Raw genomic sequence first — 56,384 nt, 5'->3', positions numbered from 1 at the left:
CCTCACGCGGAGCGGGGTGACCCTGGGCACGCCCGCCTACATGGCCCCGGAACAGGCGCGCGGCGTGGGCGTGGGCCCGCACAGCGATCTGTACGCCCTAGGGGCGGTGCTCTACCGCGTGGCCTGCGGCAGTCCGCCCTTTGTGGGTGACAGCGATCAGAGCGTGCTCTACCAGCATGTGTACGAGGCCCCACCCGATCCCCGCGACCTGAACCCGGCGGTGCCCGACGCCGTGGCGCGCGTGCTGCTGCGGCTGCTGGCCAAAAAGGCTGCCGAGCGCCCGGACAGCGGCGAGGCCCTGGCCCACCTGTGGGCGCTGGCGCGGCGCGACGTGTGGCGGGCCCACGCGCGCGGGCAGTACCGGGGCGGGCGCGCCCGCAGCGGCGAGCACCCCGACGGCCCCGCGCAGGTGGCCGGCCTGCGCGAAGCCTGGAGCGTCTCGCTGCCCGGCGAGGTCACGTGGCCGGCCGCCGTGATGGGCGAGGGGGATCTGGTGGCGGTGGGCACACGCGGCGGGCAACTGGTGCTGACCCACACCTCAGGCCGCCCCTTTGCCACCTACGCCGCGCGCGATGAGGTGACGGCCCCCGCCACCTTTCAGGACGGCCACGTGCTGTTCGGCGCCTGGGACGGCACCCTGCGCCGCGTGAACCTGCTGAGCGGCGCGCAGCTGTGGCAGCACCAGGCCCGCGCCGAATTCACGGGCGCCCCCACCCTGTGGGGCGGGCAGGTGCTGGCCAGCAGCCGCGACGGCCACCTGTACGCCCTGGACGCCCGCACAGGCGAACTGCGCTGGGCCTACCGCACCGGGGGCCCGGTGGCCGCCAGCCCCGTGCTGTGGGCCGGGGCCGCCCTGATCTGTGACGAAAGCGGCTGGCTGCACGCCCTGGACGCCCGCAGTGGGCACGCCCTCTGGAAAGTCGAGGTGGGCACGGTTCACGGCACCCCCGCGCTGCTGCCGCTGGGCGACGCTGAGGCCACCCTGGTCGTGGCCACCTGGGAAGGCGAGGTGCACGCCCTGGCCCTGAGTGCCGCCAGTGGCCGCGCCGCCCTGGCCCCCGAACCCACGCTGTGGACCTACGACCTGGAAGATGAGGTCTGGGCGTCCCCGGCCCTCAGCGGCTCGCTGCCGGGGGGCGTGGCGGTGCTGGCCGGCTGGGGCGGCGAGGTGCGCGCCCTGCGCCTGACCGACGGTGAGGACCTGTGGACCCACCGCCTGGGTGGCCGCGTGACCGCCAGCCCGGTGATCAGCGCCGAACTCGTGTTCCTGGCCTCGGAAGAAGGGCAGCTGTGCGCGCTGGACCTGCGCACCGGCCAGCCCCGCTGGACCCACCGCGAGGTCGCTGGCGTGCAGGCCACGCCTCTGGCCGCCGACAGCAGTCTCTATGTGGCGTTTATGAACGGCGTCCTGCGTGCCTACCGCGTCCCGGGCAGCTGACGGAAGGAGGGTGGATCAGGAGGTTCAAGGTGGTGAGCGGCCGGAGTGGCTCGATCAGCTCAGGCCGCTCACCACAGGAAGTGCGCAGTCCAGCTCTGTTGAAAAACGGACGAGGGTCTTTTGAATTCTCCGGGGCTGCAAAAAGTGCCGCTGTGACGCATATGGCCCGTCGATACGCCGCTTGCCCCAGCACGTTCGGGGAAAAGATTCGGGGGGTACTCCTCCGGCCCCCTCGCCCGGCTTGACTCCGGGGCGAGCACTGGAGGGGGCGCTCCCCCTTCTCCTCCGGCCCCCTCCTCTTCCCACCCGGCTTTCACACAGCGCTGACAATTGCCTTTCCTGGTGGGCCTACACTGGGGCCACTTCGCCGCGTTGCGGCCCCCCTCTCAAGGAGACGCCCCCATGCCCAACATTGGACCTGCTGAACTGATCGTGATTCTTCTGGTGGCCCTGGTGGTGTTCGGGCCGCGCAAGCTGCCGGAACTGGGCAAGAGCCTGGGTGCCGGCCTGCGCGAATTCCGCCGCAGCACCCAGAGTCTCAAAGACGACTTTGAGGGCAGCCTGCGCGATACCCCGGCCCGCCCTGCCCAGACTATCGCCCCGGCCGCTGTTGCCGCGCCGGAGCCCGCCGCCCCCGTCTCGGCCCAGAGCGTGGCGGCCCCCACGGCGCCCGCACCCAGCCAACCCGAACACCGTTAAAGCGGCTGTCAAAGGGCCCCTCACGGTCCAGAGGGGCCCTTCTTGTTGCGCCCCGAGTTCCGACGGTGGGAGAAGGCCAAGGTGGCCGATCACTGCGCGCGCTGGACGCCCTTTTACCCGGTCGCCAGATCGCGTGGGCGGTACGTCACTGCCTCGGCCAGGTGGGCTTCGCGGATGTCGTCACTGCCGGCCAGATCGGCCACGGTGCGCGCCACCCGCAGCACCCGGTCAAAGCCGCGCCCGGTCAGGCCCAGTTGCCGGGCAGCGGCGCGGGCAAAGGCCTCGGGGCCGCTGCCCAGCGGGGCGGCCTGCCGCAGTGCCTGTCCGTTCAGGTCGGCGTTGCGGGCGCCCTGGCGCGCCTGCATGCGCTCGCGGGCGGCCTGCACCCGGGCGCGCACAGCGGCCGAGGGCTCGGGTTCCGGCGCGCGGGTCAGTTCGTCCACCGTCAGGCGGGGCACGCGCACCAGCAGGTCCAGACGGTCCAGCAGCGGCCCACTCAGGCGCGCGGCGTAGCGGGTCCGTTCGGCGGGGGTGCAGGCGCAGGCCTTTTCCGGGTCGCCGTGGTGGCCGCAGGGGCAGGGGTTCATGGCCCCAATCAGTTGAAAGCGCGCTGGGTACTGCACACTGGCCCGCGCCCGGCTAATGGTGACGTGGCCGTCCTCTAGAGGTTGCCTTAAAGTTTCCAGCGCCTTGCGCGAGAATTCGGGGAATTCATCCAAGAACAGGACACCCCGGTGGGCTAGGCTCACTTCACCTGGGCGCGGCACGCTGCCCCCGCCGATCAGGCCGGCGTCGGACACCGTGTGATGGGGCGCGCGGTAGGGCGGATTCAGGTTCAGCTGCCCCCGGGTGCCCAGCAGGCCAGCAGCCGAATGGATGCGGGTGACCTCCAGGGCCTCGGCGCGGGTGAGGGGCGGGAGCAGCCCCGGGGCGCGGCGGGCCAGCATGGTCTTGCCACTGCCCGGCGAGCCCACCAGTAGCAGGTTGTGCCCGCCCGCCACCGCGATTTCCAGCGCCCGGCGGGCCCCCGCCTGTCCCTTCAGGTCGGCCAGATCCAGCAGGTCGGTGTCCGTGCGCTGCGGCGTGGGCGGCAGGGTCAGGTTCAGCGGGGCCTCGCCACTGAAATGGCGCACGGCGTCGCCCAGGTGGCGCGCGCCGTACACCCGCAGGCCATCAATCAGGGCGGCCTCGGGGGCGTTGCCTTCGGGCAGCAGCACCTCGGCCTGCTGGTTGGCGGCCAGCAGCGCCAGATTCACGGCCCCGGTAATGGGCCGCAGGCTGCCGTCCAGCGCCAGTTCGCCCGCGATCAGGGTGCCGGCCAGCGCGGCCTGGGGTAGCAGGTCCTGGGCGGCCAGCAGACCCAGGGCAATGGGCAGGTCGTACAGCGGGCCTTCCTTACGCAGATCGGCCGGGGCGAGGTTCACCGTAATGCGCGCCGCCGGGAACGGCAGCCCGGCATTACGCACCGCCGCCCGCACCCGCTCGCGCGCCTCGCTGACTGCCTGGTCGGGGAGGCCCACCACCGTGAAGGCGGGCAGGCCCGGCGAGACATCCACCTCGACCTCCACGGGGACGGCATCCACCCCAATTAGGGCCACACTGCGGGCGCGGGCCAGCATCAGGCGGGCCTCGGAAGGGTGAGAACGGTCACACCGGGCAAGCTAGCAGGGGGGCGTGATCAGCGTTGCCGCACTTGCGCGCCGCCCTCAGCCTGTCCTATTCCTCGCTGCTGTCGCGGCCCTCGCGGGTGCGGCCGTCATTGGGGCCGCTGCCACCTTCGACCAGGGCGCCGGGGCGCACCACGGCGGGCACGGCGCTGGTGGTGCCGTTCACCACGGCCGGCACCACCCCGGCGAGGTCGTCGTCGCGCCGGGCCTCGCCGGGGCGGGGATCATTGATCAGGTTGCCGCCCTCCTGCTCGATCTCTTCCACGCTCTTGCCCAGGGGGGCGTCGCCGTACCGGTTGTCGCCTGTCATAGGGCAGTGTGAAGCGCGCGGCGCGGCCCGGGGGTGAGAGGGCAGATCGTCTTCTCTTTAGGCCTGGGGCCCGCCCCAGCCCCCTGGCCGAACGTTCACCAGAGGTTCAGGCGCTCTGGGCGCGGCCCGCAGCGGCGGGTATGCTGGGCGGGTCGAAGAGGAGGACCCATGACCCAGCGTGCCCCGAGTGAGCGAGCCGTGCAGGCCCTGCAGGCCACCGGTATGAATGAAACCCCCCTGGCGGCGCTGGAGCGCGACGACGCCCTGTTTGCCCTGACCGCCCAGACCCTGCTGTACCAGGACAGCGGCGGCACCCGGCGCGTGACCTTGCGCGACCTGACACGCATTCACAGTGACCAGGAAGGCACCCTGCGGGTGGAAACGCCGGCCGGCACCGCCCTGACCGCCAGCCTGCTGGGCTTTGACCCGGCGACCGTGCAGCAGTTTTTCGGGCAGGTGCGTGACGCCACCGCCCGCGCCAAGGAGCAGCCCAGTTCGCCGCTGCCCCAGACGGGCACGGCCAAAACCTTTGCCCCGGCGCCCAGCCCCGCGCCGGCCCCGGCGGCCCCTTCTCCCACGGTGCGCCCCGCGCCCACCCCGGCCCCGCCCGAGCGCACGGTCATTCAGGCCAGCCCCGAGCGGCAGGAAGAGGCCCGTTCGGCCGCCGCGCCGCGTGTGGCCGTGCCCGAGGCGGCGCCCGCTGTCACCCGGCCCGACCCGGTGCCGGCCGCGCCCCAGCCCGAGCGCCCCGCGCCCAGCCCGGTGGTGATTTCGTCCTCGGGCTTCAGCCCCTCACGGCCCGAGACGCGCCCAGAGGTTCCGACCTCGGCCCCCGCCGCGCCGGCCGCTGGGTTGTCCCTGCGCGGGTCGGCGGGCGCGGCGGCCACCCTGGCCCGGCAGGCCGATGGCGTGGCCGGGCTGAGCGGGCGCCTGCGCCTGCTGGGCGCGGTGCTGTTTGTGGGCGCGCTGGCCCTGGCCTTTTTCCAGTTTCAGGGCGGCGAGCCGCTGGCTGGGCTGTGGACCCTGCTGGCGGGCGGCGTGGGCACCATTGCGGTGATGGCCCTGGCCGACCTCGCGCGGCTGCTGGTGGCGCTGGCGCGCGCCTCGGTGGAGGGGGCCGGGCTTCTCGATGTGGACTGAAGCGCGCGAGTTGCTGCGCGGCGCCGTCGCCATTCCCTCGGTCTCCGGGCAGGAAGCCGAGGTGGCGGCCTACTTCCAGGGCTGGATGGCGGCGCGCGGATTTGAGGCCCACATCGATGAGGCGGGCAACGCGGTGGGCGTGCGCGGCCACGGCCCCCTGACCGTGCTGCTGCTGGGCCATATGGACACCGTGCCGGGCGACATTCCAGTGCGCGAGGAAGAGGGGGTGCTGTACGGGCGCGGCGCCGTGGACGCCAAGGGGCCGCTGTGCGCCTTTATGGCGGCGGTGGCGGCCCTGTCCGAGACCGCCCTTTCTGGGGCGCGCTTCGTGGTGATTGGCGCCACCGAGGAAGAGGCCCCCAGCAGCCGGGGTGCCCACCACGCCGCGCGCGGCTGGCAGCCGGACCTCGTGCTGATTGGCGAGCCCAGCGGCTGGGAAGGCCTGACGCTGGGGTACAAGGGGCGGCTGGTGGTGAAGGCCCAGGCCACCTGCCCGAACTTCCACACGGCGGGCGAGGGCCGCAGCGCCGGCGATGACCTGACCGAGGCGTGGTTTCGGGTGCGGGCCTGGGCGGCGCAGGCGGGCGAGCCGGGCGCCGTGTTCGGCGGGGTGCAGGCCACGGTGCAGGACCTGCAGGCCAGCACCGACGGCCTGACCCAGCGGGCGGCAGGCACCTTCGGCCTGCGCCTGCCGCCTGCCGTAGCCCCACAGGCGGCCGAGGCCGCCCTCCGCGAAGTACTGGCCGACCTGGACACCGTGACCCTGACCTTCGTGGGCCACGAAGCCGCCGTGCGCCACCCCAAAGACAACGCCCTGACCCGCGCCCTGCGCGTGGCGATCCGCGCGCAGGGGGGCACACCCGTGTTCAAGGTCAAGACCGGCACCAGCGATATGAACGTGGTGGCCCCGCACTGGCCGGTGCCCACGCTGGCCTACGGCCCGGGCGACAGCGCCCTGGACCACACCCCCAATGAGCACCTGGACCTTGCAGAGTATGACCGCGCCGTGGCGGTGCTCACGGCGGCGCTGGGCCAAATGGCGGCGGGCGCGGCTCCCAAGGCGGGGTCATCCGGCGTTCATTTGGTCTGACCGGTCCACCCGGCATCATGCCGGGCGATGCCTGAGCCCGTCCTGTTGATTCTGCTGCTGTTCGTGGCGGCGCTGGTTCTGTTTGCCACCGAGTGGCTCCCGGTGGATGTCACGGCCCTGGGTCTGCTCTCGGCGCTGCTGGTGCTGGGGCTGATTACGCCCAAGGCCGCCTTTGCTGGCTTTGGCAGCGACACCGTGCTCACGCTGGTGTCGCTGTTTATCCTCACGCGGGTGTTGCTACGCGCCGGGGTCATCGAATGGATCGGCGCGGCGCTGGTGCGGCGCTCACACAACGCCTCCGGCACCGTGCGCGCGCTGCTGGGGACCGTGGCGGGGGTCAGCGCGTTTACCAGCAATACCGCCACCACCGCCGTGTTCCTGCCGGTGGTTTCGGGGATGGCCCGCCGGGCAGGCCTGCCCGTCAGCCGCGTGCTCATGCCGCTGGCCTACGCCAGCATCCTGGGGGGGACGATCACCGTGATCGGCACCAGCACCAACCTCGTGGTGTCGGGGGCCCTGCCCGCCACCGGAGAGCGGGCGCTGGGCTTTTTCGAGCTGGCCTGGGTGGGCGTGCCGGTGGCGGTGGTGGGGCTGCTGTACCTGCTGTTCATAGCGCCCCGCCTGCTGCCCACGCGTGAGGCGGGCCTGGAAGACCGCCTGCGCGCCTACCTGGCCGACCTGACCGTGGTACCGGGCAGCACCCTGGCCGGGCAGACCCTGCGCGAATCCGGCCTGGGCCGCGACCACGGCCTGACGGTGGTGGCCGTGCGCCGGGGACAGGACACGCTGTACGCCCCAGGCCCGGAGTTTCAGGTGCAAGAAGGCGATACCCTGACCGTCGAGGGCCACACCGAGCGCATTCTGGCGGGCAAAAGCACCCTGGGCGTGGTCAGCAAGAGCGAACAGAAACTGCAGGCCACCGACCCCGGGGGCGCGCGGCTGGTCGAGGCGGTGGTCATGCCGGGCTCATCCCTGCTGGGCCGCACCCTCAAGGAGGCGCGCTTCCGGGAACGCTACGGGGTTTCGGTGCTGGCCCTGCACCGCCGCGCCCGCACCACCGAGCGGCTGGCGGGCCTGCGGGTGCAGGTGGGCGACGTGCTGCTGGTGCAGGGCAGCCCCGAACGACTGGGCGCCCTGGGTGAACATCTGGCCGTGCTGGGCGACGTGACGGAGCATGCCCGAGACCTGAAACGGGCGCCGCTGGCCCTGCTGCTCTTTGGCGGCGCGGTGGTGCTGGGCGGCCTGGGGGTGGTGCCGCTAGCCGTGGCGGTGGTGGTGGCCGTGGCCCTCAGTCTGGCGCTGCGCCTGCTCTCGCCCGAAGAAGCCTACAGCGCGGTGGAATGGCCGGTGATCGTGCTGGTGGCCTGCATGCTGGCCTTTGGCAGCGCCTTTGAAAGCAGCGGCGCGGCCCAGGTGCTCACCGGGGCCCTGTCGGGGGTGCTGGAACCGCTGGGGCCTTACGGGTTGCTGGCGGCGCTGTTTCTGGTCACTGTGGCGCTGACCCAGCCCATGAGCAATCAGGCAGCGGCGCTGGTGATGCTCCCCCTGGCCATTGGCACCGCCAAGGCCCTGGGCTACGATCCCCGCCCCTTCATCATTGGCATCACGGTGGCGGCCAGCAACTCGTTTATCACGCCCCTGGAGCCCTCATGCCTGCTGGTGTACGGCCCGGGGCGCTACACCTTTGCCGACTTTGTGCGGGTGGGATCGGGCCTGACCGCTGTGTCGTTTGTGATGTCCCTGCTGATCATCCCCCGCGTCTGGCCGTTCTAAAGGGGAAGAGGAGAGGCCGGTCGCGGTCTGGGCTGGGTCACAGCCTGGCCGAGGAGGTGGTGGCTGAGCCTCCTCCCAGGCCAAGGCTTTCCTCTCGTGGAGTTCGGAGAGAGCGAGCACTGAAAGGCGCAGGCGGCGACAGGCGCCGTGTGCAGAAAGCGGGGTGCTGAGGGATGGGGTTGAATGCAGGACCCGTTCTGCTGTTGCTCTAGAAAGGGGCCCCACAGGTCCTGGCCTGTTTAAAGAGCCAAGTCTATTCACCGCCTAGCGCAGCGAGCGACAGCCCTCACCCTGCCTGTCTCAACAGCAACCGGCACCCCCGGCGCGCGGTGGGGGTGCCGGTGCTGGCGCCTGTGATCAGATGAACAGCGGGGCGTCGGGGTCGTCGGGCAGGGGGCGGTCCTTGCGGGCCAGCAGCGCGGCGGTGGTGCCAATCCCGATGATCGCGCCCAGGGCAATCACGATCAGCGCCCAGGTCATGCGCGCGTGCGATTGGTCAGGAGTGCGGTCTGAAGCCATGCCCGCAGGATACCAGGGTGCCCCTGAACACGTTCCTTACACGGGGTTCAGAGTTTCTGGGGCGTGGGCAGGGTGCGCGGCAGGCGGGTCCACAGCAGCAGCAGGGCCGCGCCGCCCAGGGCCACCAGGGCCAGCAGCCCCCAGCGCGGTCCCAGCACCCAGTCCCGGCTGATCAGGGTGCTGGCAATCAGGGCGCCGGGCGGGCCCATGCCCACCAGCACAAAGGAGTACAGGCTCAGCACGCGTCCGCGCAGGGCATCGGGAATGGTCAGCTGCACCGTGCTGTTGGCGCTCACCAGCAGGCTCAGCATGCCAAAGCCGCACGCAGCCAGCACCGGAAAGGCCAGCGCGGGGCCTGGGGTCAGCGCCAGCAGGGCCGCGCTGCCCAGCAGCAGCAGGGCGCCAACGCGCAGGTTGCGCAGCGGGTTGGGTTTGCTGGCCTGCCACAGCGCCCCCGCCATCGCCCCAATCCCAAACGCCGCCGACAGCGCCCCGAAGGTGGCTTCCCGCGCGCCGAACACCACCCGGGCGTAGTAGGGAATGATCACGTTGAAGTTGATGATGGTCAGGCTCAGGGCGCCCACCAGCAGCATGACGTGGCGCACAGTGGGGGTGGCACGCACGTAGCGCAGGCCCTCGCCAATGTCGGCCAGCATGCTGGCGGGGCGGGCCTGTTCCCGTGCGGGAAAGGGCAGGGTGGCCAGCACGTACAGCACCACGAAAAAGGACGCCACGTTCAGGTAAAAGGGCAGGGCCAGTCGCGCCACGTTCTCCGCGTCGCCTCCGGCCAGCACACTGACCCCCAGCGCCGCCACCACGCCGAACAGCGCCTGCCCCACGGTGCGGCTCACATTGAACGACAGGCTATTCAGGGCCACCGCGTTGGGCACGTCGCTGCGCGGCACAAAGTCCACCACCATGCTCTGGCGCGCAGGCATATCAAAGGCGTTCGCCACGCCCGCCACAAAGGCAATCATCAGCACCAGCGGCAGGGTCACCATATTCAGGTGGGTGGTGACCGCCAGCGCCAGCGCGGTCAGCAGCAGCGTGATCTGGGTGCTCAGCAGCACCCGGCGCCGGGACACCCGGTCAATCACGACCCCTGCAAACAGCGACAGCAGCAGGGTGGGCGTGAACTGCGCCACCGTCACCCAGCCCAGAGCCGCGCTGGAGCCGCCCGAGAGTTCCAGCACCAGATATTGCTGCGCGGTGGCCTGCATCCACGAGCCCACCAGCGACAGCAGCTGCGAGAACCAGTAGCGCCGGTAGTCCGGGTGCTGCAGCGCCGAGAAGGTGCGCTGCCGCCAGCGGGTGAAGGCCAGCGTCATGGCGAACCCGGCAGAGCGGGAGCGGCCAGTGGGCCTGCCAGAAAGACCGGAAGGGGAGGGGCCGTGCGCATCACGCGCCCACCATACGCCCGCGCCCAGCGCGCGCCGTGAGCGGGGTTCCACCCGGCAGGACGGCCCTGCAGGCGCCTGCGCCCTGGGGGTGCCCAGGGCTGGGGCGTGTGTCACAAGTGAAAGGCGGGTCAGCGAACCCGTAGTGTTTGCCGCACGACCGCTGCAGCCGCGCTGGGCCGGTTTCCCTGCGCCCCCGCTGGGGGCACGGGCTTGGCAGTGGCCAGGGGGGCGTGTTACGGTGCGCGGGTCTAGCCCTGGTGTTTTCTTCACGCTGTCCTCATGGCGGCTTCTGGCTGCCTGCCCCCCGCTCCCTGAACCGCCGAGTGAACCCGTGACCCACTTCCTCCGAGCTGCTTCTGCGCGCGCCCTGCTGGTCGGGGCGCTGCTGTCTGGCGTGGTCGGCGCCCAGACCTCTTTTCCTCCAGCGGCCCAGCCCGCGTCTGCCCCCGCCACGGACCTGCGTGCGGCGGCCACTGTCACCGTGCAGGCGGGTGATACCGCCTACAGCCTCGCGCGCCGTGCGGGCCTCAGCGTGGACGCCCTGCTGGCCCTGAACGGCCTGAGCACCCCGGCCCTGAAGGTGGGGCAGGTGCTGACCCTGCGGGCAGGCCCGGCGCAACCCGGCGTAGTGGTGCAGGTCCAGAGCCTGCCCGCCCCCACCCTGAGCCACACCGTGCAGCCCGGCGAAACGCTCTATGCCCTGGCCCGGCGTTACGGCGTTACGGTGGACGCGCTGCTGGCCGCCAGCACACTGCCAGCCGGCGCGGTGCTGCGCGCAGGGCAGGTGCTGACCCTGCCGCCCGGGGCCCAGCTTCAGGTGGCGCCAGCGGCTCCCGTGGCCGGACCAGTGCCGGGCCCTGCACCCACCCCTGCCGCGCCGCGCCCGGCGAACGGGGTACAGGGCTCGCCCTTCCTGCCGGGGGCGCCGGCCCCCAGCACGCCCCAGGTGCAGCCAGGAACCCCCATGCCGCAGCCGGGGCGGCCTGCGGGACAGGCGCCCGCCCCAGCCCCCGTGAGCGCCGCGCTGGCGGCCCTGCCGGCCACCGACTGGCGGCAGGCGGCGATGGCGCTGGTGGATACCCCTTACCTGTACGGCGGGACCACCCCACGCGGCACCGATTGCAGCGGCTTCGTGCTGCAGGTGTTCACGCCGCTGGGCTACCAGCTGCCGCGCACCAGTGCCGATCAGGCGCGCGCGGGGCAGGAGGTGGCGCCCGAAGAGCTGCAGCCCGGCGACCTCGTGTTCTTCGACACCGAGGGCCGGGGCCGGGTGACCCATGTGGGCATCTATCTGGGCGAGGACCAGTTTGTCAGCGCCAACAGCTACCAGGGCCGCGTGACCGTGGACACCCTGCGCGCCGACCGCTACTGGGGCCCGCGCTACCTGCTGGCCCGCCGCATCCTGGCCGGGCCACTGGCCGGGCGGTAACGGAGGGGAGAGGGGACGCCGCTTCGCCCACGGTGCGGCGCGGCGCCCCAGCAATGAGGGGTGCACTCCTACGCGGGCCCTGGGCGGCCAAGGCCTGGGGTGCCACCACGGCGCCCGGCCGCCGGCCAGCCCAGCGCCAGCAGGGTCAGCAGCGCCAGCTCCGAGAGGAGCAGCCCAGCGTGCCCACCACTCAGGAAGACCAGCGGGGCGACGGCGCCCAGCGCCAGGGGCAGCCGCAGGGTGCGGCGCAGAGGTGGGGGCAGCAGCCACAGGGCCAGCGCCAGCCCGGTCAGGGCGCCCAGCACCTCGGCGGGCAGGGGGGGCAGGTACGCGGTCAGCACGCCGCCCAGAGTGAACCCGGCCCCCAGCGCCAGCACCGCTCCGGCCAGCGCCAGCGGTGGTAAGAGGGTGCGGCGGCTGGCGGCCCACAGCAGGGCCAGCAGCGTCACCACGCCCAGGGCCACCGCCTGCGCCAGATGCACCTTGTGCAGCGTCTCGCGCAGGCTGCCCCCGGTGAACACCAGCGCCACGTCCTGCGCGGTAATCACGTCGGTCAGGTGCCAGCGCAGGGTCGAGGTGCCGCCCAGGGGACGGCGGGTCTGCTCGGTGGGCAGCAGGGCGTGGCGCAGGAACTTGGGCGCGCGGTTGGTGGTCAGGGTCAGGTCAAAGTCGCGCAGGGCCTCGCGGCGGCTGAGCACGTACCTCCAGCCGTGCGCGCCCTGGTGGCGGTAGCGCACCCGCACGTCCACGGTGCCCCGGGCCGGCACCTCACCTTCCCAGGTGGTGCTGTCTGCCAGATCGGTGGGGCGCAGGGTCTGGCCGTTCACCATCAGCGCAAAGCCGCTGAGGGTGCCGCTGCCCTGCGGCAGGGGAAAGGTAAAGCGCATGGTGGCCGGCGTGTCCAGCGGATTGCTGAAGCGGTAGGCGGCCTGAAACGCTGCCCCGTAGGATGTGCCGCGCCCGGCGACCGGGTCCATGAAGTTCAGGTCGGCCTGCACGGCGGCGCGGTCCAGGTCCACGGGGCGCTCGGTCAGCAGGGTCACGGCCCGGGAGTACGTGAGGGTGTCGCCGCGCCGGGTAAAGCCTTCTTGCAGGTCCTGCACGCTGCCGGGGGCGTCGCCCAGGTAGGGCAGCAGGCGCGTCCACTCTTCGCCCACCCCTATGCGCGCCACCACATCCGGCGGCAGCGAGAGGCTGCGGGTGTACGTGCGCGTTTCGAGCAGCGTGGCCCCGGGCGCCGGCTGAACCGTTTCGCCGCCACTGGGATCGGTGGCCTGGGCGTAGCGCGCGCCCTGCTGGGTGCTGAGGCGCATGTCCACCGCGCGCCGGGTGAGGGTGGTGGCCAGCAGCGCGGCGCCCAGGGCCAGCCCCAGCAGCAGCCAGCGGCCGGCCTGCGGCGCGCGCGCCACCGCTGCGCCCAGCGCGGCGCGCGCCCGCTCGCGGTCCAGCAGCGCCAGCAACAGCAGGGCCAGCAGCCCCACCCCCAGCGCAAGAACAAGTGGCCACACCAGCTGCGCCAGCGTATGCAGGGCAGCCAGCAGGGCAGAGACGGCAGCATGAACCATCTGAACCTCCTGTGAGTAAAAGACTCATATGAGTCAACACCTCATGGCGACCCGGGGCATCCGCCTTTGGGTGGAGAAGGTCTCTAAATATCTAAACTGCTTGATTATTTAAATCAAAGGGTTCAGACTGAGGGTATGATCGCCGCTGCCTTCCCTTCCCTTGGCCCGGTTCACCTGCGGGTGCGCGACCTGCCGGGTACGGCCCAGTTCTATGCCCGGCTGCTGGGCCTGCAACCCAGCCCGCTGTCTCCCACGCGTACGGCCCTCTCGGCGCAGGGTCAGCCGCTGCTGGTGCTGGAGGCTGCCCCAGACCTGCCCCCCGCTCCGGTGAACCGGCCGGGCCTGTACCACACCGCCTTCCTGTTGCCCGACCGCGCCGCGCTGGGGCGGTGGCTGGCGCACGCGGCGCAGCTGGGGGTGCCCTTAGGCAGCGGGGACCATCTGGTCAGCGAAGCCTTTTACCTGAACGACCCCGAAGGCAACGGCATTGAGGTCTACGCCGACCGCCCGCGTGATGGGTGGTCATGGGTGAACGGGCAGGTGCAGATGGACACCCGCGCGGTGGACACGGCGGCCGTGCTGGGCGCCGCTGGGCTGGACGCCCGCACCCTGGGCAGCGTCACCTTTGACGCCGCGCCGGCCGGCACCGTGGTGGGCCACGTCCACCTCAAGGTGGGCCGAGCCGGGGAAGCCGCCCGCTGGTACGCGCAGGCCCTGGGGCTGGACGTGGTGGCCCAGTTGCCGGGCGCCGCCTTTCTCTCGTGGGGCGGCTACCACCACCATTTCGGCCTGAACGAATGGCACACAGCGGGCCAGCGTCGCCCCCTGACCCCCGCCGCCGGGCTGGCCCAGGTGACGGTGCTGGTGCCAGACCTCGCCGCGCTGCGTGCCCGCCTGGAGGCGCTGCCTGGGGCACAGGTGGAAGCGCAGGAAGGCGGCACGCTGACCCTGCAGGACCCCTGGGGCAACGGGCTGACCCTGCAGGAAGCCCGGGTGCTGGCGTAAGCGCTACACCGCGCTGGCGGGCTCCGGGGTCACCCCCGGGCCCGCTTTGCATTGGAGGGCAGCGGCGCCCCATGTAAGCTCGGAGGCATGCGCCCCCTGCTGCCTCTGCTGCTGTGCGGCCTGGCCGCCGCCGCCCCGGTTCCTTCCGTCTCGCCGGTGCTGGCCACCCTCCCCGGCGAGCGCACCCCCTATCTGCTGGGGGCCTGGGCAGGGGGCCGCTGGCTGAACGCCGCTCAGGCCCGGCCCCAGGTGCGGTCCGGGGCCAGCTACACCCGCCTGGGCCTGGGGGCCGCGCCGCAGCCCGTGCGCGGCAGCGGCGTGCGGCCCCTGGACGTGCCCTGCGAGCAGACGCTGACGGTGCCCGTCTCACCGACCCCTGCGCTGCCGGGCGGCGCCCTGTTCGTGGGGGCGGCCATCCGGCCCCAGCCGCGCCCGGTCACGCTGCTGCCCACCGCCAACGCCACCTACGCGGCGCTGGTGCGGGCCGAACTGGTCCGCCGGGGCCTGACCGCGCCCACCGTACACCTGACCCGGCTGGTGCGCACAGACCTGGATGGCAACGGCACGCAGGAGGTCCTGATCGAGGCCAGCCGCTTTGCTGGGCGCAGTGGTGATTTTCCGCCGCCCGTAGGCCAGCGGGGCGATTACAGCGTGCTGCTGCTGAGGCATGTGGTGAACGGCCGGGCCGTGACCACTGTGCTGGGCGAACATGTGGCCCCCCTCACCCCCTGGGACCCCGGCAGCGACGCCCCGATGCCCATGGCCACCCTGTACCGTCTGGCCGGGGTGGCGGACCTGAACGGCGACGGCCGCATGGAGCTGGCGGTGTACGGCGCCTACTACGAGGGCGCCGCTGTGAGCGTGCTGGAATGGTCCCCAGCTGGGGTGCGCCAGACCCCCCTGGAAAGCGGCTGCGGCGTTTGATGTGACGGGAAAGCGCTCTCAACCCGAACGTGATGGGCAGGCAAGCGAGGCTGGTGGATCGTGGCCCACAGCTTGGATACTGGTCTCCCTACATCTGGAGCGCGTCAGCAAAGGGTCTCGGGGGCTGCAGCGTTCGCGGTGCAGGTGAATGAACCAGAGCCCAGGCGCCTATCCTGCGGTCATGCCTGTTCCGTCACTGCGAGAACTGCGAGGGGAAGATGCCCCGACCATTCAATCGTGGCTCCACACGTACCTTGCCGAGCATCTGGCGTGGTGGCAGCAGGTGTACGGTGCGCCGCCAGAGAGCGACCTGTCCGAACTGGTGCAACGAAACTGGCAGGAACTGATGGAGGCCGGTTCCCCCCGGCAGTGGGTGCGGGTGATCGGTGAGGCCAAGCCGCAAGGCATCGTGTTGGCCGAGACGCGGCAGGACCGTTACATGGGTTTTGAGGTTGGCGTGTTGTCCTGGATTTATGTTGAACCCGGCGCGCGCGGACAGGGGGTCGCGGCAGCACTGATGACGGGGGCCAACGAATGGATGGCGGCCCAGGGGGTGCGGGGGAAAGAGGTGTTCGTGACGGCCCAGAACGTGGCGGCGGTTCGGCTGTACCAGCGTCACGGGTATCAGATCTGCGACCACCGCATGTTGGGCAGGTGAGGGTCGGGGCCCTGGTCTGAAGAGGCGCCCTCTGCTCTGGCCACGCGGACAGCGGAATCTCGGGTGCCTGGCTTCTCGCTAAGTGGAAAGAACGGGCTCACGGACCTGTGGCCCAGCACAGCGGCTCTGAGGACCTTAGCTGTGCTGGTGGATTCGGTCAGACGGCAGCCCGCGCCGGCCTTCTCGCGCCGCCACTGGGAAAGAGTCCCCGTGCTCAAACCCCGGAAAGCGGCCCGTAGCGCCCCATGCTCTAGACTCGGCCACCATGAGCGAGCGTGTGCGGGTGGGACCGGTTGAAGCGCTGCCCGAAGGCGGGCAGACCGAAGTCAGCGTGGAGGGCGTGAGCGTGGTCGTGGTGCAGTTTGAAGGGCAGTTCTACGCCCTGCGGAACAACTGCACGCACAAGGATTACCCGCTGCTGGGCGGCGACGTGAGCGCCGGGCGCATCACCTGCGAGAAGCACGGCGCCAAGTTCGAGCTGGCTACTGGCAAGCCCCGGGCGCTGCCTGCGGTCAAGCCCGTGCGCCTGTACCGCACTGAGGTTGAGGACGGGCAGCTGTACGTCTGCACGCTGTAGGGGCGTACAGTGAAGGGGTCCGTTCCCCGGCCCCGCCACACGCAGCGCGCCCGCCCGGCCGCAGGGGGTTTCATGCAGGAAGGTCCGCAGGCCCGAAAACGCAAGCGCAAGCCCGCCGGCCCTGACCCGGCACCGGCCGCCGCGCCGGAGCCGCTGGTGCCCAACCTGCGCGACTCGCGGGCGCCGCAGCCGGTGCCGGCGCCCCTGTCGCCCCGGCGCGTCACCCTGGCCGCGCTGCTGCCCCCAGGCGTGGACCCACTGCCCGCGCTGCGCCGCCGCGCCCGTCGGCGGCCCCGCCGCTAGGGCAGGGACCGGCCCCCAGCGGCCAGACGCGGCGCTGACGGTTTGGGGGCCCGTGCTGTAATACGGTGACATTGCCCTGATCATCTGCGTGTCTACTGCCCAAGGAGTCTGTCACTGTGCCCCCCAAGAACACCCCGCGTTCCGCGTCCCCCACCCCCTCCGTCCGCCGCCGGCGCGCCGCCGAGGAAGGCGCCGGGCCTGTGGCCAGCCGCACCCACAGCACGGTGGCCAACCCGGACAGCCACTTTCTGAACCGGGAACTGTCGTGGCTGGCCTTTAACGAGCGGGTGCTGGCCGAAGCCAGAGATGAGCGCAACCCCCTGCTGGAACGCCTGAAATACGCGGCCATCTGCGGCAGCAACCTCGACGAGTTTTTCATGGTGCGCGTGGCGGGTATTCACCGGCAGATTGCGGCGGGCGTGCACACCCCGGGCCCCGACGGCCTGCCCCCGCAGGACACGCTGACCCTGGTGCGCGACCGCACCCAGGCGATGCTGCGCGAGATCGAGGCCGTGACCCGGCGCATTCTGCGCGACCTGGGCCGCCAGGGCGTGAAGTTGGCACGGGTGTCCGAACTGGGGCGCCGGGCGCGCGCGCAGTTGCGCGAGCATTACCTCGCGGAAATTCAGCCGGTGCTAACCCCGCTGGTGGTGGACCCCAGCCACCCTTTTCCGTACCTCAGCAACCTCAGCCTGAACCTCGCGGTGCTGCTGGACTCCGGTGAGGACGAAGAACCGGAATTCGCCCGCGTGAAGGTGCCGGTGGGCGTGCTGCCGCGCGCCGTGTGCATTGCCGACACGGTGCTGCTGCTCGAAGACGTGATCGCCGCGCACATTGGCGAGCTGTTCAAGGGCCGCCGGGTGCTGGCCGCCCACGCCTTCCGCGTGACCCGCAACACCGACTACGAGTTCGAGGAAGAGGAAGCCGAGGACCTGCTGGCCACCATTGAAGACGGCCTGCGCCGCCGCCGCTTTGGTTCGGCGGTGCGGTTGGAAGTGGTGCGTGACACCCCGCCCGCCCTAATCACCTTCCTGCAAGAGCGCCTGCGCCTGGCCCCCGAGGACATCTTCACCCTGGAAGGCCCGCTGGGCACCGCCGACCTGATGGGCCTGCCCGTCAAGCGCCCCGACCTGACCTTCGAGCCGTATGTGCCCGCCGTGCCGGATCTGGACGGCGACGAGGAAGACGGCATCTTCGACACCATCAGCACGCGCGACGTGCTGCTGCACCACCCCTACGACGGCTTTGCCAACATTCTGGATTTTCTGGAAGAGGCCAGCCGCGATCCCCAGGTGCTGGCGATCAAGCAGACCCTGTACCGCACGGGCGACGATCCCCGCCTGCTCAGCGCCCTGCGCGCCGCCGCCGAGAACGGCAAGCAGGTGGTGGCCCTGATTGAACTCAAGGCCCGCTTTGACGAGCAGCGCAACATCTCCTGGGCCCGCAAGCTGGAACGCGCCGGGGCCCATGTGGTGTACGGCGTGGCCGGCCTGAAGACCCACGCCAAGGTCACCCTGATCGTGCGCCGGGAAGAGGGCGGCCTGCGGCGCTACGTGCACATTGGCACCGGCAACTACAACGCCAAGACCGCCCGGCTGTACACCGACCTGAGCCTGCTGTCCGACGACCCCGACCTGGGCGCGGATGTGGCCGAACTGTTTAACCACCTCACTGGCTACGCCGAGGCTGAATACACCCACCTTTTGGTGGCCCCCGATACCGCCCGCACCGGCTTTGAAGCCCTGTTGGAGCGCGAAGCTGCCCACGCTCGCGACGGCCTGGACGCCTGGGTGCGGGTGAAACTCAACCAACTCACCGACCCCGGCATGATTGAGGCCCTGTACCGCGCGGCGGCGGCGGGCGTGCGCGTGGAGCTGATCATTCGCGGCGTGTGCTGCCTGCGCCCTGGCGTGGAGGGCCTGTCCCAGAGCGTGCGCGTGCGCAGCCTGCTGGGGCGCTACCTGGAACACGCCCGCGTGTTTGCCTTTGGCAACGGCGGGAGCCCGGAAGTGTACTTCGGCAGCGCCGACTGGATGAGTCGCAACCTGGACCGCCGCGTGGAAGTGATTGCCCCGGTGCTGGACGACGGCCACCGCGAGACCTTCCTGAGCATTCTCGACACCGAATGGGCCGACACGCGCGGCTCGTGGGAATTAAATGCCCAGGGCGAGTACGAGAAGATCCCCGGCGATTTCAGTGCGCAGGCGACGTTTGCAGCGGCGCGGCATCCGGGGTAAGGAGGGAGCGGGAGGCAGTGCGCGGGTAGCGGGAAAGGCAGGAGGGGAGAGGTTGAAGGTGGGTTGGGCAAAAGGTGGTCAGCACCACGTCACTGCATGACCGCAGGGATTTCCTGCCGCTCGAACGCTTGATCTGCAAGACACAACGTGCGACTCGAACGCAAGGCACTGACTCCTCCCACCTTGCGGGGGACTCGCAGAGCTGCGCAGCAGAGGTTGGGAGGGGGGTGGCGAGCTTCGCTCGCCTTCGACTGCGACGGAAAAAGCAGCTTTGCCCCGATGTCCCGTTCACGACAGCTCGGAGCAAACAAGGTGAGGGGGCAACAGGTTCCAGCACCCGGCCCACGCTGAGCCCGCTTCACTCCTTCCATCCCTGATCGCAGTCCACCCCCGACCAACGGCCCTGACAGGGGAGACCAGTCAGAGAGACCCCGCAGCTCCTCTTTTCCCGCGTACCGCCTCCCGCTTCCCGCGCCCACAACAAGAACACCCCGGACCATTTCGGTCCGGGGTGCCCAGCAACGTCCTTCAGGCGTTAGCCCTGGTTGTCGTCGCCTTCGGTCTTCTTGTCGCCGCCCAGGCCGAACTGCGCGAACAGGTCAGCGTAGACGTCGCCCAGCTTGGTGCTGATCTTGCCGCCCTGCTGGGCGTCCTTGGCGTTGTAGTTGTAGTCGGCGCCGCCCTCACGGCGACCACGGCCACCGCCGCGCTGGCCACCCTGGCCGCCACCGCTGCTGTAGCGGTCGCTGCGGGCGCCGCCACCCTGCGACACGTAGTCGCGCTGGGTGGGCACGCTGCCGCCACCCAGGAAGCGGCGACGCGACAGGCTGGCGCGCTGCTCCACGGGGTCAATGTTCAGAATGACGGCTTCGATCTCGTCACCCTTCTTGAACAGGTCGGCGGGGTTGTTCACGCGCTGGGTGTCCAGCTCGCTGATGTGGATCAGACCCTCGATGCCCTCTTCGATCTCCATGAACACGCCGAAGTCGGTCATGCCGGTGATCTTGCCCTTCACGGGGGTGCCGGGGGGGTAACGGTCAGGCAGCGCGCTCCAGGGATCGTCTGTGGTCTGACGAATACCCAGGGAAATGCGGCGGTCCTTGGGGTCAATGCGCAGGATGACGGCTTCGACCTCGTCGCCTTCCTTCATCACTTCATTGGGGTGACGCACGCGCTTGGTCCAGCTCATCTCGCTGACGTGCACCAGACCTTCCAGGCCCGACTCCAGCTCCACAAAGGCGCCGAAGTTGGTCAGGTTGGTGACCTTGCCCTTCACGCGCTGGCCGATGTGGTAGCGCTCGGTGGCACCTTCCCAGGGGTCCTGGGTCAGGGCCTTCATGGACAGGTTGATGCGCTCGCGCCCGCCGTCCACGTCCATGACCTGCACCTGCACCTTGTCGCCCACCTTGACTACGTCGCGGGGGTGGTTGAAGCGGCCGTAGGTCAGTTCGCTGCGGTGCACCAGGCCGTCAATGCCGCCCAGGTTCACGAACACGCCGAAGTCGGTGATTTCCACCACTTCGCCTTCAAACTGGGCGCCGGCTTCCAGTTGGCCCACGGTTTCTTCGCGGGCCTTGGCCTTCTGGGCTTCCAGAATGGCGCGGTGGCTGATGATCACGCGGTTGCGCTTGCGGTTGAGCTCAATGAGCTTGACCATCAGGGGCTTGCCCACGTAGGGGTCCAGGTCGTTGACGCGGCGGGTATCCACCTGCGAGGCGGGCAGGAACGCACGGATGCCCTCGACCTGCGCGACGAGGCCGCCGCGCACCTTTTCCAGCACCTCGACTTCGAAGGCTTCGCCCTGCTCCTGCATCTTTTCCAGAACGCGCCAGCCCTTGTCCTGATCGGCGCGCTTCTTGCTCAGCACGATCTGGCTGTTGGGCAGGTCCACACGGACCACGTAGGCTTCAATCTGGTCGCCGGACTTGTACATCTCCTGGGCCTGTTCCAGCGTCACGGGCTCGTCGCCCAGCTGGTTCAGAGGGATGATGCCTTCCACCTTGGCGCCAATGTCCACGGCAATGCCTTCCTGGCCGATGAACACGATGGTGCCGTCCACGATGTCACCGCGCGTGACGCTCTGGGGCTCCTGGGCCTCACTGGCCAGGATGTCCTCCATGGTCATCGCGGGGTACTCGCGCTCCTCGGCGGGGGCGGGCGCGCTGGGCTGGGTGGTGCCCGTCGTGGGCTGAGTCCCGCCTTGCTGGGCGGGGGTCTGGGTGTTGTCTTCCATGAACTCCTGTCCTCCTGGGTTCACCGGCACTCCGGCCCGTGAAACCGACCTGATACCTGCTCTTCGTTCATACCTGACCAGCTGGTCAGCAGCATGCAACGGGCGCGGCAACACCTCAGTGTATCAGAGTTCAGGGAGGCGCGGCAACTGCGGTCTAAACGCGCTTCAGCCCCTCTTGGGCCCTGGGGTCGGCCCTGCCGGACATGCGCAAGCCATGCCCCCTACCCTTGACGGCTGCGCGCAGGTCCATCTATACTCCCTGACGCTGCTTTGCCAGAAAGTGGCGCGCCAGAACATGTGGTGGGGCATCGTCTAATGGCAGGACGTCGGTTTCTGGCACCGTTAATCAAGGTTCGAGTCCTTGTGCCCCAGCCAGAGAAACTCCGCTGAGAAGCGGGGTTTTTTTTCATGGGTGGTGGGCCGCGCCTTTGGAGCAGCCTCATTTGGGGGAAACGCTTCCAGGCCCGTGTCGCTTAGACTTCGCGCATGACTCCTGCGCACGAGTGGTACAAGAGCGCCGTGTTCTACGAGCTGTCAGTCCGCACCTTTGCGGACGGCAACGGCGACGGCAAGGGCGATTTTCCGGGCCTGACCGGGCGGCTGGACTACCTGAAAAACCTGGGTGTGGACTGCCTGTGGCTGCTCCCCTTTTACCCCAGCCCCCTACGCGACGACGGCTACGACGTGGCCGACTACATAGGCATTCACCCGGACCTGGGCACCCTGGAGGACTTCAAGGTCTTTCTGCGCGAGGCCCACGCCCGGGGCCTACGGGTGATTGGCGACCTCGTGACCAACCACACGTCCAGCGATCACCCCTGGTTCCAGGCGGCGCGGCGCGGCCCCACCTTGCCCGACGGCAGCCCCAACGAGTACCACGACTACTACGTCTGGAGCGATACCGGCACCGAATATGCCGGCGCGCGCATCATCTTTACCGACACCGAGACCAGCAACTGGACGCGCGACGACCAGTGCGGGCGCTACTACTGGCACCGCTTCTTTTCCAGCCAGCCGGACCTGAACTTTGATAACCCCCGGGTGGTCGAAGAACTGCTGTCGGCCGCGCGCTTCTGGCTGGACCTGGGGGTGGATGGCTTCCGGGTGGACGCCGTGCCGTACCTGATTGAACGCGAGGGTACCAACTGCGAGAACCTGCCCGAAACCCACGCCATCCTGAAAAGGATGCGCCGCATGGTGGACGAGGAGTACCCGGGGCGCCTGCTGCTGGCTGAAGCCAACCAGTGGCCTGAAGAGGTGGTGGAATACTTTGGAACCGACGAGGACCCCGAATTCCACATGTGCTTCAACTTCCCGGTGATGCCCCGGCTGTACATGAGTCTGAAGAAAGAGGACACCACCTCAATCCGCGAGATCATGGGCCGCCTGCCGCAGATTCCCAAATTCGGGCAGTGGGCCACCTTCCTGCGCAACCACGACGAGCTGACGCTGGAAATGGTGACCGACGAGGAACGCGCCTTTATGTACGCCGCCTACGCGCCGGACACCCGCATGAAGATCAACGTGGGCATTCGTCGCCGGCTGGCCCCGCTGCTGGACAATGACCGCCGCCGCATTGAACTGCTGACCACCGTGCTGCTGGCCCTGCCGGGCAGCCCCATCCTGTACTACGGCGACGAGATCGGCATGGGCGACGACCTGAGCCTTGCTGACCGCAACGGTGTGCGCACGCCCATGCAGTGGAACGCAGGGATGAGCGGCGGTTTTTCCAGCGCGTGGCCGTCGGACTGCTTCTTTCCGCCCATCAGCGACCCGGTGTACGGCTTTGGGCGCGTGAACGTGCAGAGCCAGGAGCGCGACCCCAGCAGCCTGCTGAAATGGACTGCCCGGCAGCTGGAACTGCGCCGCGCCCACCCCGCGTTCGCCCACGGCGAGCTGCAGTTCATTGACACCGATAACCCCGCCATTCTGGCCTTTACCCGCACCACCCCGGACGAAACGCTGCTGATCGTGAGCAACTTTGCCGCCAGCGCGCAGGCTGTGCGCCTGGACCTGGGCGCGTACCTGGGCCGCACCCCGGTGACGCTGGCGGGCGGCAGCCACTTCCCTGCCGTGACCGAAGGGCCCTACCCGATGATTCTGGGCAAATACGATCACTACTGGCTGCGCCTGAACTGAAGGGCGTTGAGGGTGGATGGGTGATAGGTGAAAGAGGGGGGCCCGCACGGTCAATGTGCGGGCCCCTTTTTTGCCTGGAGGTTTACCCTTTGAGCTTCTGGGTGATTTCCACCTGTCGGCGGGCTTGGTGAGCAATACTGGCGCGGTCCTGCTCGCTCAGGGGCTGCCCACCAGCGGTCACGCTGGCGCCGTAGGGGTTGCCGCCCGAAGCGAAAATCACGGGGTCGGTGTAGCCGGGAGGCACCAGAATGCAGCCCCAGTGCATGGCCATCACGTACAGGGTCTGCAGGGTGGTTTCCTGGCCGCCGTTGGGGTTCTGGGCGCTGGTCATGGCGCTGAAGGTCTTGTTGGCGAGCACGCCGCTGCCCCACAGGCCGCCCAGGGTGTCAATGTAGGCGCGAATCTGGCTGGCCGCGCCGCCAAAGCGGGTGGGGCTGCTGAACAGAAAGGCGTCGGCCCATTCCAGATCGGCGGGAGAGGCGGTGGGCACGTCGGCCATGCGCTCCTGCTGCGCTTTCCAGGCGTCCTGCGTGTCAATAACGGCCTGCGGAGCGGTCTCGGCCACCTTCAGTAGCCGGACCTCTGCCCCAGCGGCCCGGGCCGCTTCGGCGGCCACCTGTGCCATGGCGTGGTTGGTGCCGTAGGTAGAGTAGTAGACAATCGCCAGTTTCACCGGGGTGGGAGAGGTCATACCCGAGTGTAAGCAGCTCAGAGATTTAATGTTAAAGGAATAAAGAAAAACGAAAGAGCGCGGTGAAGCGCTCCTTCGTCGGTTTCCCTTTGCTGTCAGACACGCACGATCACGCGGGCGCCGTCGTCTTCCAAGTGCACGGTATCGATAAAGCGCACCACGCGCGTGGCGTAGCCCATCACCAGCGTGTGGGTGCGCGCGCCGCCGCCGAAGCGCCGCACGCCGCTCAGCAGTTCGCCGTAGGTAATGCCTGTGGCGCTGAAGACCATCTGCTTGCCCGGGGCAAGGTCGTTGGTCTTGTACACGCGCCGCTCGTCTACGCCCATCGCCTTGAAACGTTCACGCATGGCGTCGTCTTCGGCAATAAAGCGGCCCTGAATCTCGGCGCCCAGGCACTTCATGGCCGCCGCCGACAGCACGCCTTCGGGCGCGCCCCCTGAGCCCATCAGGGCGTGGACGCCGGTGCCGCGCACGCCCACCTGCAAGCTGGCGACCACGTCGCCGTCGCCAATCAGTTTCACGCGGGCGCCCGCCGCGCGCACCCGGCGAATCAGGTCCGCATGGCGCTCGCGGTCCAGAATGGTGATCATCAGATCATCCACGTCACGCTCCAGGCTCTGGGCCAGCACGTTCAGGTTGGCCTCCACGGGCCAGTCCAGATTCACCTTGCCGGCGGCGGGGGGCGGCACCACCAGCTTGTCCATGTAGCAGTCCGGCGCGTGCATCAGGCCGCCGCGCTCGGACAGGGCAATCACCGCCAGCCCGTTGGGCAGCCCCTTGGCCGTGACCGAGGTGCCTTCCACCGGGTCCACGGCGATGTCCACCTCGTACTGTCCGGCGCCCACCTTTTCCCCGATGTACAGCATGGGGGCCTCGTCCATTTCGCCTTCCCCGATGACCACGGTGCCCCGGATGTCCAGCGAATTCAGCAGCTCGCGCATGGCCTCGGTGCCCGCGCCGTCCACCGCGTTCTTGTCCCCCATGCCCATCTGACGGCTGGCCGCCAGTGCGGCCCCCTCGGTCACCCGGGCCGTTTCCAGCACCAAGGCATGTTCAAAATGATTGGAATCCACGCGTGCTTCTGGGCCGCCCTTCCGCTTGACCGTCATGCCCCGAAGCTAACACGGGGCAAAAAAAATCCCCTCTGGGAGCGATTCCAAGGCAGAGAGGAGGACGCGGTTTTGTGGTGGCTGTCTCTGAGAGGTGGACGGGACTTGGGCTGCAATTGACCTCTCACTCCTGACGGAAGAGGGTCGGTACACCCACCCTCCTTGGCCCCTGTCTTTTAAAAAGTAGAACCTTCTGGGCCGCACCCAGCCTTCTTGTCCCCATACCGCCCAGGTCCAGACGAAGCCGTCGTGCCCGAAGGGCGCGGGCGTAAGGCGATGGGCGGAGGCGGGCCACGGCGTACATCGCGGGGCGAAGCCGGGCCACCCCAAATCGTCAGTCAACGTTTGCCGAGCGCAGCGGAAAAACTCCCCCTGCCCCTTTGGGGTAGGGGGCTGGGGGGTGGGGCAAACCCAGACAACATCCCCTCTACCGCAACACCCCCGCCCAAACCAAAATCCCCCACAAAATCACCGGAATCGCCAGCGACCCGGCGATCAGCTTGAACAGGCGCCACCAGTCGTTCAGAAATTCCTTCATGGCACCCCGCAGGTTACCAGTGCCTCGCCGCGCGCAGTGCAAGCGCCTTCACGCTGTCTTACCCCAGCGCCGCCTGCCCGGGCCGCCCTGCGTAGACTGGGCCCCATGACGATCAGCAACCTGGCCGGAAAACGCGCCCCACAGCGCCTGCTGACGAACATTCCCCGCTTAGTGGCCCATTACTACGAAACCCGCCCCGACCCCGCCGATCCCCTGCAGCGCGTGGCCTTTGGCACCAGCGGGCACCGGGGCAGCAGCCTGGGCGGCACCTTCAACGAGGCCCACATTCTGGCCATTGCCCAGGCCGTGGCCGAGCACCGCGCCGCCGCTGGCATCACGGGGCCGCTGTACATGGGCCTGGACAGCCACGCCCTGTCTGAACCCGCCTGGATGAGCGCCCTGCAGGTGCTGGCCGCCAACGGCGTGCGGGTGCGTGCCCAGGCCGGTGCTCTGACTGCCACGCCCCTGATCAGCCACGCGATTCTGGAACACAACCGCGCCGGGGCCGAACAGGCCGACGGCATCGTGATCACGCCCAGCCACAACCCCCCGCAGGACGGCGGTTTCAAGTACAACCCGCCCAGCGGCGGCCCCGCCGACACCGATGTGACGGGCGCCATTCAGGCCCGCGCGAACGCCATTCTGGAACGCGAACTGCGCGACGTGCACCGCGTCTCGCTGGAAGACGCCATGAACGCGCTGGACCCCTTTGATTTCCTGCGGCCCTACGTGCGGCAATTGCCCGCCGTGATTGACCTGGACGCTATCCGCGAAAGTGGCGTGCGTATCGGCGTGGACCCGCTGGGCGGCGCCAGCCTGCCCGTCTGGGAGCTGATTGCCGAAGAACACCGCCTGAATCTGACGGTGGTGAACCACGACGTGGACCCGCGCTTTGCCTTCATGAGTGTGGACCGCGACGGCAAGATTCGCATGGACTGCTCGAGCCCCTACGCCATGGCCGGGCTGCTGGCCCTGAAAGGCGATTTTGACGTAGCCGTGGGCAACGATCCCGACGCCGACCGCCACGGCATCGTGACCCCGGATGGGCTGATGAACCCCAACCATTACCTCGCGGTGATGATTGACTACCTGTTCACCCACCGCCCCGGCTGGCGCCCGGACGCCGCCATTGGCAAAACCCTGGTGAGCAGCGCCCTGATTGACCGGGTGGGCGCGGGGCTGGGCCGGCGCGTGGTGGAGGTGCCGGTGGGCTTCAAATACTTCGTGCGGGGGCTGCTGGACGGCTCGCTGGGTTTTGGCGGTGAGGAATCGGCCGGGGCCAGCTTCCTGCGCCGGGACGGCCGGGCCTGGAGCACCGACAAGGACGGCATTATCGCGGGCCTGCTGGCCGCCGAAATGACTGCCATCACCGGCCAGAGCCCCGCTGAGCACTTCGCGGCGCTGACCGCCCGCTACGGCGAAACCGCCTATGACCGCCAGGACGCCCCCGCCACCCCCGAGCAGAAAAAGGTGCTCAGCAACCTCAGTCCCGAGCAGGTGACGGCCACCACGCTGGGTGGTGATCCCATCACCGCGCGCCTCACCCGCGCGCCGGGCAACAACGCCGCGATTGGCGGCCTGAAGGTCACCACCGACCACGCGTGGTTTGCCGCCCGCCCCAGCGGCACGGAAGACGTGTACAAGATCTATGCCGAAAGCTTCCGGGGCCCGGAGCATCTGGCCCAGGTGATGAACGAGGCCCGTGAAGTTGTGGCCGCCGCTCTGGGCCATACCTGAACAGAGGGTTGGCCAAGCCTGTTTGAACCAGTGGGTGATCAGGCCCGGCCGGCACTGGGCAGGAGAGTGGCCGCTGCTTTCCTTCCGAACGGATCAGGTGCGTTGGCTGTAGGTAGGGGAGAGCAGGCACGAGAAGACATTCCGATGCTCGATTCCCTGTTATTTGAGCAGCCGTGGCCTGGGCACAGTCTCTGACAGACAACTGTCAGTCCCCCACTTTGGCCAAACCCCACGAGGAGCCCCGTCTCACTTTCCGGGTCACCTGTCACTCCCTATCTTCTTTTCCATACCATACCGTAGGGTATGGATATTCAACTGGGGTGGCATCTGCTGGCAGCCATGGGTTTGATCGGGGTGGGGCTGCTGCATGTGGCCTGGGGGATGGGTTCACCCTGGCCGGCCCGCACGCCGGAAGCCCTGGCGCGAGCGGTGGTGGGCGGCATGTCCGGCGGCCTGCCAGGGCTGGGGCCCTGTCTGGTGGTGGCGGGGCTGCTGTTTGTCGGCGCGCTGCTGGTGGTGTGGGCACCCCAGGGGCCTGCGCTGGTGCGCCTGGGCGCTGGGCTGGTGGCCGCCGTTCTGCTGGCCCGGGGGATAGCGGGGTTCCTCATGGCCACGCTGTCGCCCGCCTTCCGGGTGCAGCCGTTCCACCGCTGGAACATGTGGCTGTACTCGCCCCTTTGCCTGTTGCTGGGTACTGGCGCACTGCTGAGCCTGAGGTAAATCAGGCTGGGAACGTAGTTGGCATGGCCTTGGTATGGAGGTCCATCACATGGCCCTCGTTATCCAGGGTCTTCTCAGCTTTCGTGCTGGACAGGGTCAACCGGGGAAAGGATTGAGGCCAGATTTTTCAGCTCTACAACTGCCAGGGTTGGATTCGTTCCAGTTGGTCGGCAACCCTCTTCTGTCCGTTGCGCCCCGGCCCACGGCTGTGTCTGACAGAGCTCCTCGTGCCGATAGGGCTGGCATTCAGCAGTGAAGTTCTCATCAAAGGCCTGCCCTGCACCTAGTGGCGGGGCCTGAATTTCTCGGCCTAGACAGCGCCTGTCTTTCCTGACCTCAGCATCATGAAAAGGTGCCTGGGGTCAGTAAGTTTTATGTGAGCACCCTGGTTCTATCGTGCCTTCACGTTAACGGTTTGCCTGAACCGTCCAACAGGAGGAACCTAGATGGAACACAGTGGCATGGTCCACCATACGTGGAACAGTTCGTATATTGCGCTCTCGTTTCTGATTGCGGCGCTGGCCTCGTATATCTCGCTGGAACTGGCCGGGCGCGCGGGGCGCAACCTGCGCAACGCTGCCAACCGCTTCTGGCTGGTGGCCCAGGCCCTGGTGCTGGGCTACGGCATCTGGGCCATGCACTTCGTGGGCATGCTGGCCTTTGAGGTCAAGGCGGCCGTGGGCTTTAACAGCGGGCTGACCGCCCTGTCCGGGCTGGCCGCCGTGCTGTTCATGTACCCGGCCCTGCTGATTGTGCACAGCGGTGCGTTCAACCTGCGACGTCTGGCTGTGGCCGGCACCGTGGCCGGCACGGGGATCGCGGTCATGCACTACCTGGGCATGTACGGCTTCCGTGTGCCCGGCACCACGGTCGAAGTGGTGTGGCTGCCGCTGATCGGCTCGCTGCTGATCGCCGTGGGCGCCAGCACGGCCGCGCTGTTCCTGTTCCACCGTCTCTCGGGGGCGTGGCGCACGCAGCAGGGCCGCCTCAAGACCGTGGGCCTGCAGGCGCTGGCATCCGTGGTGATGGGCGTGGCGATTATCAGCATGCACTACACCGGCATGGCCGCCCTGAAGTACCGCGTGGCCGACGAACTGGCCCTGGGTTCGGCAGCAGCCGGCGCAGATACCTCGCTGCTGGGCCTCGTGGTGAGCGTGGTGTCGTTCCTGCTTCTGGGTCTGGCCGTCACCAGCATCTTCATGGACGCCGGACGCGGCGGTGACCTGGACGAACTGGACTTCGACACGGCCGCCACCGGCGCCGCTGCCGACTGAGCGGCCCGCGCCCCCTGTTGCCCTTCTCCCCGCTTTTTCTCCCCGAAAGGACCACTGAATCCCTATGGCACGAATTCTGATTGTTGATGACTCTCCCGCCGACCTCAAATTCCTGGAAACCGCCCTGGCCAGCGGCCAGCACCACGTCACGGCGCTGGGTGACCCGGCCCAGGTGGAAGCGGTGGCCGAGCAGGTGCGCCCCGAACTGCTGATGGTGGATGTGGTCATGCCCGGGCGCAACGGGTACGAAGTCGTGCGCGGCCTGCGCAAGCAGCCCGGCATGGAGAACCTGAAGGTGGTCTTTGTGTCCAGCAAGGGCAACGAGACCGACGTGAAGTGGGGCCTGCGCCAGGGCGCCGACGACTATCTCGTCAAGCCCTACACCCCCGACCAGCTGCACGCAGTGGTCCAGAGGCTGATCGGCTGATGATGGGCGCGCTGCTCGTCCGGGTGCAGGCCGAACGCTTTGCCCTGCCGCTGTCGGGGGAGCAGGCGATTGCCGAACTGGGGCCTGTGTCCCCGTTGCCCCACGGCGAGCCGCTGCTGCGCGGCCTGACCACCTTGCAAGGTCGAGCCGTGCCCCTGCTGGACCTGTCCGCCCTGCTGGGCACCCCGGAGGCCGAGCGGGAAGAGCCGCGCCTGATGGTGCTGACCAGCGTGGAAGGTGACCGCGTGGCCCTGCTGGTCAATGAGGTCTACGGCGTGACCTCGCTGCCCAGCCCCCCCCCCAGCACCGCCCTGCTGATCGAGATGCCCGGCGGCCCGCTGCTCAACGTCGTCACCCTGGCCCGCGAAGTGCGCGCCTTCCTCGCATCCTGACCGCTCGCCCCTGACTCCTTGCCCCGCCTCCGGAGGCCCCTCATGCAAATTCCGTATCAGACTGCTCGTCTCGCCCGCTCTGTGCGCAAAACCAATGTCCAGCGTGTTGGCTGGCTGGGTCAGCTGCGCGTGGGTCAAAAGCTCTCGCTGGCCGCGCTGGCCTTCGGTCTGCCCATCACCGGCCTCGTGGGCGCGCTGCTGATCGAACAGCAAAAAGACGTGACCTTCGCCCAGCAGGAGCTGGCCGGGATCACCCAGTTCGCGCCGCTGCGCGACATCAACGGGGGCCTCGCCGCCTTTGTGGACCGCGCGCTGTCCGGTGACGCCGCTGGCGCCGAAAAGGCCGGCGCCGCTGTGGACAACGCCATTAACCGGCTGGAAGCCCAGGTGGCCCCCGAGTACCGCGAGCGTGTGCAGGCCCTGCGCCGTGACTGGAAGATTCTGCCCGACTCCATTGGCACCCAGCCGGACCTCGCCGTGCTGCAGACCTACGGCCAGCTGCTCTCCACCTACCAGCGCGACCTGAGCGAGGACTTGCTGACCCAGTCGAACCTGATGCTGGACCCCCAGGCCGACTCGTTCTTCCTGATGGAAGCCTCGCTGCGCAACCTGCCCAAGATGTCCACGCTGCTGAACCTCGCCTACCTGACGGTTGAAGCGGGGAACCGCGAGCCCGGCGACGACACCGCTTACCTGAACGTGCTGCGCGACCTGAACGTGCAGTTGCTGGACAGCGTGGCCGCCTACAACACCAGCATTGAGCGCGCGGTGCGCTACAACCCGTCCCTGAAGCCGGTGGGCGAGGCCGCCGAGAAGCTGAGTGACGCGGTGACCCCGGCGGTGGCCGACCTGGGCGCGGCCGTGGAGTCCAACAGCCTGAAGGCCGTGAACGTGAACACCATTCGCGGCGACGCCCTGCTGCAGGTCACGGCCTCGTTCAACGGCGGCGTGAAGGAACTGACCCGGGTGATTGAGGAGCGCAAGGACCGCATTGAGCGCGCCCGTCTGCTGACCCTGGCCGCCATTATCGGCGCGCTGGTGCTGGCCTTTACCCTGCTGATTCGCCTGTCGCGCTCTATCGTGAAGCCGCTCTCGGAGCTGACTCGCGCCAGCCGCGCCGTGTCGCAGGGCGACCTGAACGTGCTGGTGCCGGTGCAGACCCGCGACGAGCTGGGCTTCATGGCCCACACCTTCAACGGCGCGACCGCGCAGCTGCGCGAGAACGAAGCCAAGAACGCCATGGAGCGCGAAGAAGCGCTGAAGCTGCAGGCGAACATCGGCAACTTCCTGGACGTGACCATGGACATCGCCGGCGGCGACCTGACCCGGCGCGGCGTGGTGTCCGAGGACGTGCTGGGCAACGTGGTGGACTCGATCAACGTGATGGTCGATGAGCTGGGGGCCGTGCTGGGTGAAGTGCAGAAAGCCTCGCAGTCCGTGACCGCCGCCAGCCGCGACATGCTGAGCACCACCGACCAGATCGTGCAGGGCGCCGACACCACCACCAGCGAAACCCGCCGCGTGGCCGATCAGGTGCGCGCCGTGACCGAAGGCTTCCGCGAGATGGCCGAAGCCGCGCAGCAGAGCGCCGAGTCCGCCCGTCAGGCGCTGGAAGCCTCGCAGCAGGGCCGCGAGGCCGTGCTGGGCACCCTGGACGGCATGCAGAACATCCGCCGCGAGGTGCAGGGCGTCTCCAAGCGCATCAAGACGCTGGGCGACCGCTCGCTGGAAATTCAGGAAATCGTCGACACCATTTCGCGCCTCTCCAGCCAGACCAACCTGCTGGCGCTGAACGCCTCGATTGAGGCGGCCGGTGCAGGCGCTGCAGGCAGCCGCTTCGCCATCGTGGCCGATGAAGTGCGTAAGCTGGCCGACTCCTCGGCGCAGGCCACCGCTCGCATCGCCAGCCTGATTCGCACGGTGCAGCTGGAAATCACCGAAGTGGTTGCCAGCGTGGAAGACGGTACGCGCGAGGTGGAGCAGGGCTACCGCGTGGCCTCGGCCGCCGGGGAGCGCATCGAGCAGCTGGGTAAGCTGGCCGCCGAGTCCGCACAGTTTGCCGAGCGCATCAACGCCGCCACCACCGAGCAGGTGAAGAGCGTGGAACAGGTGAAAGAGGCCGTCGAGCAGATCGGTCAGGTGGCCGAGCAGTCGCACGAGAGCGTGCAGCGCGGCCGTGACGCCGCCCAGCGTCTGCAGCACCTCGCGCAGAACCTGCTGCAGGGCCTGTCGCGCTTCAAGATCCCCACGAACTGAGCCTTTTCGGCGCTGGCGTGTCATCCCCCTGCCCCGGGCAGGAGAGCGCACGCCAGCCCGGTCCTTCTGAGCCGCCTTCCCCGACCGCCCCAGTTGTCGCCCCAGCACTTTCCGAGCGAGGTTTACCGCCATGACGCAGCCCCACACCCCGGTCACCCTGGACGCGGACCTGACCGCCACGTACCTGCAGGATGCCCGCAGCGTCGTGGCGGGCCTGGAGGACGCCACCGTGGACCTCTGGGTGCCCGACGCCCGCCCGGCCGCCATGGAGCGGCTGTGGGTGCTCAGCCACCGCCTGCACGGCACCGCCGCCCTGTACAGCTACCCCCAGACCGCCGCCCTGGCCGCCCTGATGGAGCGCCTGATGGAAGGCCGTGCCGGACTGGGCGAAGGCTCGGTGCAGCCCCTGACCGAGATCATTGAGCGCATGATCACCTGCCTCAGCCGGGCCCTGGATCTGGTGGAAACCGGCCGGGGTGAAGGCGAGGTGGGACTGCACTTTGCCGAGCTTGCCGGCCCCGCGCAGGTCACCGAATTCCTGAAGACCCAGCCGTTTCGCCTGGAAGCCCGCTCCAGCCAGCAGGGCGCCAAGGAAGAAGCCTTTGCGGTCACCAACGCCGAGATCTGGGAAGACTTCGGGCCCGAAGCCTCGGACCTGATGACCCTGCTGCGCGCTGGCCTGCACGCCGAAGCGCCCGACCTCGCCGCGCTGTTCCGCGCCGCGCACACCCTGAAGGGCTCCAGCGCGATGGTGGGCCTCGCCCCGCTGGCCGATGTGGGCCACGCCATGGAAGACCTGCTGGGCGCCGCCCGTGAGGACGCCGTGACCCTGGAGCGTGCCCTGCGGCTGCTAGACGACGGCCTGAACCTCGCGGGCGCCGTGCTGGCCCACGCCGAGGGCCGCGCCGAGGACCCCGCCGAGCGGGTGCCGCTGTACCGCAGCATGGTCGCGGCGCTGCTGGCCGGCCAGGAAGTGACCCCCACCGCCCCCGCTGGCCCCGAGGCCGCCGCTCCCACGGCCGCCCCCGAGCGCCTGAGTGTGCGTGTGGACAGCGCCCGCCTGGACGGCATGCTAGACGACGTGGCTGGGCTGGTGGCCGCCCGCGCCCGTCTGAACGGCCTCTTCCTGCGCCAGGGGCAGGTGGCTGCCAGCCTGGACGCCGCCCACGAGCGGGTGCAGCGCACGGTGCGCGACTTTGAAGAGCGCTACCTGAACCCCCACCTGCAAATGGGGGCCCAGAATGCCGCGGCCCAGAACACTTCGTCTCAGACGGCCCGCGACGGTCAGCTGCAGGACCGCCTGAGCGACTTCGGGGCGCTGGAGCTGGACACCTACGACGACCTGAACATCCTGGCCCGCGCGGTGACCGAGTTGAGCGCCGACCTTGTGGAAGTGCGCGCCCAGACCGCCCAGACCATCAGCGCACTGGGCGATGAAGTAACCGCCCTGGAAAAGCTGACCCGCCAGCTGCGCGTGGAACTCAGCCGCGCCCGACTGGTGCCGCTGTCGCGCGTGACCGCCCCCCTGCACCGCTGGGCCTCGCGCCGCACCGACCTGACCTTGACCATTGAGGGTGAAGACAGCCTGCTGGACGCCCAGCATGCCGGCCCGCTGGGCGAGGCGCTGCTGCACCTGCTGACCAACGCGGCGGTGCACGGCGGCGAGGGCGAAGCCGCCCGCGTGGCCGCTGGCAAGCCGGCCCAGCTGAACATTCAGGTGAGCGCGGGTGTGACCGACGGCCAGCTGCACGTGACCGTGCGCGACGACGGCAAGGGCCTGAACTTTGACGCCCTGCGCGCCCGCGCCCTGCAGTCCGGCCACGCCAGTGCCGGGGAACTGGCGACCTACACCGACGAACAGACCGCCCAGCTGGTGTTCCTGCCAGGCCTGAGCACCGCGCAGCAGGTCACCCAGGAAGCTGGGCGCGGCGTGGGCATGGACGCCGTGCGCGACGCGATTGCCCGCATGGGTGGCCGCGTGAGCCTGACCAGCCGCCCTGGCCGGGGCACCGCCGTGCGCCTGACGGTGCCGGTGGCGCAGCAGATTACCGACGTGCTGGTGATGCGGGTGGGTAGCGTGCGCGTGGCGGTGCTGGCCACGCAGCTGCAGGGCATGAGCGCCCTGGACGGCGTGGCCCCGGAGGGCGCGCTGGACCTGAGCGCGGTGTGGGGCGAGGCCCCGGCCCGCCAGCGCTACGTGGCTCGTCTGTCCCTGCCCGGGGGCGATACCCTGAGCGTGATCGTGGACGAATTCCTGAGCCTGGAAGAAATCGTGCTGCGGCCAGCGGGCAACCTGCTGGGCGGCCTGGAGTACCTCAGCGGCATGACCACGCTGATGGACGTGAGTGGTCAGGCCTATCCGGTGGCGGTGCTGGACCCGGCGGGCCTGGGCCGCATGAAGGCCCGGCCCCAGCGGGCGCGTGCGGCCGTGGGCAGCGCTGCCCAGGCACATGTCCTGCTGGTGGACGACAGCCTGAGCGTGCGCCGCCACGTGGGGCGCACCCTGGAGCGCGCGGGCTTTACCGTGACCACTGCCCACGACGGCCAGGACGCCCTGGAACGCCTGCTGGCCGGCCTGAACGCTGACCTTGTGCTGAGTGACCTGGAAATGCCCCGAATGAACGGTTTTGAACTGCTGCGCGCCCTACGCGCCACCCCCGAACACGCCGCCACGCCCGTGGTCATGATGACCACCCGCGCGGGCGAGAAGCACCAGCAACTCGCCATGGAACTGGGGGCCAACGATTACCTCGCCAAACCCGCCGAGGAGCGGCTGCTGCTGCGCCGCCTCACGGCCCTGCTGCCGGGGCGCGCGGAGGTGCCGGCGTGACCCTTGGTCCGCAAGCGGGCTGCCTGGTGGTCTCGCCCCAGCTGTCGCGCGCCCTGTCACACGCTGCCCTGATTGAGGTGGCCGGCATGAGCGCCTCCACGGCGGCGGGGGGCCTGCACGCCCTGACCCAGATTGAGCGCGAGCGCCCGCCCCTGGTGGTCATTGACCCGGCGCTGGACGACCTGAGCCCGGCCGACCTGCACGAGATTCTGCGCGACGACCCGGCCAGTGCTGAGACGGTGGTGCTGATTCCCGGCGCCCAGCTGCCAGGCCGCTACGGTGGACCCTTTGACGTGGTGGTGCCGGCCGGCATGACTGCCCCCGAAGGGCTGGCGCGCGCCCTGGCCCGCATGCCGGGGCTCAGCGCGCCCACCTGGGACGACCCTGAAGCGGCGGCCCTGGACGGGCAGCTGAGCGACCTGGGCCTGACTGACGTGCTGCTGTGCGCGCAGGACCTGCAGCTCTCGGGGCTGCTGCTGGTGCACCTGGGCGCGCAGCCTGCGCACCTCGTGCTGCGCCGGGGCGAGATTATTGACGCCGAGTGCGGCGACCGCGCACCCACCCAGGCCGTGCCGTTTCTGCTCAGCGCCCGTGCGGAGGGCGACTTCCGCTTTCACCTTCTTTCTCCCGACGCCCTGGACGGTTACCCCCGGCAGATCACTCTGCCCACCGCCCGGCTTCTGATGGAAGCGGCGGTGCATGTCGACCATGCCCAAGCCGCCGACCCGCTTGCGTCCGCCCTGGAGGCCTCATGAACCCGTCTGATCTGACTGACCCCAACAACCCCACCACCGTGCTGGTGGTGGACGACAGCGTCAGTGTCCGTAAAGCCCTGGAGCGCATTCTGGCCCCACAGGGCTTCGCCGTGCGCATGGCCGACAGCGCCGAGAGCGCCCTGAACACCCTGGACCCCATGCCCGACATGATCCTGGCCGACATCCTGATGCCCGGTATGAGCGGCCTGGAACTCACGCGCATTCTGGGCGACCAGGGTGTGACGGTGCCCATCATGCTCATGAGCGGCATCGTGGACGAGGTGACCCAGCGCGACGCCCAGGCGGCGGGCGCCTGCGGCGTGCTGCGCAAGCCCTTTACCCCTGGCGAACTGCTGCCCGCTATTGAGCCCCACCTGCGCGCGGCGCTGGCCGCCCGGGTGCCAGCGGCCGAAGCGGCGCCGGCGGCCAGCAGCGCGCCTGCCCCCACCGCCCCCACCGAAACCGGCCCCCTGGCGGGGCTGGCGCAGGTGGCCGGGGTGCGGGGCGCGACCCTGTACGGCGAGAACGGCGCCGTGGCGGCCCAGACAGGCGCGGCCCTGCCCGAAGCCTTTGGGATGTACGCCCGCTTTCTGCTCACGGCCGCGAATGTGGGCAGTGCCCACGTGGGCCAGGGCGACCTGGGCCACCTGACCCTGAATTACGGCGGCGCCTCGGTGCTGCTGCTGCCGCACGGCGCGGGCCAGCTGGCCTGCGTGGTGTCGGGCCCCGAGGTGGCGGGCGCGGTGCTGGGCTGGCGGGCTTCGCAGCAGAACTAAGGGGCTATGGGCCATGAGCCATGGGCTTTGAGGAACACCTCCTCATGGCCCATGGCTCAAAGCTCATAGCCAAGAACCCACTTTTCCTGAGTGCGGTCATGTTAACCTGGGAGACGGAGGCCCGGCCCCTGCCCGCAAGCAGCGGTGCCCGGCGAGACACGAGCCATGGATTACTACGAACTGCTGGGCGTGGCGCGAAGCGCGAGCGCCGATGAGATCAAGTCCGCTTACCGCAAACTGGCCCTGAAATACCACCCGGACCGCAACAAGGAGGCCGGGGCGGCCGAGAAGTTCGCACAGATCAACGAGGCCTACGCGGTGCTCAGCGACGCCGAGAAGCGCGCGCACTACGACCGCTTTGGCAGCGCGCCGGGGGCCGGGATGCCCGGCGGCGATCCCTTTGGCGGCATGGGCGGGGCCGGCTTTGACCCCATGGACATCTTCGAGCAGCTGTTCGGCGGCGCGGTGGGTGGCCGGGGGCGCCGGGGTCCGGCCCGGGGTGACGACCTGGAAACCGAGGCCCACGTCACGCTGGCCCAGGCCCGCGCGGGCGAGGAGATCCAGGTCACGGTGGACCGCCTGACCGACTGCGAGCACTGCCACGGCAGCCGCACCGAGCCCGGCGGCAAGCCGCCTGTGTCCTGCACCACCTGCGGCGGCGTGGGTGCCGTGCGCGCGCAGGCCCGCACCATCTTCGGCGTGGTGGAAACCCAGCAGCCCTGCCCCACCTGCCGGGGCGAGGGTCAGACCATTCAGGACCCCTGCACGGTCTGTAAGGGCCGGGGCCGCACCCTGAAAGAAGAAACGGTCAGCGTGAAGCTGCCCCGGGGCATTGACGAGGGCTACCGCATCCGCGTGAGCGGCATGGGCAACGAGGGCCCCGGCGGCAACGGCGACCTGTACGTGCACATCGAAATGGAGCGCCACCCCGAGCTGCGCCGCGAGCAGGAGCACCTGATTCACACGGCCAAAATCGGCTTTGCCAAGGCGGCGCTGGGCGGGCAGATCACTGTGCCCACCCTGGATGGTCCGGTGCCAGTGGAGGTCAAGGCCGGCACCCAGCACGGCGAACTGCACCGGCTGCGCGGCCAGGGTATGCCCCGCCTGCAGGGTGCCGGCACCGGCGACCTGATCGTGGAATACGATGTGGTGGTCCCCAAACCCAGCCAGCTGAACCCTGAAGCGCGTGAAGCCCTGCTGGCCTACGCCCGCGCCGTGGGCGACGAGGTGAACGAGAAGCACGAGGGTTTTCTGGGCAAGGTGGGCAAGATCTTCCGGGGCGAGTAGGGTGGATCAGCCCCACAGGAGGCATATGAACCGTTGGCGGCTGTTCTGGTTGGCCCTCGTGGGGGGCAGTGCGCTGGTGGCGTGCGGCGGCCCCGAAGACCTGATTACCAAGGCCGAATATGGGCGCCTGCGCACGGGCCTGTCATTGGCCGAGGTGCGGCAGATTGTGGGCGCCCCCGGTGAGCAGCTGTCGGCAGCGGGCAATCAGGCGGTGTACCAGTGGAAGAACTCGGCGGCCAGCTACGCCAACGTTACTTTCACGGGAGACCGCGCCACCGCCATTACCAGCGCGGGCCTGAACGATCCAGCCAAGATCAAGACCAAGAAGAAAAAGAAACGCTGAGCCGGGTGGGCCGCACGACGGCCAGAGAGGTCACTCTCTGTCTCTGCACGCCTGGGCCAGGCTGCTGGAGTGGCGTCGTCTTCGCTTGGGCCGGCCTGTGGATGAGGCCGCCACCGCTGGACTCCCGCTTGGCCAAGCGTTGAGAAGCGTTGGCAGAAAGCAGCGCCTGGGGACATTTCCAGGCGCTGCTTTCTCTCTGGCTTCAGGCGCAGGTGCCGGTGCCCCGGTCGGTCCAGGTCTTGCCGTCTTCCGAGACGAAGTCCCAGCTGTACTGGCCGTCGCCCAGGGTCAACTTCAGGATGCCGTAGCCCTGGTTGTAGCGCACCACGCTGTTGCGCCTGGGGGTTGAGGTGCTGTACAGGCCGCCGCCCCCCGTGCCCACCAGAAATTCGCGGATGCCGGCCGTGGTGGCGTTGCCCAGGTGGTCCTGCAGGGCAAAGCGCTCGTAGTGGTGGTCGTGGCCGTTGAGCACAATTTCGGCCCGCGCCTGATACAGCGCCTTGTACAGGTCGCGCGTGGCCGTGTTGTTGCCGTGTTGCCCCGAGCTGAACAGCGGGTGGTGCCAGAAGGCCAGGGTGCAGCGCTTGGTGGACGCGCTCAGATCGGCGCGCAGCCACTGTTCCTGCGGTGAGCCGGCCGCGCATCCGCCGATGGCCGAGCAGTTGCTGTTCAGCGACACGATGTGCCACGCCCCGAAGTCGAAGCTGTAGTAGCCCTTACCCGCCGGGCCCGCGTTGGCGCCAAAGTACGCGTAGTAGGGGGCCGCGCCGCTGGTGTAATACTCGTGGTTGCCGGGCGCGGGGCGGGTGCTGGCTTTGAACGAGCCCCAGTGCGGGTCGTAGCAGTTGCGGAAATCGGTGGCGGTGCCGTTCGGGTACGCCAGATCGCCCAGGGCCGCCACCAGCGCCGTGGGGTTGGTGCCCAGAATGCGCCGCACCAGCGTGCCGGTTTTGGCGGCGCCGTCGTAGCCGCATTTGCCGATGTCTCCGGCAGCCAGCAGCGTGACGGGCGGCACGGCCTGCGCGTTCAGCTCGGGCGCCGTGGACAGCTCGGTGGTTTGGGGACTCAGGCCACAGGCCGTCAGGACGACGGCCGCACAGAGGATGAATTTTTTCACGATTGCCATCTCAAGCCAGCGATGTCAGCTGCCCGTGTTCCTGGGGTTCACTTCAGCGGAGCTGTCTAGATGGTTGACTGAAGAGCAGTCCTGTCTGGGTCGTGTCAGGTGGTGAGGGAGCATAAGCTCGCTGCCACAGGGGACGGTGGACCTGCCGCTCTCAACCACAGCCTCAACTGGCTTGCCGGCGTCACGCCCGGAGGAGTCCCTTGCTTGCGCCGGCGCCACTCGTTTGAATCGGGGGCAAAGATCGTCCAGAGGGGAAGAGGGCCCCTAACACTGTGGTCGCTGCTGTCCGAGCCCCCTACCTGGGCCTTTTACGGCGTGCCCTGAATCCCGAACTCGTCCTTCAGGGCCGCCAGCGCCGCGTGGTGCCCGGCCATACCGTGAATGCCGCCGCCGGGTGGGGTGGCACTGGAGCACAGGTAGACCCCTTTTACAGGTGTGCGGTAGGGCGTGGGGCTCAGCACCGGTCGGGCCAGTAGGCCCCACAGGTCGCCGCGCCCGCCGTTCACGTCCCCCCCCTGAAAGACCGGGCTGAAGGCCTGGAGCTTCGCCGCCGTGGTGCGGGTGCAGGCCAGCACGCGTTCACCGAAGCCAGGGGCAAAGCGTTCAAGTTGGGCTTCTACCACCGCCTGCGCGTCCCCGGCGCTCCCATTGGGAATATGGGTGTAGGCCCAGAAGGTGTGCTGCCCGGCGGGCGCGCGGCTGGGGTCAAACAACGTGTGCTGCGCCGTCAGCACATAGGGCCGCGCCGGAATGCGCCGGGCGACCACCGCCTCGGCCGCTGCGATGTCGGCGGCGGGGCCCCCCACATGTACGGTGGCGGCGCGCGCCACCTGAGGGTCTGCCCAGGGTACCGGCCCCGAAAGCGCGTAGTCGAACTTCTGAATGCCGGGGCCGTACCGGAAGCCTTCCAGGGCGGCGCGGTAGCGGGCGGGGGCCCGCTCGCCCAGCATGTCCAGCAGCACGCGGGGGCTGCTGTCCACCAGCGTCACCCGGGCCGGAGGCAGGTCGGCGGGGCCGCGCACGGTGACGCCCGTGAGCACCTCGCCGCCCAGGTGGCGCAGGTAGGCGGCTAGGGCGTCGGCCAGGGTCTGCGCGCCTCCGGCCGGAAAGGGCCAGCCCACCGCGTGCGCCAGCAGCCCCAGCACCAGCGTCATGGCGGCGGTGCCTGGGGTGCTCAGTGGCAGTGTGGTGTGCGCGGCCAAGCCCGCCCACAGTGCGCGGGCCTGTGGGGTGCGGAACTGCGTCTGGGCAATCCACGCCGCGCTGGGCAGGCCGCGCAGGCCAAAGCGCGCCAGCAGCAGCGGGTGGCGTGGCACCCGGGGCAGGGGCCGCAGGATGTCTTCCAGCAGCGCCTCGTGGTCGCGGACCAGCGGCGCAAACAGGCGCACCCAGGCCCGCCCGTCCGGGCCCAGGCGCTCGGCCGTGGCGTGCAGGTCGCGCTCCAGCAGCGCCGCACCTTCGGGCAGGGGGTGGGCCACCGGGGCGTCTGGGTGCACCCAGCGCAGCCCAAAGGCGTGCAGCGGCCACTGCTGGAAGGCCGGGCTGGCCACCGCCAGCGGGTGAATGGCCGAGCCGTAATCATGCACGAACCCCGGCAGGGTCAGCGCGCGGCTTTGCAGGCCGCCGCCCACCCGGTCATGCGTTTCGAGCACCTGCACGCGCAGGCCAGCGCGCGCCAGCGTAATGGCCGCCGACAGCCCATTGGGCCCGGCCCCCACGATCACGGCGTCCAGGGTCATGGGGCCCAGCCTACCGGGTCCGGGGGGCTGTCCCTGTTGGGCAGACATTCATGGGGCGCGCCTAGCCCCTGTTCCCGGCCCGGGCACGCCTGCGCGCCATGACACCCCTGTACTGGGGCAGGTATGCTGCTCAGCGGTCGGTTGACGGCCCTGCACCCGGGGCCCGCACCGAAACGCCCCTGTTTTTTCGCCCCTTGTCTCTGGAGGATCTGCCCTTGTCCGCCCCCCACCGCGCTCCGTCCACCCTGCTGCAAAGTCGCCGCTCGCCCCTGCTGGTCTTCGCCGGGCAGAGTAACCGCCCGCTGGCCCAGGCCATCTGCGACCACCTGGGGGTGCCGCTGGGCGAAAGCACCACCGAGAAGTTCAGTAACGACAACATCATCGTGCATTACGAGGAATCCCTGCGTGAAGGCGACGTGTTTATCGTGCAGAGCTTCTCCACGCCGGTCAGCGACTCGATCATGGAACTGATGCTGATGATCGACGCGGCCAAGAGCGCCAGCGCCGGGCGGGTCACGGCCGTCATTCCTTACTACTCGTATGCGCGCAGCGACAAGAAAGACAGCCCCCGGATCTCCATTGCCGGGCGCCTGATCGCCGATCTGCTGCAGGAGGCGGGCGCCGACCGCATTCTCACCATGACCCTGCACGCCCCGCAGGTGCACGGCTTTTTCAAGGTGCCGGTGGACCACCTCTCGGCCGATGTGGTGCTGGCGCAGCACTTCAAGAAGTCGGTGCCGGACGCCCACAACGGCGTGGTGCTGGCCCCCGACGCCGGCAGTATCAAGCGCGCTTCGCAGATTGCCCGGCGCCTGGATTCGGGCCTCGCCATGATTGACAAAGAGCGCCTGTCCGACACCGAAGTCCGGCCCCGCGCCCTGATCGGGGACGTGGAAGGCAAGACGGTGTTCATCGTGGACGACGAGATCAGCACGGCCGGCAGCCTCGTGGAAACCGTGAACATTGCCCGCAGCATGGGCGCCAAGGACGTGTACGTGGCGGTCACGCACGGGGTGTACACCGGCCCGGCCATTCAGCGCATTGCGGGCCTGAACGTGACCCAGGTGGCCAGCACGAACACGGTGCTGGTGCCGGACAGCAAGATCGAAGCGGCCAACGGTCGCCTCGCCGTGCTGGACGTGGCGCCCCTGTTCGCCAATGCAATTACCAACATTCACACCGGCGCCAGCGTAAGCACCCTGTTCAGCTAAGCGGCTAGGGATCGGGACGGACAGGGGAAACAGGCCTCCTGTCCGTTCCGTCTTTGGCGAAAGGTCGGCAGCCACCGCCGCGCTTTTCCCGTACGATCTGCCATATGGGCGGTCAGCTGTGGTGGTATGTCGAACCCTACGATGCGGATGTCGCGGCCGTGGTGCAGCAGTTGAAGGAGCGGGAGTTTGAGGCAGGCCGATATTCCCCCGTCATCATGTTCCCCGCCTTTCCGGTCACGGAGGATTCGCCGGCACCCGGAGCCGGGCACGCCAACATCGAAGAGGCGAGAGAAGCGGCAGACGCGGACGGCACCCGCACCATTCTGGATGTTCCGGGTCTGGCCGCCCACCCGGAGGACTGGGGCATGAAACAGCTCAGCCACGAAGAACTTGTGGCGCTGTTTGGCACTGCGCCGCCCACGCTGGAGCAGATTCAGGCCTGCGACGAACTGACAGACGCCCTGGGCTGGGGTGAGAGCCTGTACGTGGTGGTCCACGAGGCAGGGCACCCCACCCACCTGTCTTTCGTTGGCGACTCCTCCGCCTGAAGGAGGGCGCGCCGCCCTTCCGGTTGGGGTACAACTGACCCTATGACGGCACTGGGCTGGCTGTTGGGGGGCGGCGCCGCAGGGGCACTGGCCCTGGGCATGATGACGGTGCGGGGTCCGCTGGCACTGGCCCTCGCCGGTTTTGGCGGCGGCATGGTGCTGGTGACCGCCCTGATGGTGCTGACCGGGGACAGCTTCAGTCGCGGCTTCGGGCTGGTGTATCTGGCGGTGGGGCTGATGGGCGCGGCGGTGGCCGGCCTGCCCCGGGCGCTGGTGGTGGGCGGGGCCTCGCCCGGCCGGGAACTGGTGGCCCTGGGGATGGGGGCAGCGCTGGTGGGGATGCTGCTGCTGGCCGGGCTGGGTCTGGACCGCCTGCTGGGCGCGCTGCTCCCCGGCGACCTCAAGGCGCGTGCCTCGGCGGGGTTGCCGGCGGGGCTGCTGCTGGGCGCGGCGCTGGGGCTGGTGGCCGGGGCCTTCTGGCGCCGCTGACGCCAATCTTCAGATCTTTACTGCAAAGCCTAAAGGTCACTTCAACCGCGCCTGGTGCGGCAATTTCTACAATGGGCTCTGAAGCAGCCGGGTGGGCCGTGTGAGGCCCCCACGCTGAAGGAGACGCCTATGGACTGGAAAAATTTGCCCGGCAGTGGGGGCGGGATTGATGACCGACGCGGTGGGGGCCTGCCTGGGGGCGGGATCGCTGTGGGGGGCGTGGGCGGCCTGATCATTGCCCTGATTGCCATGTTCTTCGGGGTGGACCCTGGGGCCATTCTGGGCGGCGGTCAGCAGAGCGCGCCGCAGACCCAGTCTGGGAATGCACCCAGCGCCAACGACGAGGAGTACCAGTTCGTGGACCGCATTCTGGGCAGCACCAATCAGGTCTGGGGCCAGGTGTTCCAGGAAGCGGGCCGCACCTACACCAAGCCGCCGCTGGTGCTGTATACCCGTGGCACGAACAGCGGCTGCGGACAGGCCAGCAGCGCCGTGGGTCCCTTCTACTGCCCGGCTGACAACGGCATCTACCTGGACACCAGCTTCTTCGCCACCATGCAGCAGCGCCTGGGTGGCGGCGGCGACTTCGCCTACGCTTACGTGATCGCCCACGAGGTCGGCCACCACATCCAGAACGAACTGGGGATTGCCGATCAGGTCAACCGCCGCCAGCGCAGCGCCCGCACCGAAGCCGAGGCCAACAGCTACGGCGTGCGCCTGGAATTGCAGGCCGACTGCTTTGCCGGTGTGTGGGGCAACCGCACCCGCGAGCAGACCAACATCACCCAGGCCGACGTGCAGGAGGCCGTCCGCACCGCCGAAGCCATTGGTGACGACAACCTGCAGCGGCAGTCGCAGGGCCGCGTGGTGCCCGACGCCTTTACGCACGGCTCCAGCCAGCAGCGCGTGAAGTGGTTCATGACGGGCCTGCGGAGCGGCAACCCCAACGACTGCGACACCTTCAGCCTGCCCTACAACCAGCTGTAAGCGTCCGGGAACAGGGCCGGGCCAGGTCTCATGTACTGGCCCGGCTTTTGCGTTCTCCTGTGGGGCGATGTCGGGTTGGGAAGTCGCGGGGGTGCCAGTTACGGTCAAGCGCAGTCGGCGGCGGCGCACGGTGGCGCTGCAGGTCAAGCCCGGGGCGGTGACCCTCTACGCCCCGCTGCGGGTCAGCACCGCGCAGCTGCAGGCCATTCTGGAAGCCCGGCGTGACTGGGTGGCGGGGCATCTGGCCGGGTACGCCGCCCGCGCCCCGGAGCGCCCGGCGGCGCACCACGGCCAGCCCCTGCCTTTTCTGGGCGAGACGCTCACGCTGGTGCTGGACCCGGCCCGCCGCGCGGCGCAGCGGGTGGGCGACGAGCTGCACCTGCCCGAGCGTGACCCCCAGGCCGCCCTGGAACGCTGGACCCGCCGGGCCTGCGCCGAACCTTACCGGCTGTTGGTGGCCGAGTACGCGGCCGGGCTGGGCGCCGCCGGCCGCCTGGGCCGGGTGGCTGTCAGCAATACCCGCTCGCGCTGGGGCAGTTGCACGGCGGCCGGGGATATCCGCCTGCACTGGAAACTCAGCCGCGCGCCGCTGCCGGTGCTGCGCTACGTGGCCCTGCACGAAGCCGCGCACCTGCTGGAACTCAACCACTCGCCGCGCTACTGGGCCCACGTCACCCGCTTCATGCCCGACTGGCCCACGCACCGCGACTGGCTAAAAACAAACGGCCACACCCTCTGAAGGTAAGGGGGTGGCCGCCGTGGTCCCCAAGGGGCTGAGCCCTGGGGATCAGGTTTTACATTGCCGGCATCGGTTCTGGCAGGCCCGGCGTATCCGGGTTCATGGGCGGGTTGGGTTCGGGCATCCCCGGGGTGTCGGGGTTGGCGGGCGGGTCGCTGATGGGGCCAGTGCCGCCCTGGCCGGGCATCTGCTCGGGCACGGGGCCGGGGGTGTCGGTGGGTTCAGTGGCCGGGGCGGGCGGGCGGTCATAGGGACCAGTCATGGAGCACCTCCTGATGGGGCAGGTTGCGGCCGGGTCATGCTGCCGCGCCAGACAGGCAGGCGGGCGGACTCGGCGCTCTGGGCATCATCCTTTCATCGGCACACGCGCCGCCGGGAACAGGCAGTTCCCCAGGTCGGGCAGATCAAAGGGAAGTCCAGTCTGGGCAGCGGCCACAGCCCCGCAGGGATGAAACCCGTGAAGGCGCCTTCACGCCGCCCTGCGGTAGGGGTGGTGCGCGCCCAGGCACACTGGAGCATGCCGCGCCTGCTGCCTGCCCTGACCGCCGCCCTCCTGGCTTCCGCCGCGCTGGGCCCCGCCTCGGCCCAGGCCCCCCAGGTCGCCTTCCGGCCTTTTCTCAGTGGCCTGAATCAGGTCACGGCCATCACCCACGCTGGGGACGGTTCGGGGCGGCTGTTCATGGCGCAGCAGGACGGGCGCATCCGGGTGGTGCAGGGCGGCAAAGTCAGCGGGGAGCTGTTTCTGGACCTGCGCGCCCTGACTCGGGCGGGGGGCGAGCGCGGCCTGCTGGGGCTGGCCTTTGATCCGGCCTACAAGACCAACCGGCGCCTGTTCGTGCATTACACCGACCGTGGCGGCGATACCGTGCTGGCCCGCTACACCGCCACGGCCGACGGGCGCCGGGCCGACCCCGGCAGCGCCAAGACCCTGTTCACCGCCCAGCAGCCGTACCCCAACCACAACGGCGGCCAGCTGGCCTTTGGCCCGGACGGCTTTCTGTACCTGGGGCTGGGCGACGGCGGCTCGGGCGGCGATCCGCAGAACCACGGGCAGAATCTGGCCTCGCCCCTGGGCAAGATTCTGCGCTTTGATGTGCGCGGCGCCGACGCCAAACCAGCTCCGGGCAATCCCTTTCTGAACCGTCAGGGCGTCAATCCCAACATTTGGGCGTATGGCCTGCGCAACCCCTGGCGGTTTTCCTTTGACCGCCAGACGGGCGACCTGATCATTGCTGACGTGGGCCAGAACGCCTTTGAAGAAATCGACTGGCAGCCGCGCAGCAGCAAGGGCGGCGAAAACTACGGCTGGCGGGTGCGTGAGGGCCGGCAGTGCTTCGAGGAGGGTTGCCGGGCTGGCACCTACGTGGAGCCGGTGCTGGTCTACGGCCGTCAGGAAGGGCAGAGCGTGACCGGCGGCTACGTGTACCGGGGCAGCGCCATTCCCGCCCTGAAGGGGCAGTACGTCTTTGCCGACTTTGCCTCAGGGACCGTGTGGGCCGCACGCATGACTGGCCGCACCTGGACCAAGAGCGTCCTGGGCCGGGTGAGCGGCCCCAGCACCTTCGGCGAGGACGAGCGCGGCGAACTGTATGTGGCGGAGTACAGCAGCGGACGGATTCTGAAGCTGGCGCGCGGGGAATAGGGGAGGGTCAAGGGGTTGAGCCGTCGAGACGTCGAGGGGAGAGGAGGCAAGTTTGATCAGGTCTTGGTGTCAGACCGGGTGGCTGGACCAGCGTCCCTTCTCGACCCCCTTCCCTCCGCCACCTGGCCGATGCCATTCCCCGTTCCCTCTGCTCTCCTGCCCCCATGCAGCGCATCATCGTGATTGGCACTTCCGGCAGCGGCAAGACCACCCTGGCGCGGCACCTCGCGGCCCGGCTGGGGGTCCTGCACGGCGAGCAGGACGCCTGGAACCATCTTGCGGGCTGGCAGGAGGCGCCGCTGGCACAGTTCCGGGCCCAGGTGGCGGCGTTCACGGCCGCCCCGGCCTGGGTCATGGACGGCAACTACAGCCGGGCGCGCGATATCGGCTGGGCGCGGGCCGACACCATCGTGTGGCTGGACTACCCGGCCCCTGTGGTGTTTGGCCGGGTGCTGCGGCGCACGGTCTGGCGGGTACTTACCCAGGAAGAACTGTGGAATGGCAATCGCGAAACGCTGCGTGGCACCTTGAGTGCCGAGGGCCCGGTGCGCTGGGCCATGTACACCCACTGGCGGCGGCGGGGCGAAACCCTTGCGCTGGTCGCGGCGCATCCCCACCTGCAGCTGATCCGCCTGCGGACCCCAGCACAGACCGAGGGGTGGCTTAGGGCGCAGCGGCCTCTGCCGGGGGTCCTGGTTGCCACTCCGTCAGCAACGGGCGGTGGTCGCTGAAGCGCCAGGGCAGCACCCGGCTGCGGGCCGGACGCAGGTCCGGGCTGAGCACGTGATCAATGCGCACCTTCAGGGCTGGAAAGGTCCAGCCGGCGCCGCGCCCCGCATGGTCGTGGGCACCTGCGCCGTAGGCTGCCCGCAGCTGCCGCCACAGCCGGCCGCGCGGCGGCGTGTTCAGGTCGCCGCCCAGCAGCACCGGGCCCTGGGTCTGCGCCGCGAGCTCGGTGAGCATCCGTCCCTGCTCTTCGCGGGCGGCGCGGGTGCGGTGCAGCGAGGCCCAGTCGCCGGCCAGGGCGTCCACCACCTGCACGGTGCCCAGGTGGGCGTTCACCACTGTCAGCGGGCGGCCCTGCCAGCGCAGGCGCGTCACCAGCACCTCGCGGCGGTGGCGGGGCAGCGGTACCCGGCGCACATTCAGCAGGGGCAGGCGGGTCAGGGTGGTCACCTCGGCGGCGTGCACCACGCGGTAGCCGGGCAAGGCGGCGGCCAGCGCCTCCCGCGCCCCAGGGCGGCGAAAGTTGCTCTCCTGCAGCAGGATCACTTCGGCGTTCAGGGTCCGCAGCGCCTGTCCCAGTTGCGCCGAGCTCACCCGGTCACCGCGCAGCACGTTGTAGGTCACCACGCGCAGTTCGCCCTCCCGCTGCGGGGTCCAGTGCAGCAGCCCCGCGCCCCAGAGCGCCAGCAAGGTGCCTGCCAGCGCGGCGCGTCGCCCCCGGCGCCGCCACAGTGCGGCGCCCAGCACGAAGGGCGCCGGGAGCAGCCACAGCACCGGCGGCGCGTAGGCCAGCAGCAGGGTGGGCACCGTGCGCTCGCCCACCACGGCGCCCAGTAGCCAACCCACCGCCACCAGGGCCAGATACACCCATGCCAATTTCACCTGTGCACTCTGGCACGCGCTCAGGCGGCGCCGCGTCACACGAAAGAAAGCGGGGGACGTGTCTGTTCACACGTCCCCCGCAGGAATAACTGCTTACCGGTACTGCGCCGCCAGCTCGCGGGCCTCTTCGCGCGCGGCCAGTTGCTGGCGCTGCACCTGCGCCACTGCGTCGGCCAGGGCCTCTTTCAGTTCACTCAGGCCCAGGTTGCGCAGGGCGCTCACCGGAATGCCGCCGGTGCGCTCCACTTCGCGGGACAGGGCGTCTGGATCGGCGGCGTCGGCCTTGTTCAGCGCGATCACGGTGGGCATATCCCGGAAGCCCAGCTCTTCCAGAATGCGGTTCACGGCGTCCAGGCGGGTGTCCGCCCCAGGGCTGGCGGCGTCTACCACATGCAGCAGCACGTCGGCGTCGCCAATTTCTTCCAGGGTGGCGCGGAAAGCCCGGGTCAGGTCCTTGGGCAGGTCACGGATAAACCCCACCGTGTCGGTCAGCACCACCGGGCCAATGCCTTCCAGGAAGCCCTGGCGGCTGGTGGGCCGCAGGGTGGCGAACAGCTTGTTTTCGGCCAGCACGCGCCGGGGTTCCTCGGCGGCATGCGTAAAGGCGTTCAGGAGCGTGGACTTGCCCGCGTTGGTGTAGCCCACAATCGACACCACGGGCACATCGTTGCGGGCGCGCTGCTTGCGCCGTTCCTCGCGCCGCGCGGACACGCCTTCGAGTTGCTTTTCCAGAAAGCTCAGGCGGTCGTTGATGCGGCGGCGGTCCAGCTCCAGCTTCGTTTCCCCGGGCCCGCGCGTGCCGATGGCGCCGCCCGCCGCGCTGCCCCCACTGCCCCCGATGCGCGAGAGCTGCGCCCCGGCCCCCAGCAGGCGCGGCTTCATGTAGCGCAGCTGCGCCAGTTCCACCTGCAGCCGCGATTCCACACCCTGCGCGTGCAGCGCGAAGATATCCAGAATCAGCTGCGTGCGGTCAATGATCTTCAGGCCCGTGGCGGCCTCGATCTCGCGCGCCTGGGCCGGCCCCAGTTCCTGCCCGAAAATCAGCAGGTCGGCGTCCAGGTGGTAGGCCTTGCTGGTCAGTTCTTCCAGCTTGCCCGCGCCCACCAGTGTCCCTGCCTTCAGGTGGCGGCGGTACACCAGCTCGCGGTGCACCACTTCCGCCCCTGCCGTGCGGGCCAGCTCGGCCAGTTCGTCCAGACGCTCCTCGGCGTCAAATTCGCCCTGGTCAATCTGCACCAGAATGGCGCGCTCGTGGTCTTTTTTGGCCTCGCGAGTGCGGGCCGTACGCGCGATTTCCTCTTCCAGGGCGCTCACCTGTGCGCCCAGGTCGAATTCATCAATCTGGAACGCGGGCACGGGCGGCAGAATGCGCCAGTCCTCTTCCTCGCCCACGGTGCCGGGCGGGGTCAGGTGGGCGGTGTGCACCAGCCCGGGCTGGCCTTCCTGGCGCACCTCAATGGCACTCACAGCGTCCAGGCGCTTCAGGAACAGCGTGGAGAGGTCGCTCTTGCTGAGCGCCCCGCCGCGCGGGTGGGTGTGCAGCAGGTGAAAGCCCGCCAGCCGGTTTTCGCCCAGGCGCAGATCGGGGAACTCGGTGCCCTTGGCGTCGGCCACGCTGACGGAAATCACGCGGCCACGGCGGTCAATCAGTACGCCCACCTCTCGGCGAACGTCGTGCGACAGCTCGGCGAGGTTGCGCGCCAGTTCCGGCGAGCCAATGCGACCCGGCTCAATGCGGCGGCGGTACAGGTTGCCCAGGGCTTTCAGTTGTGCGGGACGCAGGCCAGACAGGTTGCCATGCACTTTATCTATGGTGGGTCACTTCCTTACAGGGAGGTCCGGCCAGGGCACAGCGCCCAGGGCCAGACAGAGAGGGTGACGGGGCGAGCAACAGCTCAAAAGCCCGGGAGGTCGCACCCGTGCCCGCGCCGGGCCGCCGCACGAAGGGGCGCGGCGCCGGGGTGGGCACAGGGTCCAGCATTAGCCCCATTTTACCGTGGGGGCCGCTGCAGAACGTGTGCGATTACAGGAAAATCTTGATCGTCAGGATCATCGTGGCTTCAGGGTAGGGGAGGGGGCCGGCAACCCGCATCCGCTGAGTGGCGTACCGTGAACCGAAGATGGCGGCCGACCTGTTACGCGACACCCTGCGGGAAGTCCTCTATGGCCCGGATGGCTTTTCGGGCCTGTTCAGCGCCCCCGGCGAGCTGGGGCTAATGCGGGCGGTGCACGTCCTGGATTTTGCGGCGGTGCAGGCTCAGCCCACCCTGGCCCGCCGGGTGCTGGCGCTGCGGCAGCACCTGGAATGGACGGCCGCCCATCTGGCCGACCCCTTTGCCCTGCTTCAGGACGAGGCCGACCCCCAGACCTGGGCCCCGGCCGACCCCGCCGCGTGGCGCGCCGAACTGGTGGCCCTGGCCCGAGCTGGGCAGGCCCTGTACGACGCCCTGTACCTGCCTTTGAAAGGCGAGGGACTCCGGGAAGCGCACGGCGCCGTGGTCCGTGCAGCGCGCGAGGCGGCGGTGCTGGCCGCGTGGGCTGCGCCGCATTGAAGCCTTGGCCGCCAGCCCCGGACCCACCCCAAATGCAGCGCCCCCAGGCCGGAACCTGGGGGCTGCGTTGGCGAAGAGGGTGGGATTCGAACCCACGGTAGCCTTGCGACTACTTCGGTTTTCGAGACCGACCCATTCAACCACTCTGGCACCTCTCCGCACGGGAAAGAACGGGCAGAGGGGAGTGTAGCATGCCCTCTTGGCCGCGCGCCACTCCCACGCGGGTACACACGTTCCTCAATCAAGCTCGCCATTGGTCAATTTCTCCGCTGCGGTCTGGTTGAAAGCTGACCTGAAGACGGACACATGCCCGCGCCCGGCCGTTCAGACTGCCTGTATGGCTGGAGGCGCTCTGCTCATCGTTACCGTGGTGATGGTTCTGGGTGTGCTCGGAGCGCTTGTGGCTGCCCTGATCGTGATCCTCACGCCACGGCGATTCTGGCCGCTGATGTGGCTGATCCTGTGTCCCGTGCTCGCGTTCTGGCCATTGGTATTGGCTTACTGGGACGGGAAATAACTCAGTTCAGAGGAGAGGGAGGGCACGCTGTCGTTGCGCCGATCAACGTGGGCTGGAGCGGCGTTCAGCCCGCGCTTGCACTTGTCAGGGGCGAAGGCGTATGCTTTCAAGGTTGAAAACTGCCCCGGTTCCGGGTTGCACCAGGGGGTTTTTCGGCCGGCCACCGCCGGCGCTGCCCTGCTATGGGCGCAGCGGCCCAGGCGCGGTGCGTGATCACCTCAAGCCGTTCACCTGCCAACCCAGCGCCGAGCCCGTCCGCGTGGCACGGCCATCCGCCCTCTCTACAAGCATCTGCTTATCCCAGCTAGGAGTGATTTCCCCTGCCTACCACCCAGCAACTGCTCCGTAAGGGTCGCAAGACGATCCAGAAGAAGAGCAAGGTTCCGGCCCTTAAGGGCAGCCCCTTCCGCCGTGGCGTGTGCACGGTCGTGAAGACCACCACCCCCAAGAAGCCGAACTCGGCGCTGCGTAAGATCGCCCGCGTTCGTCTGTCCAGCGCCTTCGAGGTCACCGCGTACATTCCCGGTGAAGGCCACAACCTGCAGGAGCACAGCGTGGTGCTCATTCGCGGCGGCCGTGTGAAGGACCTCCCCGGTGTGCGCTACCACATCGTGCGCGGCAGCCTGGACACCCAGGGCGTCAAAGACCGCAACAAGAGCCGTTCCAAGTACGGCACCAAGAAGCCCAAGGCCGGCGCTGCCGCTGCGGGCGCGAAGAAGAAGTAAGGCCGGGGGTCACCCCCCCTGCCCGCCTTCACCCTAAGGGGTGATGCCAATGAAGCACGTTATTCGCGCCTGAAGTGCGCGCCGCTCGCCCAGCTGGGTCTGGGCTGAGCCTCAAGGGAGTCAACCATGGCACGTCGCCGCCAAGCTGAAGTGCGCGTCATCCAGCCGGACCTGGTCTACCAGGACGTGCTGGTGAGCGCGATGATCAACCGCATCATGCGCGATGGTAAGAAGAACCTCGCCAGCCGCATTTTCTACGGAGCCATGAAGCTCGTTCAGGAGCGCACCGGTCAGGAGTCCCTGAAGATCTTCAAGCAGGCCTACGACAACGTCAAACCCCGCGTGGAAGTGCGCAGCCGCCGCGTGGGCGGCAGCACCTACCAGGTGCCCGTGGAGCCCACCGAGCGCCGCAAGCAGAGCCTGACCCTGCGCTGGATGATCAGCGCCGTGGACGGCCGTCCCGAGCGCACCGCCGTGGAGCGCCTGGCCGGCGAGATCATGGACGCCGCGCAGGGCCGTGGCGGCGCCATCAAGAAGAAAGACGACGTGGAGCGCATGGCCGAAGCCAACCGCGCCTACGCCCACTACCGCTGGTAATTCTAGAACGCTGGGGCCCCGCGCCCCAGGGTCCGGGCGGAGCGAGCAGGAACCGAAGTGTCTCTCGCGCAGGGCCGCGCCAGCTTGCGGCCTGAAGGCCTTGAACGCAAGGTGCCGTGGGAGACACGGGAAAGCTCAGAACGGAAGAAGAATTGTCGGACGGTAGGCGCCCCCTGCCGTCCATCTCGCGTGAAGGGAAACCGCGCCGACCTTACGGTGGCGTGACACGTCACCCCACACAATCAGGGAGTCTTATGACCACCAAAGCCCAGAGCTACCTCACCCACTTCCGCAATATCGGGATTGCCGCGCACATTGACGCCGGTAAGACCACCACTACTGAGCGCATCCTGTACTACACCGGCCGTACCCACAACATCGGTGAAGTGCACGACGGCGCCGCCACCATGGACTGGATGGAGCAGGAGCGCGAGCGCGGCATCACCATCACCGCCGCCGCCACCACCGCCAAGTGGACCCGCAGCGGCACCGAGCAGGAATACGTCGTCAACATCATCGATACCCCCGGTCACGTGGACTTCACCATCGAAGTGGAGCGCTCCATGCGCGTGCTCGACGGCGCCGTGGCGGTGTTCGACTCCAGCCAGGGCGTGGAGCCTCAGTCGGAAACCGTGTGGCGTCAGGCCGACCGCTACGGTGTGCCCCGCATCGCCTTTTCCAACAAGATGGACAAGACCGGCGCCAGCTTCGAACTGGTGCTGAACGACATCCGCGAGCGCCTCGGCGCCATCCCGGCCCCCGTGCAGTACCCCATGGGCCAGGAGAGCGACTTCAAAGGCATCATCGACATCGTGCGCCAGCGCGCCTACACCTACACCAATGACCTGGGCACCGAGATCCAGGAGCACGACGTGCCCGCCGAGTACGCGGACAAGGTGACGGAAATGCGCGCGGCTCTGATCGAAGCCGCCGCCGAAGTGGACGAAGACCTGATGATGATGTACCTCGAAGGCGAGGAGCCCAGCGTGGAGCAGCTGGTCGCCGCGCTGCGTAAGGGCACCATCGAGAAGAAGATCTTCCCCGTGCTGTGCGGTAGCGCCCTGAAGAACAAGGGCGTGCAGCTGCTGCTCGACGCCGTGGTGGACTACCTGCCCAGCCCCCTGGAAGTGCCCGCCATCAAGGGCAAGATCGAGGACAGCGAGGACACCACCGAGTTCCCCGCCGACCCCGAAGGCAAGCTGGCCGCACTGGCGTTCAAGATCATGGCTGACCCCTACGTGGGCCGCCTGACCTTCGTGCGCATCTACTCGGGCACCCTGCAGTCCGGCAGCTACGTGTACAATGCCTCCAAGGACAAGCGCGAGCGCGTGGGCCGTCTGCTGAAGATGCACGCCAACAGCCGCGAGGAAGTCACTGAGCTGAAGGCCGGCGAACTGGGCGCCGTGATCGGCCTCAAAGACGCGGGCACCGGCAACACCCTGATCGGCGACGGCGACAACAAGGTGCTGCTCGAAAGCATCGACGTGCCCGAGCCGGTGATCAAGCTGGCCATTGAGCCCAAGACCAAGGCCGACCAGGAAAAGATGGGCGTGGGTCTGCAGAAGCTGGCCGAAGAAGACCCCACCTTCAAGGTGGAAACCGACCAGGAGTCCGGTCAGACCACGATTGCCGGCATGGGCGAGCTGCACCTGGAAATCCTGGTGGACCGCCTGAAGCGCGAGTACAAGGTGGAAGCCAATGTGGGCGCGCCCCAGGTGGCCTTCCGTGAAACCATCACCCGCGCCGTGGACGTCGAAGGCAAGTTCGTGCGTCAGTCCGGTGGTCGCGGTCAGTTCGGCCACGTCAAGATCAAGGCCGAGCCCCTGGAACCCGGCGCCGGCTTCGTGTTCGAGAACGCCATCGTGGGCGGCACTGTGCCCCGTGAATACGTCGGTCCCGCCCAGAAGGGCATCGAAGAAGCCATGCAGAGCGGCCCCATGCTGGGCTTCCCCGTGGTGGACATGAAGGTCACCATTTACGACGGCAGCTACCACGAAGTGGACTCCTCGGAAATGGCGTTCAAGATCGCCGGCAGCATGGCGCTGAAGGAAGCCGTGCAAAAGGGCGCCCCCGCCCTGCTGGAGCCCATCATGCGCGTCGAGGTGACCGTGCCCGAGGACTACATGGGCGACATCATCGGTGACCTGAACAGCCGCCGTGGCCAGATTCAGGGCATGGAAGCCCGTGGCAACGCCCAGATCGTGAAGGCCTTCGTGCCCCTGAGCGAAATGTTCGGTTACGCCACGGACATGCGCTCCATGACCCAGGGCCGCGCCAGCTACTCCATGTTCTTCGATCACTACAGCCAGGTGCCGAACAACATCGCCCAGCAGCTGATGAAGAAGTAAGAGCCGCAAGGCTGACAAAGAGCGCCTCCTCCGGGGGGCGCTTTTTTATGTGCCGCTGGCGGAGGCCTGGAGCCGCGCCAGAGCCCCAACTCATCGGTGACCCAGCCCAACGCCATCCCCGCGCTACTCTGCAGGCATGACCATGCCGCCCGCCCCTGCGCCCGGCCTGCCCCCCAAACGGCTGGCCTTCTTGACTGTGCCCCTGCTGGTGCTGTTGATTTACAGCGCCATCACCCTGCTGACCCTGCCGTTTTCCGGACCAGTGCTGCAGGAGCTGATTCCACAACTCGAAACCCAGATAGGCACCCCGGCGGGCACCCTGCCCACCTCTCTTATTCCCACCATTCTGTGGCTGTCCTTTGCCTTAACGGTGTTCCAGATTCTGTGGCTGTATTTCACCCGGCGCGCGGTGATGGAAGGCCGCGCCTGGGGCCGGGTGTCCAGCATCGTGGTGGGCGTGCTGAGCCTGCTGATGTTTCCACTGGGGACGCTGCTGGGCATTGTGGTGCTGATCGGCGCCTTTGACCGCGACGTGGTGGCGTACACCAAGCGCTGAAGCCAGAGGGGGCGGGGCCGTCACGCAGGATGTGACGGCCCCGCCCCCTTGCTCCCATGCGCCAAATCATGTACCCTGCTTCTTCGGTGCGCCGTGAGGCCCCGAGAGGTCTTGAGATCGGCTTAACCCACCGAAGGCTTCAGACCCCCCGGACAACAGCGCAGCGTGCCAGCTTGGTGGGACACCGCCCTGGCGAGATTCAACCCAATGTGGGCGTCACGCGCCACCAGAACCCTGCGGTATGCGCGGGGGGAGCCCGATCAAAGGGCGGTTTTGCGTGGGTCCACCGCTTGGAGGGAGTAAAGAACATGGCAAAAGGAACGTTTGAACGGACGAAGCCGCACGTGAACGTCGGGACGATTGGGCACGTGGACCACGGGAAGACCACCCTGACGGCCGCGATCACCTTCACGGCCGCCGCAATGGACCCCACTGTCGAGAAGCTGGCCTACGACCAGATCGACAAGGCCCCCGAAGAAAAGGCCCGTGGCATCACCATCAACACCGCGCACGTGGAGTACAACACCCCCACGCGCCACTACAGCCACGTGGACTGCCCCGGTCACGCCGACTACGTCAAGAACATGATCACCGGTGCCGCCCAGATGGACGGCGCGATCCTGGTGGTCAGCAGCGCTGACGGCCCCATGCCCCAGACCCGCGAGCACATCCTGCTGGCCCGTCAGGTGGGCGTGCCCTACATCGTCGTGTTCATGAACAAGGTCGACATGGTCGACGACGAAGAACTGCTCGAGCTCG

51 protein-coding genes and 2 tRNA genes (1 of these 53 running past the window's edge) are annotated in these 56,384 nt (G+C 68.8%); 39 read left to right on the top strand and 14 right to left on the bottom strand.

Going from position 1 to position 56,384, the window contains the following annotated elements:
- Both KMW22_RS14745 and KMW22_RS14740 read left to right on the top strand, forming a co-directional pair.
- Positions 1-1,438 carry the 3' portion of a serine/threonine-protein kinase gene (locus tag KMW22_RS14745; protein ID WP_221090813.1) on the top strand. 500 nt of this gene lie to the left of the window's left edge, so the window shows 1,438 of its 1,938 coding nt (coding positions 501-1,938); its start codon lies off the left edge, out of view; it ends in the stop codon at positions 1,436-1,438.
- Between the two features lie 402 nt (positions 1,439-1,840).
- Complete coding sequence (locus KMW22_RS14740) at positions 1,841-2,137, top strand: Sec-independent protein translocase subunit TatA/TatB (RefSeq protein ID WP_221090812.1); 297 nt, start codon at positions 1,841-1,843, stop codon at positions 2,135-2,137.
- A 113-nt stretch (positions 2,138-2,250) separates the two neighbouring features.
- Here the strand turns inward: KMW22_RS14740 and KMW22_RS14735 are convergent, their stop codons facing one another.
- Positions 2,251-3,756: a YifB family Mg chelatase-like AAA ATPase gene (locus KMW22_RS14735; RefSeq protein WP_221090811.1), complete on the bottom strand. Its 1,506-nt coding sequence runs from the start codon at positions 3,754-3,756 to the stop codon at positions 2,251-2,253.
- A gap of 97 nt (positions 3,757-3,853) precedes the next feature.
- Positions 3,854-4,114, bottom strand: a complete 261-nt coding sequence (locus KMW22_RS14730; protein WP_221090810.1) for a hypothetical protein — start codon at positions 4,112-4,114, stop codon at positions 3,854-3,856.
- Between the two features lie 168 nt (positions 4,115-4,282).
- Here KMW22_RS14730 and KMW22_RS14725 point away from each other — a divergent pair, with 168 nt between their 5' ends.
- From KMW22_RS14725 to KMW22_RS14715, 3 genes are read left to right on the top strand one after another with little or no spacing between them, the layout of a single operon-like run.
- Positions 4,283-5,254 carry a hypothetical protein gene (locus KMW22_RS14725; protein WP_221090809.1) on the top strand — a complete coding sequence of 324 codons (972 nt, stop codon included), beginning with the start codon at positions 4,283-4,285 and terminating at the stop codon, positions 5,252-5,254.
- A complete protein-coding gene (locus tag KMW22_RS14720) occupies positions 5,244-6,344 on the top strand; it encodes a [LysW]-lysine hydrolase (RefSeq protein ID WP_221090808.1) in 1,101 nt (366 codons plus the stop codon). The genes KMW22_RS14725 and KMW22_RS14720 overlap by 11 nt, the downstream gene beginning before the upstream one ends.
- 27 nt (positions 6,345-6,371) lie before the next feature.
- Positions 6,372-8,117, top strand: coding sequence for an SLC13 family permease (locus KMW22_RS14715; RefSeq protein ID WP_221090807.1), 1,746 nt, complete (start codon positions 6,372-6,374; stop codon positions 8,115-8,117).
- A gap of 357 nt (positions 8,118-8,474) precedes the next feature.
- Here the strand turns inward: KMW22_RS14715 and KMW22_RS14710 are convergent, their stop codons facing one another.
- On the bottom strand, positions 8,475-8,636 hold the full coding sequence (locus tag KMW22_RS14710; protein ID WP_221090806.1) for a hypothetical protein: 162 nt from the start codon (positions 8,634-8,636) through the stop codon (positions 8,475-8,477).
- A gap of 47 nt (positions 8,637-8,683) precedes the next feature.
- Positions 8,684-9,964 (bottom strand): MFS transporter, encoded by a 1,281-nt coding sequence (locus KMW22_RS14705; RefSeq protein WP_221090805.1) that lies wholly within the window; start codon positions 9,962-9,964, stop codon positions 8,684-8,686.
- 403 nt (positions 9,965-10,367) lie between these two features.
- Here KMW22_RS14705 and KMW22_RS19410 point away from each other — a divergent pair, with 403 nt between their 5' ends.
- Positions 10,368-11,465: a LysM peptidoglycan-binding domain-containing protein gene (locus tag KMW22_RS19410; protein ID WP_328774717.1), complete on the top strand. Its 1,098-nt coding sequence runs from the start codon at positions 10,368-10,370 to the stop codon at positions 11,463-11,465.
- Positions 11,466-11,533: 68 nt separating this feature from the next.
- Here KMW22_RS19410 and KMW22_RS14695 read toward each other — a convergent pair whose 3' ends face one another.
- Positions 11,534-13,030 (bottom strand): hypothetical protein, encoded by a 1,497-nt coding sequence (locus tag KMW22_RS14695; protein WP_221090803.1) that lies wholly within the window; start codon positions 13,028-13,030, stop codon positions 11,534-11,536.
- Between the two features lie 135 nt (positions 13,031-13,165).
- Here KMW22_RS14695 and KMW22_RS14690 point away from each other — a divergent pair, with 135 nt between their 5' ends.
- The 6 genes from KMW22_RS14690 to ppk1 all read left to right on the top strand — a co-directional run bounded on the left by KMW22_RS14690 (position 13,166) and on the right by ppk1 (position 18,734).
- On the top strand, positions 13,166-14,035 hold the full coding sequence (locus KMW22_RS14690) for a VOC family protein (RefSeq protein ID WP_221090802.1): 870 nt from the start codon (positions 13,166-13,168) through the stop codon (positions 14,033-14,035).
- Positions 14,036-14,122: 87 nt separating this feature from the next.
- Positions 14,123-14,959: a VCBS repeat-containing protein gene (locus tag KMW22_RS14685; protein WP_221090801.1), complete on the top strand. Its 837-nt coding sequence runs from the start codon at positions 14,123-14,125 to the stop codon at positions 14,957-14,959.
- 181 nt (positions 14,960-15,140) lie between these two features.
- Entirely contained in the window at positions 15,141-15,617 is a 477-nt protein-coding gene (locus KMW22_RS14680) for a GNAT family N-acetyltransferase (protein ID WP_221090800.1), read from the top strand.
- Between the two features lie 265 nt (positions 15,618-15,882).
- Entirely contained in the window at positions 15,883-16,194 is a 312-nt protein-coding gene (locus tag KMW22_RS14675) for a Rieske 2Fe-2S domain-containing protein (protein ID WP_221090799.1), read from the top strand.
- Positions 16,195-16,266: 72 nt separating this feature from the next.
- Positions 16,267-16,497: a hypothetical protein gene (locus tag KMW22_RS14670; RefSeq protein ID WP_221090798.1), complete on the top strand. Its 231-nt coding sequence runs from the start codon at positions 16,267-16,269 to the stop codon at positions 16,495-16,497.
- A 200-nt stretch (positions 16,498-16,697) separates the two neighbouring features.
- On the top strand, positions 16,698-18,734 hold the full coding sequence (gene ppk1 / locus KMW22_RS14665; RefSeq protein ID WP_407928451.1) for a polyphosphate kinase 1: 2,037 nt from the start codon (positions 16,698-16,700) through the stop codon (positions 18,732-18,734).
- Positions 18,735-19,269: 535 nt separating this feature from the next.
- Here the strand turns inward: ppk1 and KMW22_RS14660 are convergent.
- A complete protein-coding gene (locus tag KMW22_RS14660; RefSeq protein ID WP_221090797.1) occupies positions 19,270-20,967 on the bottom strand; it encodes a 30S ribosomal protein S1 in 1,698 nt (565 codons plus the stop codon).
- Between the two features lie 301 nt (positions 20,968-21,268).
- On the opposite strand from KMW22_RS14660, the gene KMW22_RS14655 reads away from it, so the two are divergent.
- Together KMW22_RS14655 and treS are read left to right on the top strand one after the other, a co-directional pair.
- A tRNA-Gln gene (locus KMW22_RS14655) sits at positions 21,269-21,342 on the top strand.
- A 111-nt stretch (positions 21,343-21,453) separates the two neighbouring features.
- Positions 21,454-23,106: a maltose alpha-D-glucosyltransferase gene (gene treS, locus KMW22_RS14650; RefSeq protein WP_221090796.1), complete on the top strand. Its 1,653-nt coding sequence runs from the start codon at positions 21,454-21,456 to the stop codon at positions 23,104-23,106.
- An 82-nt stretch (positions 23,107-23,188) separates the two neighbouring features.
- Here treS and wrbA read toward each other — a convergent pair whose 3' ends face one another.
- The gene (gene wrbA / locus KMW22_RS14645; RefSeq protein ID WP_221090795.1) at positions 23,189-23,797 is read right to left on the bottom strand and encodes an NAD(P)H:quinone oxidoreductase; all 609 of its coding nucleotides are present in this window, start codon (positions 23,795-23,797) and stop codon (positions 23,189-23,191) included.
- A 95-nt stretch (positions 23,798-23,892) separates the two neighbouring features.
- Positions 23,893-24,906, bottom strand: coding sequence for a class II fructose-bisphosphatase (gene glpX, locus KMW22_RS14640; protein WP_221090794.1), 1,014 nt, complete (start codon positions 24,904-24,906; stop codon positions 23,893-23,895).
- Between the two features lie 643 nt (positions 24,907-25,549).
- Between glpX and pgm the strand changes: the two genes are divergently transcribed.
- From pgm to KMW22_RS14585, 11 genes are all read left to right on the top strand, one after another.
- A complete protein-coding gene (pgm, locus tag KMW22_RS14635; protein WP_221090793.1) occupies positions 25,550-27,181 on the top strand; it encodes a phosphoglucomutase (alpha-D-glucose-1,6-bisphosphate-dependent) in 1,632 nt (543 codons plus the stop codon).
- Positions 27,182-27,484: 303 nt separating this feature from the next.
- A complete protein-coding gene (locus tag KMW22_RS14630; RefSeq protein WP_221090792.1) occupies positions 27,485-27,901 on the top strand; it encodes a DUF3995 domain-containing protein in 417 nt (138 codons plus the stop codon).
- A 446-nt stretch (positions 27,902-28,347) separates the two neighbouring features.
- A complete protein-coding gene (locus KMW22_RS14625) occupies positions 28,348-29,175 on the top strand; it encodes an MHYT domain-containing protein (protein ID WP_221090791.1) in 828 nt (275 codons plus the stop codon).
- A gap of 64 nt (positions 29,176-29,239) precedes the next feature.
- A complete protein-coding gene (locus KMW22_RS14620; protein WP_221090790.1) occupies positions 29,240-29,602 on the top strand; it encodes a response regulator transcription factor in 363 nt (120 codons plus the stop codon).
- Positions 29,602-29,994 (top strand): chemotaxis protein CheW, encoded by a 393-nt coding sequence (locus tag KMW22_RS14615; RefSeq protein ID WP_221090789.1) that lies wholly within the window; start codon positions 29,602-29,604, stop codon positions 29,992-29,994. The genes KMW22_RS14620 and KMW22_RS14615 overlap by 1 nt, the downstream gene beginning before the upstream one ends.
- 42 nt (positions 29,995-30,036) lie before the next feature.
- On the top strand, positions 30,037-32,250 hold the full coding sequence (locus KMW22_RS14610) for a methyl-accepting chemotaxis protein (RefSeq protein ID WP_235692999.1): 2,214 nt from the start codon (positions 30,037-30,039) through the stop codon (positions 32,248-32,250).
- A 130-nt stretch (positions 32,251-32,380) separates the two neighbouring features.
- Entirely contained in the window at positions 32,381-35,080 is a 2,700-nt protein-coding gene (locus KMW22_RS14605; protein ID WP_221090788.1) for a hybrid sensor histidine kinase/response regulator, read from the top strand.
- Positions 35,077-35,835: a DUF4388 domain-containing protein gene (locus KMW22_RS19675; protein WP_221090787.1), complete on the top strand. Its 759-nt coding sequence runs from the start codon at positions 35,077-35,079 to the stop codon at positions 35,833-35,835. The genes KMW22_RS14605 and KMW22_RS19675 overlap by 4 nt, the downstream gene beginning before the upstream one ends.
- On the top strand, positions 35,832-36,611 hold the full coding sequence (locus KMW22_RS14595) for a response regulator transcription factor (protein WP_221090786.1): 780 nt from the start codon (positions 35,832-35,834) through the stop codon (positions 36,609-36,611). The genes KMW22_RS19675 and KMW22_RS14595 overlap by 4 nt, the downstream gene beginning before the upstream one ends.
- A gap of 165 nt (positions 36,612-36,776) precedes the next feature.
- Entirely contained in the window at positions 36,777-37,898 is a 1,122-nt protein-coding gene (gene dnaJ, locus KMW22_RS14590) for a molecular chaperone DnaJ (protein ID WP_221090785.1), read from the top strand.
- Positions 37,899-37,923: 25 nt separating this feature from the next.
- Entirely contained in the window at positions 37,924-38,241 is a 318-nt protein-coding gene (locus tag KMW22_RS14585) for a hypothetical protein (protein WP_221090784.1), read from the top strand.
- A 202-nt stretch (positions 38,242-38,443) separates the two neighbouring features.
- Here KMW22_RS14585 and KMW22_RS14580 read toward each other — a convergent pair whose 3' ends face one another.
- Entirely contained in the window at positions 38,444-39,358 is a 915-nt protein-coding gene (locus KMW22_RS14580) for a metallophosphoesterase family protein (protein WP_328774716.1), read from the bottom strand.
- Positions 39,359-39,675: 317 nt separating this feature from the next.
- Positions 39,676-41,106 (bottom strand): phytoene desaturase family protein, encoded by a 1,431-nt coding sequence (locus tag KMW22_RS14575; protein WP_221090782.1) that lies wholly within the window; start codon positions 41,104-41,106, stop codon positions 39,676-39,678.
- A gap of 215 nt (positions 41,107-41,321) precedes the next feature.
- Between KMW22_RS14575 and KMW22_RS14570 the strand changes: the two genes are divergently transcribed.
- From KMW22_RS14570 to KMW22_RS14550, 5 genes are all read left to right on the top strand, one after another.
- A complete protein-coding gene (locus tag KMW22_RS14570; RefSeq protein ID WP_221090781.1) occupies positions 41,322-42,317 on the top strand; it encodes a ribose-phosphate diphosphokinase in 996 nt (331 codons plus the stop codon).
- Positions 42,318-42,421: 104 nt separating this feature from the next.
- The gene (locus KMW22_RS14565; RefSeq protein WP_221090780.1) at positions 42,422-42,865 is read left to right on the top strand and encodes a hypothetical protein; all 444 of its coding nucleotides are present in this window, start codon (positions 42,422-42,424) and stop codon (positions 42,863-42,865) included.
- 42 nt (positions 42,866-42,907) lie between these two features.
- Positions 42,908-43,354 (top strand): hypothetical protein, encoded by a 447-nt coding sequence (locus KMW22_RS14560; protein WP_221090779.1) that lies wholly within the window; start codon positions 42,908-42,910, stop codon positions 43,352-43,354.
- Positions 43,355-43,483: 129 nt separating this feature from the next.
- On the top strand, positions 43,484-44,341 hold the full coding sequence (ypfJ, locus tag KMW22_RS14555) for a KPN_02809 family neutral zinc metallopeptidase (protein ID WP_221090778.1): 858 nt from the start codon (positions 43,484-43,486) through the stop codon (positions 44,339-44,341).
- Between the two features lie 67 nt (positions 44,342-44,408).
- On the top strand, positions 44,409-45,080 hold the full coding sequence (locus KMW22_RS14550; RefSeq protein WP_221090777.1) for a M48 family metallopeptidase: 672 nt from the start codon (positions 44,409-44,411) through the stop codon (positions 45,078-45,080).
- Between the two features lie 55 nt (positions 45,081-45,135).
- On the opposite strand, the gene KMW22_RS14545 is transcribed toward KMW22_RS14550, so the two are convergent.
- On the bottom strand, positions 45,136-45,342 hold the full coding sequence (locus tag KMW22_RS14545) for a hypothetical protein (protein WP_221090776.1): 207 nt from the start codon (positions 45,340-45,342) through the stop codon (positions 45,136-45,138).
- A gap of 255 nt (positions 45,343-45,597) precedes the next feature.
- Here KMW22_RS14545 and KMW22_RS14540 point away from each other — a divergent pair, with 255 nt between their 5' ends.
- Positions 45,598-46,722 carry a PQQ-dependent sugar dehydrogenase gene (locus tag KMW22_RS14540; RefSeq protein WP_221090775.1) on the top strand — a complete coding sequence of 375 codons (1,125 nt, stop codon included), beginning with the start codon at positions 45,598-45,600 and terminating at the stop codon, positions 46,720-46,722.
- Positions 46,723-46,886: 164 nt separating this feature from the next.
- The gene (locus KMW22_RS14535; RefSeq protein WP_221090774.1) at positions 46,887-47,453 is read left to right on the top strand and encodes a P-loop NTPase family protein; all 567 of its coding nucleotides are present in this window, start codon (positions 46,887-46,889) and stop codon (positions 47,451-47,453) included.
- Here the strand turns inward: KMW22_RS14535 and KMW22_RS14530 are convergent.
- Complete coding sequence (locus tag KMW22_RS14530) at positions 47,386-48,330, bottom strand: endonuclease/exonuclease/phosphatase family protein (RefSeq protein ID WP_328774715.1); 945 nt, start codon at positions 48,328-48,330, stop codon at positions 47,386-47,388. The two genes, KMW22_RS14535 and KMW22_RS14530, sit on opposite strands and share 68 nt — an antisense overlap.
- 93 nt (positions 48,331-48,423) lie before the next feature.
- Positions 48,424-50,133, bottom strand: a complete 1,710-nt coding sequence (gene hflX / locus KMW22_RS14525; protein ID WP_221090773.1) for a GTPase HflX — start codon at positions 50,131-50,133, stop codon at positions 48,424-48,426.
- Between the two features lie 317 nt (positions 50,134-50,450).
- On the opposite strand from hflX, the gene KMW22_RS14520 reads away from it, so the two are divergent.
- Positions 50,451-50,882 carry a hypothetical protein gene (locus tag KMW22_RS14520; protein WP_221090772.1) on the top strand — a complete coding sequence of 144 codons (432 nt, stop codon included), beginning with the start codon at positions 50,451-50,453 and terminating at the stop codon, positions 50,880-50,882.
- Positions 50,883-50,950: 68 nt separating this feature from the next.
- On the opposite strand, the gene KMW22_RS14515 is transcribed toward KMW22_RS14520, so the two are convergent.
- Positions 50,951-51,040: transfer RNA gene (locus KMW22_RS14515), tRNA-Ser, on the bottom strand.
- A 179-nt stretch (positions 51,041-51,219) separates the two neighbouring features.
- Here KMW22_RS14515 and KMW22_RS14510 point away from each other — a divergent pair.
- The 6 genes from KMW22_RS14510 to KMW22_RS14485 form a co-directional block, all read left to right on the top strand.
- Positions 51,220-51,399 carry a hypothetical protein gene (locus KMW22_RS14510; protein WP_221090771.1) on the top strand — a complete coding sequence of 60 codons (180 nt, stop codon included), beginning with the start codon at positions 51,220-51,222 and terminating at the stop codon, positions 51,397-51,399.
- Between the two features lie 320 nt (positions 51,400-51,719).
- Complete coding sequence (gene rpsL, locus KMW22_RS14505) at positions 51,720-52,124, top strand: 30S ribosomal protein S12 (RefSeq protein WP_055363465.1); 405 nt, start codon at positions 51,720-51,722, stop codon at positions 52,122-52,124.
- 126 nt (positions 52,125-52,250) lie between these two features.
- On the top strand, positions 52,251-52,721 hold the full coding sequence (gene rpsG, locus KMW22_RS14500) for a 30S ribosomal protein S7 (protein WP_221090770.1): 471 nt from the start codon (positions 52,251-52,253) through the stop codon (positions 52,719-52,721).
- A gap of 254 nt (positions 52,722-52,975) precedes the next feature.
- Positions 52,976-55,069 (top strand): elongation factor G, encoded by a 2,094-nt coding sequence (fusA, locus tag KMW22_RS14495; RefSeq protein ID WP_221090769.1) that lies wholly within the window; start codon positions 52,976-52,978, stop codon positions 55,067-55,069.
- 136 nt (positions 55,070-55,205) lie between these two features.
- Complete coding sequence (locus KMW22_RS14490) at positions 55,206-55,625, top strand: hypothetical protein (protein ID WP_221090768.1); 420 nt, start codon at positions 55,206-55,208, stop codon at positions 55,623-55,625.
- 308 nt (positions 55,626-55,933) lie between these two features.
- Positions 55,934-56,384, top strand: a 451-nt coding sequence (locus tag KMW22_RS14485) for a GTP-binding protein (protein ID WP_221087978.1), incomplete at its 3' end; no start/stop codon positions are given.

This window comes from Deinococcus aquaedulcis, assembly GCF_019693445.1.
Classification (GTDB): domain Bacteria; phylum Deinococcota; class Deinococci; order Deinococcales; family Deinococcaceae; genus Deinococcus; species Deinococcus aquaedulcis.
Note: the sequence above shows the minus strand (reverse complement) of the source record. Positions and strands in the feature narration are given on the sequence as shown.

Bases quoted from the DNA above. Each gene is read 5' to 3' on its own strand.
- KMW22_RS14740 (WP_221090812.1), top strand. From the start codon at position 1,841: ATGCCCAACATTGGACCTGCTGAACTGATCGTGATTCTTCTGGTGGCC.
- KMW22_RS14735 (WP_221090811.1), bottom strand. From the start codon at position 3,756: ATGCTGGCCCGCGCCCGCAGTGTGGCCCTAATTGGGGTGGATGCCGTC.
- KMW22_RS14730 (WP_221090810.1), bottom strand. From the start codon at position 4,114: ATGACAGGCGACAACCGGTACGGCGACGCCCCCCTGGGCAAGAGCGTG.
- KMW22_RS14725 (WP_221090809.1), top strand. From the start codon at position 4,283: ATGACCCAGCGTGCCCCGAGTGAGCGAGCCGTGCAGGCCCTGCAGGCC.
- KMW22_RS14720 (WP_221090808.1), top strand. From the start codon at position 5,244: ATGTGGACTGAAGCGCGCGAGTTGCTGCGCGGCGCCGTCGCCATTCCC.
- KMW22_RS14715 (WP_221090807.1), top strand. From the start codon at position 6,372: ATGCCTGAGCCCGTCCTGTTGATTCTGCTGCTGTTCGTGGCGGCGCTG.
- KMW22_RS14710 (WP_221090806.1), bottom strand. From the start codon at position 8,636: ATGGCTTCAGACCGCACTCCTGACCAATCGCACGCGCGCATGACCTGG.
- KMW22_RS14705 (WP_221090805.1), bottom strand. From the start codon at position 9,964: ATGACGCTGGCCTTCACCCGCTGGCGGCAGCGCACCTTCTCGGCGCTG.
- KMW22_RS14695 (WP_221090803.1), bottom strand. From the start codon at position 13,030: ATGGTTCATGCTGCCGTCTCTGCCCTGCTGGCTGCCCTGCATACGCTG.
- KMW22_RS14690 (WP_221090802.1), top strand. From the start codon at position 13,166: ATGATCGCCGCTGCCTTCCCTTCCCTTGGCCCGGTTCACCTGCGGGTG.
- KMW22_RS14685 (WP_221090801.1), top strand. From the start codon at position 14,123: ATGCGCCCCCTGCTGCCTCTGCTGCTGTGCGGCCTGGCCGCCGCCGCC.
- KMW22_RS14680 (WP_221090800.1), top strand. From the start codon at position 15,141: ATGCCTGTTCCGTCACTGCGAGAACTGCGAGGGGAAGATGCCCCGACC.
- KMW22_RS14675 (WP_221090799.1), top strand. From the start codon at position 15,883: ATGAGCGAGCGTGTGCGGGTGGGACCGGTTGAAGCGCTGCCCGAAGGC.
- KMW22_RS14670 (WP_221090798.1), top strand. From the start codon at position 16,267: ATGCAGGAAGGTCCGCAGGCCCGAAAACGCAAGCGCAAGCCCGCCGGC.
- KMW22_RS14660 (WP_221090797.1), bottom strand. From the start codon at position 20,967: ATGGAAGACAACACCCAGACCCCCGCCCAGCAAGGCGGGACTCAGCCC.
- treS (WP_221090796.1), top strand. From the start codon at position 21,454: ATGACTCCTGCGCACGAGTGGTACAAGAGCGCCGTGTTCTACGAGCTG.
- wrbA (WP_221090795.1), bottom strand. From the start codon at position 23,797: ATGACCTCTCCCACCCCGGTGAAACTGGCGATTGTCTACTACTCTACC.
- glpX (WP_221090794.1), bottom strand. From the start codon at position 24,906: ATGACGGTCAAGCGGAAGGGCGGCCCAGAAGCACGCGTGGATTCCAAT.
- pgm (WP_221090793.1), top strand. From the start codon at position 25,550: ATGACGATCAGCAACCTGGCCGGAAAACGCGCCCCACAGCGCCTGCTG.
- KMW22_RS14630 (WP_221090792.1), top strand. From the start codon at position 27,485: ATGGATATTCAACTGGGGTGGCATCTGCTGGCAGCCATGGGTTTGATC.
- KMW22_RS14625 (WP_221090791.1), top strand. From the start codon at position 28,348: ATGGAACACAGTGGCATGGTCCACCATACGTGGAACAGTTCGTATATT.
- KMW22_RS14620 (WP_221090790.1), top strand. From the start codon at position 29,240: ATGGCACGAATTCTGATTGTTGATGACTCTCCCGCCGACCTCAAATTC.
- KMW22_RS14615 (WP_221090789.1), top strand. From the start codon at position 29,602: ATGATGGGCGCGCTGCTCGTCCGGGTGCAGGCCGAACGCTTTGCCCTG.
- KMW22_RS14610 (WP_235692999.1), top strand. From the start codon at position 30,037: ATGCAAATTCCGTATCAGACTGCTCGTCTCGCCCGCTCTGTGCGCAAA.
- KMW22_RS14605 (WP_221090788.1), top strand. From the start codon at position 32,381: ATGACGCAGCCCCACACCCCGGTCACCCTGGACGCGGACCTGACCGCC.
- KMW22_RS14595 (WP_221090786.1), top strand. From the start codon at position 35,832: ATGAACCCGTCTGATCTGACTGACCCCAACAACCCCACCACCGTGCTG.
- dnaJ (WP_221090785.1), top strand. From the start codon at position 36,777: ATGGATTACTACGAACTGCTGGGCGTGGCGCGAAGCGCGAGCGCCGAT.
- KMW22_RS14585 (WP_221090784.1), top strand. From the start codon at position 37,924: ATGAACCGTTGGCGGCTGTTCTGGTTGGCCCTCGTGGGGGGCAGTGCG.
- KMW22_RS14575 (WP_221090782.1), bottom strand. From the start codon at position 41,106: ATGACCCTGGACGCCGTGATCGTGGGGGCCGGGCCCAATGGGCTGTCG.
- KMW22_RS14565 (WP_221090780.1), top strand. From the start codon at position 42,422: ATGGGCGGTCAGCTGTGGTGGTATGTCGAACCCTACGATGCGGATGTC.
- KMW22_RS14560 (WP_221090779.1), top strand. From the start codon at position 42,908: ATGACGGCACTGGGCTGGCTGTTGGGGGGCGGCGCCGCAGGGGCACTG.
- ypfJ (WP_221090778.1), top strand. From the start codon at position 43,484: ATGGACTGGAAAAATTTGCCCGGCAGTGGGGGCGGGATTGATGACCGA.
- KMW22_RS14550 (WP_221090777.1), top strand. From the start codon at position 44,409: ATGTCGGGTTGGGAAGTCGCGGGGGTGCCAGTTACGGTCAAGCGCAGT.
- KMW22_RS14545 (WP_221090776.1), bottom strand. From the start codon at position 45,342: ATGACTGGTCCCTATGACCGCCCGCCCGCCCCGGCCACTGAACCCACC.
- KMW22_RS14540 (WP_221090775.1), top strand. From the start codon at position 45,598: ATGCCGCGCCTGCTGCCTGCCCTGACCGCCGCCCTCCTGGCTTCCGCC.
- KMW22_RS14535 (WP_221090774.1), top strand. From the start codon at position 46,887: ATGCAGCGCATCATCGTGATTGGCACTTCCGGCAGCGGCAAGACCACC.
- KMW22_RS14520 (WP_221090772.1), top strand. From the start codon at position 50,451: ATGGCGGCCGACCTGTTACGCGACACCCTGCGGGAAGTCCTCTATGGC.
- KMW22_RS14510 (WP_221090771.1), top strand. From the start codon at position 51,220: ATGGCTGGAGGCGCTCTGCTCATCGTTACCGTGGTGATGGTTCTGGGT.
- rpsG (WP_221090770.1), top strand. From the start codon at position 52,251: ATGGCACGTCGCCGCCAAGCTGAAGTGCGCGTCATCCAGCCGGACCTG.
- fusA (WP_221090769.1), top strand. From the start codon at position 52,976: ATGACCACCAAAGCCCAGAGCTACCTCACCCACTTCCGCAATATCGGG.
- KMW22_RS14490 (WP_221090768.1), top strand. From the start codon at position 55,206: ATGACCATGCCGCCCGCCCCTGCGCCCGGCCTGCCCCCCAAACGGCTG.